The following is a 57,671-nucleotide window of genomic DNA, read 5'->3' as shown; positions in this document are numbered from 1 at the left end:
TGAAATGTTGAAAGCCGGCGCTGACTTGAGCGACAAAACCATCGATCAATTGATCACGCTGGATGCGAAAGAATTCCAAATGGGGAATGCCAAGGTAGAAATCGCGCAAGTTAATGCGGTTGACGTGAACGACGTACTCGTCCGCCAAGTCGAATTGGAAGCTGCGCTGAACACGGTCATTGCGAACAAAGGATTAGATTTGTTCTTGCTTGTCGTTACAGATATCTTGAACAACGATTCCGTGGGTCTGGCACTCGGTAACGCAGCGCATGTGGTAGAGAAAGCTTACAACGTCACGTTAGAAGACAACAAAGCCGTTCTAAAAGGCGTTGTATCCCGTAAATCCCAAATCGTACCTGTATTGACGGATACATTTAACGCACAATAAGAATTCATTTCGTAGACATATAGCGACCTATCGAAGGAAGATTATCTTCCCGGGATAGGTCGTTTTTTATTGATGAGATTCCCTAAAAATTGGATTTTCACAAATATGGCAAAGGAATCAAATGTCCAAGTAGTGTATACTATTTTAAATAGGGTGTACGGACAAAACTCATCACGACGGGAAAAGGAGCGAATTGTGAATGAACACGACGATCCCCACATGGAATCGCGACATTACGTTAGAAGGGGCATGCAATGTCCGGGATTTAGGCGGTTATCCGACGGCCTCTGGTCAAGAAACGGCTTGGCGGAAAGTATTGCGGGCGGACAGCCTGCATAAACTGACCGCAGCAGATCGCCAAGAGCTCATCGATTTAGGCGTGAGCCAGATGATCGATTTACGATATGAGGAAGAAGTGGCGCAAGCACCGAACGTGTTCGCAGCCGGTACGGATGTGGCTTATACGAATATTTCGCTGATTTCGGGGAACATGGGAATTAGCACAGAACAATTGCCTCAGAACCTGGCAGAGATGTATATGGGAATGCTCGACGACTCCCAGCAGGCGATTCGTTCGGTCATGCAGATCATTGCGCGTTCCAAGGACGGAATTGTGCTATACCACTGCACGGCAGGAAAAGACCGTACGGGTGTAATATCGGCGCTGCTCTTAAGCCTTGCTGGGGTCTCCCATGAAGTTATTGCTCAAGATTACGCGTTGACAACAGAGCGTCTACAAGCGATTATGCCGGCTTTGCGCGCACATCGTCCCGCACAGCTAACGGAGGAGCAGTATGATATGTTCTTGGGTAGCGAGCCGGAAGGAATGCTGCAAATGCTAGAATACATGGAGTCGACGTATCATGGAGCAGATGGTTATCTTCGTTACATCGGCATATCTCCTGACGAGATTGATGCCTTAAAGCGCAGAATGATGGAATAGATCGAAATTCGAAAGAGCGAAGATGGGGATATAGCCACTTTCGCTTTTTTTTGCGCTCAAATGAAGGACAGACTCCGACTTGAATGTATGCCTTCCTCCTCTTTTATTGACATCGAATGATCAAAAGAATACAACTAAACATGGGAACCTTATTTTTACTCTATAGTATGAGACGTTTTTAATGGAAAAAGATAGAAATTTTGTGTTGATTAGCTATCATATACTATGACAAAAAGATAGGAGTCGTAATACTATGAATTTCATCGAACAGCGGATTGCAGAATTAGAGAATTACAAACCAGATGTAACCACACCGGAAGATTTGGACGTATTCTGGTCCAAGGTTCTGGAAGAAACACGGAATACGCCTTTACATAGTTCCCGAGAACGTATGGATACACCGATGAGCGGCGTCGATGCGTATCATGTCGTCTATCAAGGCATTGACGGGACACCTATTCATGGGCATTACATGGTACCGACGGTGTTCGGCAAGACATCGTATCCTTGTATCGTTAATTATCATGGTTATCACGGAAATAAAGGGTTGCCAGAGCATTTCGCTGCGTACCTCATGAGCGGTTTCGCCGTGTTCTCCATCGATGTACGCGGTCAGAGCGGAGACACGGGCGATTTGACGCCTCAACAGCAAGGCAAGACGAGTGGGTGGATGACGAAGGGGATTCTCAGCCCTGAAGATAGTTACTATAAATGGATAATTACGGACGCCATTCGCGCGATCGACTGGGTACGGGAGCAGCCGGAAGTGGATGCGGATCGTGTGGGTGTCGTCGGGGGGAGCCAGGGCGGCGGGTTAGCTCTTGCCGTTAGCGCACTAGGCTGCAGACATGCGTTCGCCGTAGCGGATATCCCGAATATGTGCCATCTGGATTGGGCGGTTTTTAATTCTTCGGGTTCGATATCCGAGGTAGCTACCTACGTGGCGCAATACCCGGATCATTTACAGGCAGCTCTTCGTACGCTAAGTTATTTTGATAACAAAAATCTTGCAGACCGGATTGAGATCCCTATTCTGGTGTGTGTTGGGTTTAAAGACCCGATCTGTCCGCCGGAATCTGTGTATGCGATGTATAATCGAGTTTCTGCACCAAAACAAATCATTAATTATCCTTTTAGCGGCCATTGGCCGGGAGATAAGCATATCCGTAAGGTGCTAAATTTTATTCTTCAGCAAATTCAATAGTCATGCGATCATATGTTTGCTATAATATGGTTCTCTTGTTCGATGGATAAGACAGCTTAGTAGAAACACGGAGGACTTATTATGCTTCAGAAAACGCACAGCCTAGCAGGTGCCTTGGCTGCGGAATGCACCATGATTTATTTTCATCAACCTTTATTGACATGGGAGTCTGGAGCTGCATTGCTTATTGGATGTCTAGCTGGACCGCTCGCCGATATCGATAAGAAGGGATCCACGATGGCCAAGATCTTCTTGCCATTATCTTCCATCTTGCATTTTCTTGGCGTGAAACATCGGACGCTTACGCATTCGCTTTTGGTTCTGATTGGGCTCCACTTTCTGTTGTCCCCGTTGCCGAATTTTTTCTATTGGACCTGCATGCTTTCCTATGCTTCACATCCGTTGATTGATATGCTGAATGAACAAGGTGTAGCGCTATTATGGCCTTGGAAAAAAAGATTTCGTCTGCTGCCCAAATTTGCGGCGATCGATACGGGGTCTTTTGCGGAAATCGTGTTCCGTACGTTATTATTAATCTTAGTGATCGTCCTTCCGCTCGTATTCTTGATGCCGAAGGGCATGTGGTAAGGAATAAGAAGCTGGAGGTCCTGTTATGGTGATTATGAATGAGAAAATAAAAGCATCCGAAGTCCAGTTGACGGGCGTGAATGGGGAGGACCTCGGGGTTGTTCCGACCAAAGAAGCTTTGAAGATGGCTAAGGAGCTTAAAGTAGACTTGGTCTGTATGTCCTTGATGTCCAGTCCCCCACCCTGCAAATTGGTAAGTCAGTCAGATTATAAAACTGCGCAGAATAAAGACAAGCAAAAGGATCGGAAAGCTGCAGCAGGGACAAAACTCAAAGAAATCCGTATGAATGCCGGCATTGAAGAGCATGATTATGATACGAAGAAGCGTCAAGCCGAACGTATTCTAACCGCTGGCAATGACGTGCAGCTGACGGTGCTCGTGGATAAGAAGAAAACAGACCCGGCCAAGAAGCTGGTGGAAGAACTTGTCCGCGATCTTGCTCTGGTCGGCCGCTTAGACAAAGGCATTCAAGTGAGCGGGAAGCAAGTGATCGCCATCGTAAAGGCAAAAGGCTAAAAAGGAAGTGACAGCATGAGTGGACAAATACGCGCCAATATCCGACCGGGTATCGAGGTGGACATTGTGTTGAAGCAGGATCAGCGAACCGGGAATCTTACTCGGGGAACAGTCAAAGATATTCTAACCAATTCGCCTCAGCACCCGCACGGGATCAAAGTACGCTTAAGCAGCGGGCAGGTCGGGCGAGTGAAACATATTTTACCCCAATAGAATGTATAAAAGTTTCGACGTATCGAAACGAAAAAAAATTCGATTTGGCGATAAAAACGACCTCTACAAGCGGTTGCTCTAATTGGAATGGACCGAGGGTAGAGATTTTTCTCACCGTAATGACAAGGAAAGCATGAGCTTAAGACTCATGCTTTTTGTTGCTGCACGATTCTGTTGTTTGATTCAAGAATAAGGAGTTGTTACTTTGGATGGAACAGATTACCCTTCGCCAATCCCAAAAATCTGATATGGAGACAATTGCCGATTTGCGGGCCATTGTATTGCGTGATGATTTAACGAGGTTAGGAAGGTTCGATGAAGAAAAGGTTCGTCAACGCTTCCGTAATACATTTGATCCCGTTCATACGTGGATCATGGAGGCAGATTCTTTTTTTGTTGGCTGCATAGCCTTTAAACCCATGTTAGAGGGGTATCTATTGGAACATTTCTATATTCATCCCAATTACCAAGGTGCAGGGATCGGTAGTCAAGTATTACAAGGGCTGCTTGCACAAGATGATGTAAAAGGAAAGCGTGTAACCTTAAACGTCTTGCAAGGAAGCGCTGCTAGACGTCTTTATGAACGGTTTGGTTTTAAAGTTGATCGAGAGGATCCTGTCGACGTATACATGTCTGTAAATGTAGGCTCTCTCTAAAGTGAAATATTCCGAAATCCCCAAATATAGGCCTTCAGTTCCTTTGTGTAAGTGACAAGGGATGGGGCCTTGGACAGATCAAATCCATAAGGAGCTAATAGCGAATTCGACTCCACTGTGATATCAGCATCTTGCAATGTCCAGGGATGGTGCGTGACTTCACAGATCAGGATCTGAGAAGTCCCCGGTGTGGTCTGTTCCCGTAATGGAAAGGGATGCTGCGCGTCCGTATACATGCTGTAGCGCTCGGTTAGCCATGTCGTCAAAGGATAGGCAGTAGCTGGATAGGGCTGAGAGACGGGTGTCACTACACATCGCAGCACTTCCTGCTCGGGGAAAGCACAAGCAATATGAACGGCGCCGAATTTCTGATGTGCTGCGGGTGCCGCCGTGGTGAGTTGGTAGTTGTTATGCACGAAGGGCAGATGCATGAACGTGGAACAACCGAAGGTCACGAAACGATTGGTAGCTCCGATTTTGAGAAAATACACGCCGGGTTTTCCTTCAGCGGATCGGACATAGGTACGTATATTAATTTGGTTGAAAGAGAGCATGCCCGGAACGGGAGGGACGAACCGAAGTTTTGCGTGATATACGTTCAGACAGCTATAGGAAATCCAGGCCTTGCCCTGGTAGGTATCTAGGATGAGGTCTTCCGGTATAAAGGGTGCAAGGATCGAAGGTTCGATCGCCCAATGGAGGAACGTAACATGCCGCCAGACCTGAGACATGATCCATGGGGAAGCAGGCAAGGGCCACGGGCGATGCGGATTGAGTTCGGATAATTTCATAGGGCCTCCTATGCGGCAGAGGTTATCAAGCATGCCAACTACCTTTTGTTCATAGGATACGAATTAATCCGTGTTCTATACGTTATTATCCAGGCAGGCGCTCATTTCACTTGAAACTGAGCACGATAAGAGGTTGGACTATGTCCAGTCTCTTTGCGAAAAATTTTGCCCAGATGATTCGTGTCATCAAAACCTGTGGCGTCAGCAATTTCCTTCACGCTGAGATCCGTAGAGGTTAATAGGCGTTTGACTTGTTGGATACGCTTCTGGCGCATATATTTCAACGGAGGCATTCCGAAATGCTTCTTGAAGTATTTAATAAAGTAGTTCGGGTGCAAATGAAAGGACTTCGCCATATGCTCGACGGTGATTTGCGTATGGAGACGGGATTCGATGAATTGCTGGATTTGCGTTAGTCGATCCATTTCTTCCATGCGCGCATGAACAATATTCACCGGCACTTGTTCGAGAAAATACGCGATAAGCTGCAGCAGGATGGCTTTTTCTTGCAAGCGAGCAAGGATCGAGGACTGATCCACAAGCACAGCGAGCTGCTGGAACCAAGACTCGACAAGTGCTAGATCCTGAACATCCACGATGAACGGAACATCCAACCACTGGAACAAATCGAACGATCCGACTTGAGCGGTAAAATGGAGCCAATATTTGAAATACGTGTCTTCACTGATCGTATTATAGGATTGCTGTACATAAGCAGGCATGAAGCAGAGCTGACCGGGCTTCGGATACAACTCCTGATCCCCGATGCGCAACCAGCCTTCCCCTTCGCAGATCAAATAAAACTTATTGTAGTTGGGCGTGTAATCCAAGTCTCGCCAGTCCGGAGGACATTTCGTCAGCCGAGCATCGATGAGATGAATTTGCAGGTTCTGCAGCAGGTCGTCAAAGACGCCTTTCGTAGCCAGAGTAGGATTCATTGGTAGTCACCTGTAAAAGTTAGTTTTGTACGAAGGGAGGTTACTTTCGTACCTGTCCATTATACCATAGCTTTGGTACGCTGAATGGGAACAATACGACAGGAAAAGGCGGGGAAAATATGAGCCAAAATCAACGTATCGCAGAGCGAAATGAACGTGTGAAGTGGTTTTTGCAAGATCGATTCGGGATGTTCATCCATTGGGGATTATATGCAATTCCAGCACGCGGAGAATGGGTTCGGAATGGCGAACGCATATCGGTAGAAGATTATCAGCCATATTTCGACTCGTTCCAACCAGACCGTTACAATCCAAAAGAATGGGCTCGTGCCGCGAAGCAGGCCGGGATGAAATATGCCGTGTTGACCGCGAAGCATCATGACGGATTCTGTCTTTTCGACAGTCAACTAACGGATTATAAATCAACGAACGCCTGCGGACGCGATCTGGTTCGTGAGTTCCTTGACGCTTTTCGCGAAGAGGGCTTGAAAGTAGGGCTCTATTATTCGCTTATCGATTGGCATCACGAAGATTATCCGGCTTACGGAGATCTCCATCATCCGATGCGCGACAATTCCGCCTATCAACGCGATCCGAAGACATTCCCGCGTTATCTGGAATACATGCATGGCCAAGTGCGTGAGTTGCTAGAGAACTACGGCAAGCTGGATATTATGTGGTTCGATTTCTCTTATGGCGAGATGAGCGGCGAGAAGTGGAAAGCCACGGAATTGGTGCAGATGATTCGCGACATTCAACCGCATCTTATTACGGACAATCGTCTAGAAGTCAATCATGGACGCTCCTCGATCATGACAACGGATCCATCCTTCTATGCAGGGGATTTTGCTTCGCCGGAGCAGATTATTCCAACCGCCGGGTTAACGGATGACGAGGGGAATTCCATTCCTTGGGAAGCTTGTATCACATTAAATAATAACTGGGGTTATGCTGCGAACGATACGACATATAAATCCGCGGCAACCGTCATTCGCAAGCTGGTGGAGTGCGTAAGCAAAAACGGCAATCTGCTCTTGAATGTAGGGCCGAACGCACAAGGAGAAATCCCTGCGGAATCCTTACGGATTCTTGCTGAAGTCGGGGAATGGATGCAAGCCAACGGGGACAGTATCTACGGTTGTGTCAATGCGGATTTGCCGAAGCCGGACTGGGGCCGATATACGAAAAAAGGCAATAAGGTCTATGCGCATTTGCTAGAGCAAAATGTAGGGCCGATTCATTTGCCAGGGTTGGCAGGGAAAATTAAGCATGCCCGGTTGCTATCGGACGGTTCGGAGGTGTTCTTGAGCCTTCCTTGGAATGCGGAGCAATTTTCGGTAGATGCATTTATGAATTTTGGCCGTCCGGAGCATTATACGTATTTGTTGCCGGATGAGCGCAACACGGTGGTCGAGCTGACATTATTGGACGAATAGAAGTAGATTGGAACGAGAATGAAATGAGAAAGCTCCTGCGAAAGCAGGGGCTTTTTGATGTGAGAAGAAGGGAGTCTGACTGTAGAAAATAAAAAAATTTACGAAAAAAGTTGCATCAAAGAAACATTTTTGTGTATATTAAACAAATGAGCACGGAGTAAAAATAATTGCACAACATAAACAACTGGGGATATGCAAGTAATTTATGAAATGGGAGTGTGTTACGTTTATGAATTTACAGTACAAGGGCAGGAGTTCGTCAATCCAGCGTTTTATCATGATGGTGTTCGTTGTAGGGGTGGTCTTGATTCTATCTGCCTGCGGGGAATCGAAGGGGACAGAAGCCAAAGCCGAAGTCGAAGGGAAGTTACAGGTGGTTACAACGATTGGTATGATCAAGGATATTGTTGAGCAGGTCGGTGGCGACCACGTCGAAGTGATTGGATTAATGGGACCTGGGGTAGACCCGCATCTCTATAAAGCTTCACAAGGGGATATTAAGAAGCTGGACGATGCGGATATCATCTTCTATAACGGCCTTCACTTGGAAGGCAAGATGGTGGATATTCTTGAGAAGCTGAATGCATCGAAAACAACTGTCGCGGTATCTAAAAATATTCCAGAAGATAAGCTGCTGTCCGATCCGAATGTAGGAGCGCAGGGGCATGACCCGCATATTTGGTTCGACGTTAAAAATTGGATGAGCGCGACGGAAGTCGTAAGGGATACGTTGATCGATGAGGATGCAGCTCATGCAGAGGATTATCGTCAACATGCGGAAGCGTATTTGAAGAAGTTGCAGGAAACGGATGATTACGTGAGGGGACAAATTCAATCCATACCGGAGAACAGCCGTATTCTGGTGACGGCACATGATGCTTTTCATTATTTTGGAAGAGCCTATGGCATGGAAGTTACGGGGCTGCAAGGAATTAGTACAGCTTCGGAATATGGGAGCAAGGATGTAAGCGATCTGCGTGATTTTCTGATTGAACATCAAATCAAAGCTGTGTTCGTGGAATCCAGCGTATCTACGAAGGCGATTGAAGCCGTAATTGAAGGTGCGAAGAAGAAAGGGCACACGGTCAACATCGGCGGAGAATTATTCTCCGATGCGATGGGGCAGCCGGGCACGGAAGAAGGAACGTATATCGGCATGGTGCGGCATAATGCGAACATTATGGTCGAAGCGCTGAAGTAAGGGATGAGATGGGCGAAGGAGGAACAGCAATGAATCATTCAAATTTACAAGCCCCGTTATCTGTAAGTGGATTAACGGTCGCATATCAGAAGAAACCGGTATTGCGGAATGTATCCTTTGAGGTACCGGAAGGGAAATTGATCGGCATTGTCGGTCCGAATGGCGCAGGGAAGTCGACGATGATTAAGGCCATTCTCGGACTGCTGCCCCGTGTTAGCGGGGAGGTTGAAATTTACGGGAAACGATATCAAGACATGCGCAAATCCGTAGGGTATGTCCCGCAGCGTGAATCCGTGGATTGGGATTTCCCGACGAATGCACTGGATGTCGTGATGATGGGGAGATACGGGCATTTAGGGTGGTTCAAGCGCCCAGGCACGAAGGAGCGGGACATGGCGATGGACTGCTTGGCCAAAGTAGGGATGAAGGAATTCGCACACCGCCAAATTTCTCAACTATCCGGCGGACAACAACAGCGGGTGTTTCTCGCCAGAGCCCTTGCCCAACATGCGGACTTATATTTCATGGATGAACCGTTCGTCGGCGTGGATGCGATGACGGAACGAGCAATTATAACATTGTTGAATGAATTGAAAGCACAAGGGAAAACGGTGCTTGTTGTACATCACGATCTGGCAACCGTAAGGGAGTACTTTGACTGGGTCATGCTGCTGAATGTAGAACTTGTGGCATACGGACCGACAGAAGATGTGTTTACCAAATCATTGCTTCACCAGACATACGGTGGAAGATTGGCTGTATTTGATCAAGAGGACGGGGCCGTCCTCGTCGAATCGAGGTGAAGGGAATGACACTTCTATCATGGTCTGTGCTTACAGATCCGAATACGCAGTGGATTCTCATTGGATGTATGCTGCTTGGTCTCATGAGCGGCATCATAGGCAGCTTTACGTACTTGCGGAAGCAGAGCTTGATTGGGGATACGCTGGCGCATGCAGCGCTGCCGGGCATTTGTATTGCTTTTATGCTGACGGGCGTGAAATCACTTCCTTTGTTCTTTTTAGGCGCCTTCGTATCGGGGTTGTTGGCTACTCTTCTCATTACCGTGATTACACGGTATACCCGAATCAAAGCAGATGCTGCTATGGGGATTGTCCTATCTGTGTTTTTCGGGATTGGTATTGTATTGTTGACACATATTCAACACTCGTCCTATGGGAATCAAAGCGGGTTGGATAAGTTCTTGTTCGGTCAAGCTGCTTCGATGATCGCGAGCGATGTGTATACGATGATTGGGGTATCTGCCGTGATCGTCATTGCAAGCAGCTTGTTATTTAAGGAATTTAAGCTGCTGAGTTTTGATCCGGGATTTGCACGAGGTCTTGGTTTTCCGGTGGGATTCCTGGAGCAATTGCTGATGTTCTTTACAGTAATGACTGTCATAGTCGGTATTCAGGCGGTAGGTGTCGTCTTGGTGGCAGCGCTGCTCATCACACCTGCCGTTGCTGCAAGGTACTGGACGGATCGGTTAGGGCTGATGGTCGTTCTGAGCGGATTGTTCGGGGCAATCAGCGGTGTCATCGGTACATTGATTAGCACGACGACAAGTAACCTGCCGACAGGTCCGTTAAGCGTGCTGGCGGCAACGGTCGTGTTTGTCTTCTCGGTTTTGTTCGCGCCTCAGCGTGGCGTGTGCGCCAAAGCAGTTCGGCGCATTCGCAATAACCGCGCGATTCGGATGGCGGAGCACGTGCGGGAGATACAACATTCGCCCGTGTACAGTAAGGAGGAATCCCTATGATGGAATTCTGGATTATCGGGACGGGAGCCTTGGTGGCGATTGCTTGCGGGATCTTGGGATGCTTTCTCGTCCTGCGGAGAATGTCGTTGATTGGGGATGCCATCAGTCACTCCGTATTGCCGGGGATTGTCATTGCCTTTATGATAAGCGGGTCTCGTGACTCATTGGGCATGTTATTGGGAGCATCGGTGCTAGGGCTGATCACCGTGTTCCTGATTCAATTGTTCCAGCAGAGCGGCGTACAGTCCGATGCATCGATTGGTGTCGTATTTACCGCATTATTCGCGGTAGGGGTGGTATTGATCAGCTTGAATGCAAGGCAAGTGGATTTGGACTTGGATTGCGTATTGTTCGGCGAAATTGCCTATGTACATTGGAATACGATCAGTGTGTTAGGCATTGATTTTATACCGAAGTCCGTGTGGATTTTGGGCATTACGGTATTATTCATTCTAGTTATTATTGGACTCTTCTATAAACAATTCAAGATCTGTGCGTTCGATCCGGCGATGGCTCTTGCCTGCGGCATCCCTGTAGCTTTGTTCCATTATGTATTGATGGGATTGGTATCCATGACAACGGTGGCGAGCTTTGAGAGCGTAGGCGCCATCCTGGTGGTTGGCATGCTGATCGTCCCTGCGTCCACAGCCTACTTGCTGACGGAGCGATTATCGGTCATGATCCTGTACAGTGTGCTGATCGGGATTGCATGTTCGGTATTCGGTTATATGATCGCGGCTTGGTTGGATGCTTCCATCGCAGGCATGATGGTCACCGTAGCTGGAGCGATTTTCGCAATCGCGTTGGTATTCTCTCCTCGCCATGGTCTGCTCATGCGGTTGCGCAGAAGACGCAAGTGGGCGGAGGTTGCAGGTTAGGGGGATAGAGCAAGGTAAGGCGAAAAATGGAGCAAGTTAAACGAAAGTGGAATAGGTTAAAGCGAAAGTGGAGCAAGTTAAAGGATTATTTATTGTTGGTGGACAGGAGCTTCCGAGCGTCGGAGGCTCTTTGTTGTGTGGGTGGACTTGTCCGATATGTACGTAGAGCGTTGCAGGGCTTGAGGGAGGTGGGGGGATTAGGGGCTGATGGGGGATGATCAGGGGCGCATAAGGAGCGTATAAGGAGCACATAAGGAGCACATGTTACTCATTTGGTGCCCAACAATTGCGCACTAGGTGCTATATTGGATAGATCCAACATACCGAGAGTAGTAGGCTCATCAGGTGCACATCATTTGCTCATTCTGCTCAACAAGCGCTCAGTAACTGCTCACCAAGTGCTATATTGGATAAATCCAGTAACTTTGGCGTTAAAGCACACTTTTCAGGCTGTATAGTGGATAAATCCATTAAGAACAGCTGAAATGGCGTAAAAGTAGCGATAAATACCTGCTATCCTGTAAAAATCCACTGTAGCTGGGGTAAAAGTAACATTGAGTGGTTGTATAGTGGATTAATCCAACATAGCGAGAGAAGTAGGAGGAGGAGGCCCATCAGGTGCATTTAAGCGGCTCATAATGCTCATTAGGGTGCTCAACAGAAGCGCACTAGGTGCTATATTGGATAAATCCAACATAGAGAAAGAAGTAGGGGGGATAGTATGCTCATCAGGTGCATATAAGCAGCTGATAGTGCTCATTAGGTGCTGGTAAGTAGCTCATACTGCTCACCAACTGCTCACACGCTGTTCACACTCCTCGTACTACCCGTCAGTTGTTGTAAATATCCAACATAGCAAATGTATTAAGCACCTTACCGATATATTCTCCTCCTATTTTCCGCACCTATAATAGGAGGGTGTCCTCCCACCCATATATTAAGGAATTATGATTGACACCTCCATGGGAAGAAAATAGAATAACGGGGTAAGATACGCAACGGACATTAGGCGGCAATGGCCTTAAATGAGGAGATGTTAGCATGAAGGTGGATTTTCATTTTCATTTGGAGGAAGGGCCCTATTCAACAGGCTGGCTTCAGCGCACTGCGCGTGCCTTAGAACATGTACATCAGGAAAAAGGGACGTTAGGGAACGAACCCCATTCGTTGGAATGGATTACGCGTCTCAACAATCTCATGAAGGAACGCATGGATGAAGGTTGTTTCAGTGACACCTGGCTCGCCCACTATTTTGAGCTCGGTCAAGCGCGCGGGATTGAACGCTTCGGCATGGTGGACCATTTATATCGTTTTACCGAGTTTCGTTCCTATTACGAGAAGCATATGATCCTCGACGATTCCGAGCTTGGACGTATGCAACAATATTGGCTGGATCGCGTATGCGTGACCTCCATTGAACCTTATCTGGCTGCGGTAAAGCGCGCCAAGGCAGCGGGGTATCCGGTATCACTTGGTGTGGAAGCGGACTTTTTCCCAGGCGGCGAAGCGGAATTAAGGGAACTATTATCGCGATATGAGCTCGATTATGTGATCGGTTCGGTCCATTTCGTAGATGGCTGGGGCTTTGATAATCCAGATACGAAGCATCTCTTCGAGAACCAAGATCTCGTAGCTCTCTATGCCAAGGTGTTCGGCTATGTGCAAATGGCGGCGAGAAGCGGGTTGTTCGATATGATTGCCCACTTGGACAATTTGAAAGTGTTCAATTTCCGACCGGATGAGCAATTGCTGCTCCCGCTCTATGAAGAGGTTGCGAAGACATTGAAGGAAGCGGACGTAGCGACAGAGATCAACACGGGTCTCGCTTATCGTTATCCTGTGAAGGAAGCTTGCCCGAGCCCTGCGTTTCTGCAGGTTCTCCATCAGCATGGCGTGCCGTTGACGCTGAGTTCTGACTCTCATTTTCCAGATGATATTGGAACCCAACTGGACGAAGCTATGGAATTGCTCTCCCGCACCGGATACACGGAGATTATTTATGTCCACGAGAAACAACGCATCACCGTTCCATTGAGAAATCATATAGCTTCTAAATAGAATCATGTTTACGGGTCTGAATTTCATATGATACAATGACCCTAATTTCATAATTGAACAAACAGGTGCCCTTGCGAGAGCAAGGGGTAACAGGGAATCGGGTGTAAATCCCGAGCGGTCGCGCCACTGTAACTGGGAAGTTCTTGCTCAACAATGCCACTCTGATCGGAAGTGATGGTGAAGGCGAGGAAGAATGAAGATCCAGAAGTCAGGAGACCTACCTATTTGTTGTACCCGAAGACCTTCGCGAAAAAGGAGTGGTGTACGAGAGAAAAATAACGACATCATTGTGTGGATCAGATTTGTCGTTTATTTGGACCGTGCCTAGAGCCAATCCTGTATGGGTTGGCTTTTTTTGCGTAGAAATCAAGAATCTAAGAAGAGGAGGAGTACGTTGTGAAGAAAAAATGGTTATCTAGTTTGCTGCTGATTGCCGGCTTTGTCTTGTACTTTGCCGTGAATGAGCCGCAGACGGCGTATGCGATGCACATTATGGAGGGCTTTTTGCCGCCAGTATGGGCGATGATATGGTGGATTCTATTTCTACCATTCTTCGCATTAGGGGTGCGATCACTGGTGCGCATTACACGTGAAACGCCCGAGTTGAAATTAATGCTAGGGTTAGCAGGGGCGTTCACCTTTGTCCTATCTGCCTTGAAAATTCCATCGGTCACAGGCAGCAGCTCTCATCCGACAGGAACGGGTCTTGGAGCCGTGATGTTCGGTCCGCTTCCGATGAGCGTTCTGGGCTCCATTGTCTTGTTATTCCAAGCGGTATTGTTGGCGCACGGGGGGATTACGACGCTCGGAGCGAACGCATTCTCCATGGCCGTAGCAGGTCCCATGGTAGGGTATGCCGTGTATAAGTTGATGATGAAATCGACAGGACGTCAGAAACTCGCCATTTTCTTGGCTGCGGCCCTTGCGGATTTATCTACCTATGTGATGACATCCATTCAGTTGGCACTCGCTTTTCCTGCGGCGGAAGGCGGGATCCTGGCTTCGTTCTTGAAATTCGGAGGCATATTCGCGGTAACACAAATTCCGCTGGCGATCAGTGAGGGGTTGTTAACCGTCTTATTATGGAATTGGTTGCAGGCTTATAGCGGCGCAGAATTATCGTTATTGCAACGTCGGATGAAAGGAGCGAAAAACGCATGAAACTAGCAGGAAAAAATATGTGGATTCTAGTCATTGTCGTTTTGCTCGCTGTTGTACCGTTAGTTATCGTACAAGGTGATTTTGGAGGAGCCGACGGAGCAGCGGAAGAGATGATTCAGACCATTCAGCCGGATTATGAGCCTTGGTTCCAGCCATTAATGGAGCCGCCTGCGGAGACGGAAAGTATGCTGTTCGCGCTTCAAGCAGCATTAGGCGCAGGATTTATCGGATTTACGATTGGCTTATTCCGCGGCCGTCATTCCAAGAAGAATAACACCGATGCGTCAAATTGATACGATCTCATATGCGAATCCACTAAGACCCATGTCGTCGATGTGGAAGTTCGGATTTGCTGCGGTGCTTCTGATATTCGCTTATGTAGCGCACCCGATCATCCAAGGCCTTGTTTTTCTATGGATGTCGATATGGATTCTAGGATACGCCAAAGTGTCTATCAAAATATACCTCCTGTTGCTCGGCGCGCCCTTTCTTTTCTTTCTAACAAGTGTACCTGCGATCGTCTTGGAATGGAAAGCAGGATCCCACGCTGGGAACACAGATTCCGTGGAGGGTTGGATTATGTTCACTATTTTCCACGGTGTAATTTATTTATCTCATGCAGGTTTATTGAAAGCCGGATTCCTGCTCGTCAGGCTTGCGGCATCGTTATCTTGTTTTTATTTTCTTATCCTAACGACGCCTTTCTCGGCCCTGCTCCAAGTGATGCAGCGTCTTAAAATGCCGCATATCGTGCTGGAACTCATGTTAATTACATATCGATTTATTTTTCTGCTCTATGATACGGCGCAAGGCATTCGCATTGCCCAACGTGGTCGCGGAGGCCATGTCGGGTTCATGCGAACCTTACGTGACATTGCGATGTTATTCACCCGGCTGTTCTCGAAAACGATGGAGAAATATCGCGGGTTAGCCCAAGGTCTTGTCTCGCGCGGATTCGACTCGCAAATCCATCTGGCTCCATATCAATCCGGGTCTGTCGGATGGAGGTACGGGTTGGAGAGCGGGATTGGCATCGTGCTGCTGCTTGTCATGGAAAGCTTGCTGTACTGGAAAGGAGGGCGATAAACGATGAGCATGCTCCTCGAAGCGCAAGACATGATGTATACGTACCCTTCAACGGATCGCCCTGCACTAAATGGATTAAGCCTAGCGATACCCACAGGTTCCAAGACGGCGATCTGCGGCCATAATGGCTGCGGTAAATCTACTTTTTTTCTGCATTCCAACGGCATTCTTCGCCCGCAATCAGGTCGCCTGCAGTGGAAAGGAACGGATTACAGCTATCGTAAAGCAGATATTCATGCCCTGCGGCAGCGTATTGGTCTTGTGTTCCAAGATCCGGAGCAGCAGCTGATTCTGAATACCCCTTATGAAGATATATCCTATGGACTGCGGAATGCAGGATTTCCGGAAGAAGAGATTCGGCGTCGCGTCGAACAGATGTTAGTCCGTATGGGGCTTACACATTTGGCGGATCAACCGATCCATCATTTGAGTCTGGGACAGAAAAAACGGATTACTTTGGCAGGTATTCTCGTGCTTGAGCCGGAACTAATCCTGTTGGATGAACCCACAGCATATTTGGACCCGAAATCCGAAGTGCAGCTTCTGGAGCAGTTAGATCGCATCCATGCGCAAGGGGTGACGATTGCGATGTCGACGCATGATATGAACTTGGTCTATACCTGGGCGGATTGGGTGATTGTTATGGATCAAGGGCGTGTCGTGCTGTCAGGTACGCCTCTGGATGTATTTCAACAGACGGATACTCTGATGACGCTCGGGCTACGCATTCCGATGCTCTATGACCTGTGGTTGGCTTTGCCAGAATCATGGCGGAACGGAGCTGCTCCTCCAAGAGATATGGAGGCATTCAAAGCTTGGGTATCCACGCATCATATCTTGCAATAACATGAGTCCTTCGTGTTGACGAAGGACTCTTTGCATTTTATAAAGAGAGTGTTTAGAATGGACAAGGAAATATTTACACACTTACGTTCATAGGAGGATTGGACTCATGAAGAGGATTCCTATTCAACAAAGAGGTATTGAAGCAAGCCGATTAATTCTAGGGTGCATGCCGTTTGGCGGGGGCTGGAATCGAGACCCGTTAACCGAGGAAGATGTGCTGAAGGCAGAGAAGGCGATTGAAGCAGCACTATCGATTGGGATTTCGATGTATGACCATGCCAATATTTATACGATGGGAAAAGCGGAAGAAACCTTTGGTCGGATTCTTAAAGCAAGACCGGGGCTTCGCGAACAACTGATCATTCAATCCAAATGCGGTATTCGATTTGGCGAAGGAGATGTTCCAGGACGGTTCGACTTTTCCAAAGAACATATCCTTGAAGCAGTGAATGATTCATTGCGTCGCTTGAATGTAGACTACTTGGATGTACTGCTCTTGCATCGGCCCGATCCGCTCATGGAACCCGATGAAGTAGCTGAAGCCTTCGGCAAGCTGAAATCTTCCGGCAAAGTGAAATATTTCGGGGTATCCAATATGAGCGCCGCACAAATCCGCTTCTTACAGCGGGCATTGCCAGATCAACTCGCCGTAAATCAGCTGGAGATGAGTCTGTCACGCTTAGATTGGCTCGATCAAGGCGTACATGTCAATCAACCGGTGGGCGCGAGCGTGAATTTCTCCGAAGGCTTGATGGAGTACTGTCAGATGGAGAACATTCAGATTCAAGCTTGGGGGCCATTGTCACAAGGGAAATTTACAGGACGCTCGTTGGAAGGCGAACCTGAGAACATTCAACAGACGGCTGCATTGGTTCAACGGATGGCAGCGGAAAAAGAAACGACACCAGAAGCCATCGTGCTCGGGTGGTTGATGCGTCATCCTGCCGGCATTCAACCTGTCATCGGTACGGCGAATGCGGAGCGTATCTTAGCTTGTCAGGATGCAGAGCGTCAAGCACAGTTGATGACACGCGACGAATGGTATACGTTATACGTAAGCGCTCGTGGCAATAACATGCCTTAATAGGCATTTCATAAGTGAAGAGAGCGGTCGAAGCGCAGCATGAAGCTTCGGTCGCTTTTTTTCGCCTAATTGATATTACGGAATGGATCTCTAAAATGCTAACCTGGATGCACAGCATGAATTTCCGATTTGTACCAGAGTCGTGTTATAATGTTTGACTGACAACGTGAGGAGGCTGAACGCTATGGGGCTTGGGAGCATGTATCGCAGAAACATCAAGAATAACGTATTTATCAAGCTGATTTTGCTCTTTTCATTCATGACCATCGTGACGATCATCACCTTTTCGTTGCTCATGTACCGTTCGATGTCGGAAACCGTCATTAACCGGGAGCTGGACAACCAGAAGAAGGCGATGGAGAACGTGAATAGTTATTTCGAGAATAAGTACGATTCGGCACATGCGATTTTGCAAGGTGTGTATCGAGACGGGCAGTTGTCCGCGGGTGTGTCCTATTTTTTACAGCACCCGTTTCAAGAGTATATCCGACATAATCTGGATCAATATATTCGAAATTCCGATAATGTGCTGACGAGTGGGCTACAGTATTTTAAGAACGTGATGGATGATGATATGGATATCAGCAACCTCATTCTATATAGCACGGATCAGCAGCTCATGTATGTCTATAATCCTTTGATATCAATGAAGCAGATATCAACGAATGCGGTGCATTCTTATATTCCGGATGCGATGGCTTTAGAGGGGGGCAATTTCACGCTGCCGAGTCCTTGGATTCGCCGGGCGATCGATCAATGGGATACCCGCTTATATTCGATTCGACTACAGATTAATGACAGGCAGACGTTGAAAAATATCGGCCAAATGGCCGTCTACTACAATGCCGACAACATCTGGCGCGCGCTTGCAAGCGATAAGGCGAATTTAAAAGGTACGATCCTTGTGGTCTCTTCGGAGGGTGGGGTATTGTTCGATTCATCAGGGTCCTATTACGGCAAACCTTTCCCATACATGAATCAGATGGATAAGTTCGAGAGCAGCGTTTTGTCGGAAAGCACGTATTTGACGAAGTTATCGCAGAATAAAGGCGGCATCGTGGTCATTGGCATGATTCCTAAAGAACAGATGGCGGATGCTTACCAAGGTGTGCGCAACACGATATTAACGATTAGCTTAATTTGTATCTTTGTGGCGATCTTGATCCCTTCGCTGTTCGTGATTCGGTTCGCTCGCCGCACGAATGAGATCATTCGGTTCACGCGTAAGGTGAAAAAAGGCGACTTAACCGCACGTATACAGGATCCGAGGGAAGACGAATTGGGGCAAATCTCTACTAGCTTTAATGACATGCTGGATGATCTGAACTTATATATTGATCGGGTATATAAGGCTGAAATCAAGCAGAAGCATACGGAATTAGCAGCGCTCCAAGCGCGAATCAATCCGCATTTTCTCTATAACACCTTGGAGGTCATTCGGATGCGGGCGATTTCCCAAGGGGCACAGGATGTTGGCGAAATGATCTATAGTTTGTCCGCATTGTTTCGAACCTTCGTGCAGCAGAAAACAATTTATTTGCTGAAGGATGAACTGGAGGCATGCCGCTTATATTTGGAGTTATTCCGTATACGGTACAAGGACAAGTTCTCCTATGAGATCGAATGCGATCTGATGCTCGGTGGGAAGCAGGTGCTTCAAATGTCCCTTCAACCGATTATTGAGAATTACATCGTTCATGGACTTCGCACAGACCGCACGGATAATCGAATTCACATTCGGGCGCTATCCTCAGCGAATGGAATCCATGTTCGAATTGAAGATAATGGTCATGGCATTACCTCGGAACGGTTGGAAGAAATTCGCCTTGCGATCTCTCCAAATGCTCCCGAAGGGGAATCCTTCGGCTTGCGCAGTGTGAATGAACGTTTGAAATTGCTGTATGGAGATGAATACGGCATTGAACTGGAAAGCCAACCCGAGGTGGGCACGATCGTCAACGTATGGTTGCCAGACCTAGAAGACAGGGAGGACCGACATGTATAGAGTGTTTATTGTGGATGACGAACCTTTTATTATTGAAGGGCTCTATGACATTATTGATTGGGCAGAGCTAGGACTTGAAATTGTAGGACATGCTGAGAATGGACAAAAGGCGTTGGAAGCGATCAAGCAGACGTTGGTGGATATTCTAATCACGGATATTTCGATGCCGGTCATGAATGGGCTTGCCTTGATCGGCGCCGCACGAGAATTTCATGCCGATTTGAGAACCATCGTGCTCAGTGGGTACAACGAATTCTCCTATCTAAAAGAAGGCATGAGACTCGGGATCGAGAATTACCTGCTGAAGCCGATTAATGTGAATGAGCTCAAAGCAACGTTAACGAACACGGTGGAAAAGCTGAACTCCATAAAAGAAGAGCAGATGTTCACGGAGTTCAGTATGCAGATTCTGAAAGACAATACGCTGCATCGATGGTTGACGAATCGTATCGGCGCTGCGGAATTTAAGGAACGTGCAGATTTATTGGATATATCCTTGCAGCATCCCTATGTGATGGTTGCGGTGCTTCGCGTGGATGAACAGGTTGCCGAGGTATTCGAACTGATTGATCGTCAAATGAAAAATCATCCCGACGTGACCGTGTTCCGCGATATGGATGGAGATATTATCCTGCTTACGGTGATGGAGAATGAAGAGGATGGACATCGTGAATTTACAGAGCTTCTTCATCGTGTTCATGAGCGTCTATCGCATTACCGGCCGCTGCATATTACGATCGGGAGCGTGGAATGCCTTCCGGATCAAGCGGGTGCAAGTTATGAACATGCGAAGAAGACGCAAGAATATTTCTGGATTTATCCGGATCGTGAGCTGATGGACTATATGGACCTGCCGATCAGCCATCCGAAGCTCGGGAAGAATGAATTCCATTTTGAATGGGCCGAATATACCAAGCTTATTATTGCCAAAGATAAACCTGTATTGCATCAGCACATCGCCGATGATTTTCGACAGGTTCAAGCGCTGCCCGGGATTATGCCGCACGACATCCAGAATATGGCCTTTGAGCTTGTCGTTCTCTTCAAGATGGAACTTAAGGCGATTCGCCATACAGAGGTTCCGGATATTTTTAATGTGGCATTCCAGCAGGTTCGCAACTCGGATACGATCGATGATCTAATCGAGATCATTCAAGAGGTGGCGGATATGACGGTCGATTTCTTGATTTCAGATATTAAGAGTCCCGTCGTGCAGCAGGTGCTGCATTATATAGAGAAATCCTACGCCGAAGAGCTCTCGCTCAAGCTGTTAGCAGCGCAGTATAATATTCATCCTGTGTATTTGGGACAACTGTTCAACAAGGAGACAGGAGAGACCTTCACCGATTACATCAACCGGTACCGCATCGAGAAGGCAAAGGAAATGCTGATGACGACGCATCTGAAGGTCCATGAAATCGCACGGAACGTAGGGTATTGGGAACCTGGTTACTTCTATAAACAATTTAAAAAGTATGTTGGCATCTCGCCGACCGATTATAAAGGGCTGCTCTAGCGAATACTAGGGCAGTCTTATTTTTTTCCACAATTTATAAGAATTTATAATTTCCGGGGCCCCTGTAAAGTACCTGAATCAGCTTCGAAGCCAAGTCACCACTTTGTGGGGTTATTTTGGATTGTTTCTTTAGTTTGGACACGGATCATTTAATTTGTCGCCTATTTGAAAATGCTTTCATGGAGTACATTAAATATAGCCAAACGGCAATCTCAACAACGGAGTTCCACAGGGGAGGAAGAAAGAAATGGGTAAATTCAAAAAAAGCTACGTGTTGACTCTAGTGCTAATGTTAGCGGTTTCAATGATGTTAAGCGCATGCGGAGGCAAAAACGAGAGTTCAGGTGCTTCAGGAAGCGGGACTTCCGAAAAGCCTGTTGAATTGATCTGGTATACAATCGGTACGCCGCAAAAAGACGTTGACAAGGTTATGGAAGAAGTCAGCAAATATACAGCAGAAAAAATCGGCGTTACGGTTAAAATGAACATGATCGACTGGGGTGACTATCCTCAAAAAATGCAAGTCATGACAGCATCAGGAACACCAATGGATATTATGTTCACAGCGTCATGGGCATTCGATTACGTTCAAAATGCACGTAAAGGCGCATTCATGCCTATCGATGATCTCTTGAAAAATCAAGGTCAAGGCATCGTGAAAGCATTAGATCCTGCGTTCTTGGAAGGTTCCAAAGTAGACGGTCATAACTACGGCGTTCCTGCGAACAAAGAGCTTCCGGCTCAAATCGTATGGCGCTTCAATAAAAACTTGGTGGACAAGTATAAATTGAACCTAGACAACGTCAGTTCATTAGAAAGCTTAGAGCCGCTTCTTAAAACGATTAAAGAAAACGAGCCAGGAACATACGCGCTCGCTGTTGACAAAACATTCGGACCATATGTTCCTTACGATTACATCATCGAAGGATTGCCAATGGCTGTGAAAGTCGGCGATCCAAGCTTGAAAGTAACGAACATCTTGGAAACACCAGAAATGCAGCAAGCGTTAAAAACAATGCATAAATATTACAAAGCAGGTTATGTTCCAACAGAAGCAGCAACATTAACTTCCTTGACGGATGTACAAGCTACAGGTAAATGGTTCACAGATAAAGCAACGAACCAACCTCTTGCAGATAACTTATGGTCCGCAAGCCTTGGTTACCCAATCGTGTCCAAAGCTGCTAGCCCAGCGATGATCTACAACTGGTCTGTTATGGGTTCGATGCAAGCCATTTCTGCTAACTCGAAATACCCAGAGAAAGCGATGGAATTCTTGAACTTGTTAAATACAGATCCAGTGCTTCGCAACATGGTAGATTCCGGTATTGAAGGCGTTCACTACAAAAAAGTCGGCAACGATGCAATGGAAAACTTGCCTGAATCGAAGAACTACGATATGCCAACATTCTCTCTTGGTAACGTCATGTTGACTTACCTTGATAAAAATGACCCAGAGAACAAATGGGACGAGTTCAAAAAATTCAATGAATCCGGTGAAAAAGCACCATTGCTTGGATTTAACTTCGATCCATCTAAAGTAACAACGGAGATCGCAGCAGTTCAAAACGTAAAAGAAGAATTCTGGTCCTCCTTGATGACAGGAACAGTGGATCCAGATAAATTCATCCCGCAAGCGACTTCAAAATTCAAAGCGGCTGGCCTAGACAAAATTATGGCTGAAGCACAAAGCCAATTAGATGCTTGGAAAGCGAACCAAAAATAACAACTAGATCATGGATTAGGCGGATGCTTGCATTCGCTTAATCCATGTCAATGCATGGAGGGGTGAATGGTATGAAAAGGATTGGCGAATTTTTCAGAGATCTGAACAAGAACAGAGTACTATTGCTGATGGTATTGCCCACAACAATCTGGTTCCTGTTCTTCTCGTATTTACCGATGGCTGGTATGGTTATCGCCTTTAAAGAATATCGCTACAGTCGTGATGGCTTCTGGGCGAGTATTGTGGATAGTAAATGGGTAGGGTGGCAGAACTTTAAGTTTCTGTTCAGTACCAACGATGCTTATATAATTACACGGAATACGTTGCTCTATAATGTGTTTTTCATTATCGTGGGTCTGGTTGTTGCTGTGTTAATGGCCATTGTACTCTCAGAAATCGCGAATAAACGGTTGGCGAAAGTCTATCAAACCGGTATGTTCCTACCTTACTTCCTATCTTGGGTAATCGTAGGTTATTTCGTATTTAGTTTCTTAAGCTATGATAAAGGGATGGTCAACCATATTGCATCTTGGTTCGGTGCAGATCCAACGCAATGGTATACGGACAAAACGTACTGGCCGCTCATCATCGTTCTTGTTTTCTTATGGAAATCGATTGGTTATAACAGCGTTGTCTATCTTGCAGCGATTATGGGGATTGATAAATCACTTTATGAAGCAGCGATGATCGACGGGGCGAACAAACGTCAACAAATCTGGAACATCACGATTCCAATGTTGAAACCGCTGATGACGATTCTAACATTGCTTGCCATTGGACGTATCTTCTATGCAGACTTCGGATTGTTCTATCAAGTTCCAAGAGACTCCGGCGCACTGTACTCGGTGACGAACGTTATCGATACCTATGTCTATCGTGGATTGAAATCAACCGGTGAAATCGGTATGAGTACGGCAGCAGGTCTTTACCAATCCGTTATTGGATTTGTTCTCGTTATGACTTCCAACTATATTGTACGTAAATTCGATAAAGATAATGCATTGTTCTAAACCATTAGCATGGAAAGGAGGATATGGATATGACAACTCAAACGCAAACCATTAAAACAAAACCACGTGATTTTCATAAATTGCCGACGGTATGGAATGTACTATTCAACATCATTGCGGGAATCTTCGCCATCGCTTGCGTGTTCCCTTTCATCTTTGTCACCATTATCTCATTTACAGATGAGAAAACGTTAGCCACGAACGGTTACCGGATCATCCCTGAGAAATGGAGCTTGGAGGCGTACCGCTATCTCTTCAAAGCAGGGGATCAGCTGCTTCGCTCTTACGGTATTACCATTACCGTCACGATTGTAGGTACGGTGGTCAGTTTAATTCTTACGGCATTATTTGCTTATGCTATTTCTCGTAAAAGCTTCAAATACCGTAATTTCTTCGGGTTCTTCGCATTCTTTACCATGTTATTTAACGGCGGACTTGTTCCGACGTACATTGTGGTCACACAATTACTTGGGTTAAAAGATTCATTATGGGCACTAATTCTTCCACTTGCAGGAAATGCGTTCTACATTATGATTATGCGAACCTTCTTCGTCACATCGGTTCCTGAAGCGATTATTGAATCAGGGAAAATTGACGGTGCCGGAGAATTCAAGATTTTCTATAAATTGATTCTGCCGTTGTCGCTTCCGGGTCTAGCAACGATTGGTCTATTCAGTACCCTAGGCTATTGGAACGATTGGTTTAATGCATTACTCTACATCGACAATCCGGATCTTGTACCGTTGCAATCGATGCTTATGCGCATTGAGAACAGCATGCAGTTCCTTTTACAGAATACAAATAATCCATCACTTGGGATGGGCGTGTTACAATCTTTACCACAAGATACATCACGGATGGCGATGGTTGTGCTCGCAACGGGACCGATTATTTTCGCTTATCCATTCTTCCAACGTTATTTCATTCAAGGGTTGACGATTGGTGCGGTAAAAGAGTAATTCACATGTAATAAAAGTATGTAGACTGGGGGATTTACAAACCATGGAACAATTCAGACTGCCAAAAATTCCGATGCCAAAGCTCACACTGCCTAAGGCTATTGAAGATGTATTACAAGAAGCTGAAGTGAAGCTCGCGCATCGCCCAAAGCTATTGCAATTATTTAAAAACTGCTTTCCGAATACGTTAGAGACAACAACGAAATTAATGGACGACGGCACCACCTTCGTCATTACGGGAGATATTCCCGCATCCTGGTTACGTGACTCGGTCGAGCAAGTGGTTCATTATGTGCCATTTGCAAAGGAAGATGAGGATCTGCAGCGTATTATTAGCGGCTTGATCAAACGCCACATTCAATATATTCACATTGATCCTTATGCGAATGCGTTCAATGAATCCGCGAATGATTGGCATTGGAACAAGGCAGATCAGACGGAAATGTCTCCATGGGTATGGGAGCGCAAGTTCGAGATTGATTCCTTGTGCTTCTCGATGCGGTTAGCCTACTTGTATTGGAAAGAGACAGAATTAACGGATATTTTCGATGCCGGCTTTAAAGCCGCGATGCGTAAAATTTACGACCTGTTCAAAACGGAGCAGCATCATTTCGAATTATCGCCTTACCGTTTCACGCGGGACAATGGCATTCCTACGGATTCCCTTCGCAACAACGGCATCGGGATGCCTGTGAATTATACCGGCATGGTCTGGTCCGGGTTCCGTTCCAGCGATGACGTGTGTGACTTCCACTATAATATTCCGGGCAATATGTTCGCAGTCGTGGCATTGCGCCATATGCAAGAATTCGCGGAATGGGTATTCCGTGATATGGACTTCTTGAAGGAATTGAAGGATTTGGAAGCCGATATCGATCACGGGATTCAATTGTACGGAATTTACCGCCATCCTGAATTCGGACCGATTTATGCGTATGAGACAGACGGATTCGGCAACTATTGCTTAATGGACGATGCAGGTACACCTGGTTTGATGTCGATTCCTTACCTTGGTTACGTATCCGCAGACGATCCGATCTATCAGAATACAAGACGCTTTGCGTTGTCGAAGGAGAATCCGTTCTACTTCGAAGGCAAGTCAGCGAAAGGGATCGGAAGCCCGCATACGCCAGACGGTTACATCTGGCATATGGCTTTGTCCATGCAGGGAATAACGGCAACAACAGCAGAAGAGAAGCTTGCAATGATCGCGATGCTGGAAGCAACGGATGCCGATACAGGCTACATGCACGAAGGTTTCCTTGCGGATGATCCGAGGGTCTTCACAAGAAAATGGTTCGCATGGTCCAACAGCTTGTTCTCACAATTGGTGTATCAGGCGATGAAGGATGGGATTCTATGAGTAAATCCGTCATTCTGTTCTATGATGCAAACTTTCCAAGCAATTCCTCCTTTACCGGTGCGGTAGAGGAGGCACTAAGCACCGTCGGAACGGTTGTGGATGCTGCTGGCTTAGCAGATGCCCTGCGCTCGGCGGATGGCGGTTGCTTCGTCAACCTGCATGCCCCGTACTTTCCGAAGGCGGCCTGGACAGAAATTGCTTCGTATCTAAAACGAGGCGGCGGCTTCATCAGCATCGGCGGTGCGGCGTTCAAATGCCCGGTTCGTTACGAATCCAATACATGGGTCGTCGAAGCGGAACAAACAACTTATCACCAAGAGCTTTATATTCATGAAATGCTGCGTGTCGACTCTACACCGGTGAAGACATGGCAAGCTTTAGACACGATTCCTCTCCTTGCGGGGCAGGAGTCGTTGTTTACCATTCAAGATACATGGAATATGGTTCCACATACGACCCGCAATAGCGATTTGCCGCATCAAATGGGGTCCGCGGGAACGATGAGTACACAGATTTATCCGTTATTAAAAGGGATCAGTGCGACAGATCGCGAGGTCGCGGCACCGATCGTATTATGGGAGAATGTGCGCGGAGAATTCATCGGATCACGTTGGATGTTCGTAAACCTCGCGTTATCCCATTCGTTCTTCGAACAAGGCGGAGCAGACGCGTTGGCTTCTTGGGTCGCATTCTGCGCGAAGCAAGTGACTGAACTATGGATGAAGCCTAATTACGCTACGTATGAGCCAGGTGAACAAGCGATTCTGACTTTGCAGACGCAAAGGCTTCATCACGAGTTACGTAAGGGTGAACGAAACCAGACAGACGCCTGGACATTCGATATTACAGTGGAACGGGAAGACGGGCAGCAGCGCTGGAACCATCAGCATTCAGTAGCGGTAAGCAGCGAGATTTCCTACGAGCGTATTCAAGTTCCTCTTGATATTCAGCGTGGAATGTATCGCATCATCTGCGTCGCTATGGCGCCTGACGGTGAAGTTCGAGTACTTCACCAAGGCTTCTGGGGTCGAGATGCGGCTTTGTTGTCATCGGGAAGTCCGATCACGCGCGATCGTGATTATTTCATCAAAGACGGTCGACCTCTTCCGGTGGTCGGCATGACCTATATGACGTCCGATGTGGCGCGTAAATTTTTATTCCTGCCGAATGCGGCGGTCTGGGACCGTGATATGGCACAGATGGCGAAAGCGGGAATTAACTGGATTCGTACAGGAATCTGGACAGCTTATCGCAATATTATGCAAGTGGATGGGCATGCTTCGGAAGAAGTGCTGCGCGCAATCGACGCGTTCTTCCTTACGGCGAAGAAACATGGATTGCAATTAACATTTACGTTCTTCTCCTTCACGCCAGAGACGTGGGAAGGGGTCAATCCTTACTTGGATCCGCAGAGCGTTGAGGCGCAGAAACGATTTATTCGTTCTATCGTGTCCCGTCACAAACATTCAACGCATGTGGATTGGGATTTGATCAATGAGCCTTCCATGTTCGATCCGGCGCTTATCTTCTCCAATGGTCCTCGTTCTTGCCATGATCGGTATGAACAGACTGCATTTATCGCGTGGTTAGAGCAGCGTCATGAGCGGATCGAAGTTCTTCAAGAGCGTTGGAACATGTCGCCGGAGCAGCTTCCTAGCTTCTCAGCAGCAACGGTTCCTGGCGCGGAAGAGATCAACTTCGATGTGCAGGATATGCACCGTGCGAAGAAGGGAACGCGTTGGCTCGATTACTGCTTGTTCTCCATGGAGATGCATAACCGTTGGGCGAAGCAATTGGTTGATACGATTAAGGAACAATGTCCGGATCACCTGGTAACGGTAGGACAGGATGAAGCACTAGGTGCACAGCGTCCATCGCCGTTTTTCTATGAAGAAGCCGTGGATTATACAACGGTCCACTCGTGGTGGTTCAATGATTACCTCGTCTGGGACGGGATTTTCGCGAAGACACCGGATAAACCGAATGTGATTCAAGAGACAGGCATTATGTATGTGGAGACGCCAGAAGGCCATGCCAAACGTTCAGAGCAGGAGCTGCGGAATTTCCTTGAACGGAAATATGCTTATGCCTTCTCAACAGGTGGAGCTGGTGCGATTCAATGGATTTGGAATACGAACTTCTATATGGATAATGCGAATGAATCGCATATCGGCGCTTTGCGTGCGGATGGTACCGAGAAGCCTGAGGCGAATGTGTCTTATGATTTTGGACGTTTCATGGGTGAGATTCGGGATCTATTCCACGGTCGCAAGCTGGAAGAAGTCGTAGCTGTGTTCCCGTACTCCAATGACTTTTCGAACCGGAAATTGGCCTTCGAATCAACAACGCGGTTAACGCGCGTCTTATCGTATCAATTGAATATGCCGTTCCGTGCGGTTTCGGAATATCATCTGGATGCGCTGGAAGCAAATCCAGCGAAGCTTATTCTGTTACCGAGTGCGCACAACGTCGATGATGCGGCGATGGCAAGATTGATGGAGATCGTGAAGAAGACAGGGGCAACCTTGCTGGTAACCGGACCGATTAGCTTGGATGCGTATTGGAGAGAACATAAGCGATTTAAAGAACTTGTCGGCGAAAGTAAGATATCGAATGTACAACGTGAAGAGATCCTTGATATTCAAGGGGTGAAGGTCCCTGTTTCTTACGGGCATCGCCGCATTGCAGAAGTGAACAAGGAAGTTCGTGTAGGAGAGAACATGACTACCATTGGAGACGCATTGGTCGATATTCCGTTAGGGCAAGGTCGCTTATTATGGAGTCCGCTGCCAATCGAACTGAATGACAACACGGCAGCCGTTGAAGCATTATATCGACATGCGTTGGATGCTGCGGGTTGTGAAGCCGGTTTGGAGTGGATTCATGGCGGCGAGCATGCAGGGGTATATGGACGCAAGATTGCGTTCAGCGAAGGATTCCTCTATACATTCGTCTCGGAGTTTGCTTGGGACGTGAATATTGAAGTGAAAGATACAGAGACGGGCACTTCTTATGCCTTTGTATTGGGAAAAGAGAGATCTGTGCTATTCGCAACGGATGCTAGCGGCAAGTTATTATCGGTCTATCGTCCGGATGAAGTATATATTGAAGTGAGTTCGAAATAGAGGAGGAGACAACGATGAGTAAGCAAAGAACAGCCCATATTATTTCCCACACCCACTGGGACCGGGAATGGTACTTGCCTTATGAGAAGCATCATGTTCGTCTCGTGAAATTAGTGGATACGCTGCTCGATAAGCTCGATCAAGATCCGAATTATCGCAGCTTTTATTTAGACGGACAGACGATTATTCTGGAAGATTATTTGCAAGTTCGCCCTGATCAGAAGGATCGGTTGGCGAAGCACATTCGCGATGGCCGTATTCTGATCGGCCCATGGTATATCCTGCAGGATGCGTTCCTGACTAGCGGGGAAGCCAATGTACGGAACATGCAGATTGGACATCAGGACGCATTGCGTTATGGCCCGGTATCAAAAGTAGGGTACTTCCCGGATACCTTCGGCCTTGTAGGCCAAACTCCACAGCTGATGCAGCAATCCGGTATCCAGAATGCGGTCTTCGGACGCGGCGTGAAGCCTACGGGCTTCAACAACACCGTCTCAGACGGCGATTATGAGTCTTCCTTCTCCGAATTGAGATGGGAAGGACCGGACGGTTCGAACGTGTTAGGTATCTTGTTTGCCAACTGGTATTCCAACGGGAATGAAGTCCCAGCGGATCCGGAAGAAGCGAAAGCGTACTGGACACGGAAGTTGGCGGATGCGGAGAAGTATGCTTCGACAGGCGAATTGTTGTTCATGAATGGTTGCGACCACCAGCCGATCCAACTGGATCTGCCGGAAGCGATTCGGGTAGCGCGTGAGCTGTATCCGGATACGAAATTCGTACATTCGAACTTCGTCGATTATCTCCAATCTGTGGAGCGTTCATTAGATCGGGAGTTGTCTTCCGTTCGCGGTGAATTGCGCAGCCAACGGACAGATGGTTGGTCAACACTCGTGAATACCGCGTCTTCACGCGTCTATTTGAAGCAAATGAACCAACAGGGTCAAGCTTTATTGGAGAAAGTGGCAGAGCCGCTTGCATCCATCGCGCATGTACTTAAAGTTGGAGAGAAATACCCGCATCATTTGTTCACGTATGCGTGGAAGACCTTGATGCAGAACCATCCGCATGACAGCATTTGCGGCTGCAGCGTAGATGAAGTGCATCGCGAAATGGTAACGCGTTTCGAGAAGAGCCGTCATGTCGCAGAATCCATCGTGGATGAGACGAAGCAAGCGTTGGCGGATGCCGTGGATACGTCGAGCTTCGCACAATGGGGAGAGCACGCTGTTCCTGTTGTGGCCTTTAACACCACGGGTTGGGAGCGCAGCGGCGTGGTTACGATTGAACTGGATGCAGCGCGCTTGTATTTCCGTGATGGACATGGGCTCGAAGAGACAAGCCGCCGGATGAAAGAGTTCGATCTTTCCAACCGGGTGCTAGTGGATGCTGAAGGTCAAATCATTCCGCATACCGTGGAAGATCTAGGACATCAATTCGGGTATGATCTACCGGATGATATGTTCCGTCAGCCGTACATGGCTCGCAAAGTAAAACTTACCTTCGAAGCTACGAATGTGCCGGCAATGGGACTAAGAACGTATGCTTGGGTGAGAAGTGAGGCAACACCAGCGGTTGCGGATTCGCTCTTCCAAGCAGAACGGACCATAGAGAACGATATGCTGCGTGTTGACGTAGCCGAGGACGGATCATTTACGCTCGTTGACAAACGCAACGGACGGACATACCAAGACCTTGGCGTTTACGAGAATACCGGCGATATCGGTAACGAATACATGTACAAGCAGCCGGATGGCGAAATTGCCTTGACGACCAAAGGGTTGAAAGCTTCGATCCGCGTATTGGAAGACACGCCGTATCGTGCTTCGCTTGAAGTTGTTCATGCTTGGGAAATTCCAGCTTCAGCGGATGAATTGTTGGACCAAGAACAACGTGAATGTGTGTACTTCCCGAATCGTAAAGCACAACGTTCGAATGTTATGGTACCTTTGACGATTCGCACAGTAATCAGCTTGAGCAAACAGGGCAAAGGCGTTGAAATCGAAGCATCATTCAACAACCAAGCGAAGGATCATCGCATCCGCGCCTTGTTCCCGACAGACGTAGAAGCAGCTGTTCATCACGTCGACTCGATGTTCGAGATTCCAACGCGCGATAATGAGCCAGCGCCAGAATGGGAGAACCCGAGCAATACGCAACATCAGCAAGCTTTTGTGGATGTGAGTGAAGCAGGGGCAGGCTTGACGGTTGCGAACCTCGGCTTGAACGAGTATGAAGTGCTTCGCGATGGCCGCAACACCATTGCTGTGACACTACTTCGTTCATCGGGTGAGCTTGGGGACTGGGGTTACTTCCCGACGCCTGAAGCGCAATGCATTGGCGAACATGTTGTCCGTATGGAAGTGATTCCACACGACGGCGATGGATTGAACTCCGGCGCGTATGCGGAGGCTTATCAATTCCAAGTGCCATGGACAATCGCTCAAACCGGTGTACACGCTGGAACGATTGCGCCAGCATTTGCACCATTCCAAGTGGATCACAGCACACTTTCCTTCTCATCCATGAAGATGAATGAAGGCACAGATGATCTTATGCTTCGTTGGTATAACATGAGCTCTCAACCGACAACATTATCGGTAGCGAGCCAAATCACATACGATGATGCGTATAAGAGCAACATCCTTGAAGAGCGCGGTGCTCGGATGGAGACGACAGCAGAAGGTCGGTTCAGCTATGAGGTTGGTCCTTGTGAGATTATAACCGTAGGTTTCATGCGTTAAGATCCACGTATAATGAAAGATCGCATTCCCCGTGACGGTGGGAATGCGATCTTTTTTTTACATGCCCTCGATTTTTGTCTGGACGGCTTTCGTATGCCGGGCTTTTTGTATGTGATATGGAACTTACTTGGCATTCAGCCTTTTAATGACCGTTTGAAAAACTACCTGTTGAATTCCGAACGACAAGTTCCGGCTTTAAAATGATTTTGTGATAATGGCGCTCTTGTATGGCTGGTTTGTTAAGCAGGCCCAGTAAGATTTGCATCGCTTTGCGTCCCATTTCTGCTTCGCCTTGAGAGACAAATGTGAAAATGCCGGATTCGTCAAATCCTGGTGAAGGATCATCAAAAGTTATGATGGAGATATCCTCTGGGACTCGCATATCTAGTTTTTTGGCGATCGAAGCGATGTGCAGCCCCAAACTTGCGTTGAGCGTGATGAATGCGGAAGCCATACCGTTTTTGATATAGCGGTACAGAGGTTGATCTTCTTCAATATTGTTATAGTTCACATTGAACTCCGTTAGAATGAGGGCTGGGTCAATGAGCACGCCCTTTTGTTTCATGGATTCCATGTAGCCTGCGATCCGGTCTTCAACGGTCAAGGTTGGCAAAGGAGAATCTGAACAAATCGCGATCTTCCGATGTCCGAGTTCCCACAGATGGTTGACCGCAAGTTGTACACCTAGGAATCCGTCAGATGCAACATAATCCGTTTCAACGCCTGGGAAATAGCGATCCACTAATACGAACGGGAAATGCTTCAGCTTCAAGGCCAATATTTCTTCGTTATAATTTTCAGCGTCAGAAGGAAAGACGATAAGCCCGACAGCCCCTTTCTGGATAAGGTCGAGGACCGCATCCTTCTCTTCTTGCTTATTATTATTGGTGAATCGAATAACCAGATAATAATCCGTACCTGCTAAGGCATCTTTCATGCCATTCAACAAACGGATGGCGAAAAAGTCTATGATATTCGGAATGAGAAAACCGATCATTTTGCGGTGATGGATCGGTGCCGTAGGGATGAAGAGAGGAGAATCTTCAGACTTTGATTCGGGCCTGCTTATTTGAAAAAGGTGCTGCGCTTCTTTACTAACGAAGCTGCCTCGTCCAGGAATCCGATAGATCCATCCTTCTGCAGCCAGCTGCGCAAGCGCGTTGGCAACGGTAATTCGACTGACATCGAACTGTTTCATCAAATCCTTTTCGGCAGGAATCTTATCGTCAGTGGATAAGGCACCTGAGGAGATCAGCTCCTTGAAATATTTTTTAATTTGCATATATAGGGGTTGCCGGTCGTTCTGCATCACACTACCCTCCACTTTTTTAAACAAATAGTTTTATTTATTATATCAAATATATCTTTTAGGAGTCAATAAACCGGTTTTATTCCATTGGATTGCATGAAATCGTGAAAATTGGCGTTTATACTGTAGTGAAAATAGATTATATCGGTTTTTGATATCCCGTTTAAAGTAATATATATAATCAGCATATATTAAATATAATATTACTTGGATGTGGATATGAATAGATATGGATAGGGATTTGATTCTTTATTCTTTGCCTTACAAAACTGTAGGATTTCTGTAAGTCGTCATGGTGGCTGCTGGCATCTTGAATCGAGTACGCTGTACGGAGAAGAACTTCACTCGAAGGAGAGGTCATATGCCATCACAGATAACGAATCAACGGATCGATACGCTGGACTATTTGCGCGGATTTGCGTTAATGGGGATCGTTCTTGTTAATATTCTCGCATTACTTCAGGTTCCTGAAGCCGAAGCGGGGACGGCAAACCGGACGATGGAGATGTTTCTGCAGTTATTTGTGGAAGCCCGATTTTTTGCGATATTCTCTTTTTTGTTCGGCGTTGGATTTTATATTTTTATATCCCGTGCGAAGGTGAAAGGGGTAAACAGTCTCTTTCTTTTCATTCGAAGACTCGTCGCCCTTCTTGTTGTTGGTTATTTTCATAAGCAGTTTCAGCCTGGGGAAGCTTTGTTCTTGTATGCCATAGTGGGCTTTATATTAATCCCCTTTTATAGGTTGAAGTCTCGGACCAATGTGATACTTGCTTGCATCTTGATGGTACCGCTATGTGTCATAGCGGGGAAGGCCGGCATGATTCTTCCGATGTTTCTGTTAGGGTTAGCGATGGGTCAGTATGGTGTGTTTGAGCAGATCGATGTATGGATGTCGAAAATCAAGCGTGTGCAATGGACCGCATGCGTTCTCGGGATCGTGGGTTTAGCAGGTCAGTATCTATTGATGGGGGATACGATGATGTTGGCGATTGATGACACGACGCCGGAGTCGGTCGTTAGGCAGCTCACGTATTACAGTCTGCTAGAGGTGTATGTGGGAGCAATCTTGTCTGTCTGTTATGTAACGACGTTGATGAGACTTCTACAGATCAAATTCGTGCAGCGAATCCTGTGTCCATTGAAGTATTACGGAAGGATGGCACTGACCAATTATATAGGGCAGACCGTCATCATCTTGGGTTTGGGGCATGTGCTGAACTTATTCGGACGTGTCACGCCGATTCAAACCACGCTCTTATGTATAGGAATCTATGCTGTTCAAATGCTATTTAGCTGGATGTGGCTTCGCTATTTCCGCATGGGACCGTTAGAGTGGATATGGAGAATATGTACGTATCTTCAAGTTAGTTTCGTCCAAGTGCAGAAATAGAAGTAGGTGGAGTAAGGGGGAGTCGTAGTCATAGGATGAATGGAACAAAGGAGCTGACCGTTGTGAATCGATCACAAGGGAAGCTCCTTTGTCGTCATATTATTAACATTAATCATCCGAACAGTGAGATTCATTGATCAACACAGGCCAGAGTCCGCTGCTTGGTTCGAACGTAATCACTTCATCCCCGCGTAATGGTCTTGTAAGTATAAGCGTTACAATCAGGACGTTGTTAGGCGCATGCGTAGGGATGCACTTTCCGTTAAAAAGCTCTTCAAATTCGATACATACCTTTTTGCTTGGCGAACACCACTCTAGCACGTCAGCGAAGGAAGTCGTCTGGATCTTGACCGTTGCAATGCTAGTGCCTTGAGGTCTGTCACAATCATGATGCTTCATTTTGCCGTGTTCTTCATGGTGATGGTGGCATCCGCAATCATGTTTGTGATGACCCGAATGATGATGGTGAGTGCAGTGGTCATGATGCTTCATCTTGCCGTGATCGTCGTGGTGATGATGATGGCATCCGCAATCCGGTTTGTGATGACCCGAATGATGATGGTGAGTGCAGTGATCGTCGTGATGATGATGGCATCCGCAATCCGGTTTGTGATGACCCGAATGATGATGGTGAGTGCAGTGATCGTCGTGATGATGATGGCATCCGCAATTCGGTTTGTGATGACCCGAATGATGATGGTGTTTGCAGTGGTCATGATGTTTCTTCTTGCCGTGATCGTCGTGATGATGATGGCATCCGCAATCCGGTTTGTGATGACCTAAATGATGATAGTGAGTGCAGTGGTCATGATGTTTCTTCATGCAGTGATCGTCGTCGTGGTGATGATCACATTCGCAATCCGGTTTGTGATGACCCGAATGATGATGATCATTGGAGTAGACATAATGTTTCTTCTTGCTGCGATCATGAGGTTTCTTCTTGCAAGGACCATGGTGGGGGTGATCACATCCGCAATCCGGTTTGTGATGCCCTGAATGATGGTCATCTTCTTTCTCTTTATCCTCTCTCTTCTTCTTACATGGATCGCATTCGCAATCATGAGGATGGGACGGTTTTGCGGACTGGTGTCTGCGCTTCTTCTTTCGCTCTTCCTTGCAGTCATCACATTCACAGAATGGCTTCTTTTCATGACTCTTATGCTCTGAATCATTACTTGTAATCCGGACGAGCTCTGGTTCAAAGTCTTTCATATCGTATTTTTTTTTACTTATCGAAATAAGCAGATCACATAACGGTTGATTCGTCTCATTGCGGAACACGAATTGAAGTATGCTTTCACCTTTCGGCAAACAATCGAATTTATAGCATTTCTCATTCTGCTTGAATGCTAATGACATGAGAATTTACCCTCCTTATGGAATGAACACCTAGGATAATCATATGAGGAATTTGCATCATTCGATTGTGCGAATGCTCTGGTAGGCGCCCCTTATTCCAACAAGATTTATTCTTTTGTAACAAATTTAGGGAGAAGGCAAACTTCGCGCTAGCCTAACTGTTGTATAAAATAAAAAGGAGCTCCCACCCGAGATATGGTTCTCGAGAGATGCTCCTTTTTCGTTATTATTATGCTTCATACGTGTTTTTCACTTGAGGCAATCGAACGATGAACGTCGTCCCTTGTCCTAACTCGCTATGTACATCAATATGTCCGTTATGCATCGTAATAACCTTGTGTACAATGGACAAGCCCAAACCGCTGCCAGACCGGGTGCGATTGCGATTTTTGTCAGCCTTATAAAAACGTTCGAAGATATGAGAGAGCTCGTTATCCGGAATCCCGATCCCAGTATCCCGAATCTTCACGATGATGTCCTGTTGATCTACATGCATGTCTATATGCAAGGAATCACCGGGGTTGGAGAATTTAATCGCGTTCGTAATGAGGTTGTACCAGACTTGATAGAGTAGCTGTTGATCCCCTATGATCGTCATTTCGATGAGATTCGGGTCCAGTTCCAAATGTTTATCGACCCACTGAAATTCCGTGACAATCAGGATCTGCCGGATTTGCTCGTCCAAGCGGAAGGATGAAGGCTTCAATACATGCTCTTCTTTGTCGAGTGTCGCAAGGGTTAAGAGCTGCTTGCTGAGTGAAGATAGACGTTTGCTCTCTTCCTCAATGATCAACAGGTACTTCTGTTCCTCCTCTGGGCTGGTACGCTTATTCCGAATGGATTGAGCGAACCCTTGAATAGATGTGAGGGGCGATTGGATTTCATGCGACACATTCGCAACAAACTCCTGGCGCATCTGATCCAATTGTTGAAGGGATTGCGCCATATGGGTGAAATCGCGCGCAAGGTTCCCGATTTCATCCGTTCGGGTGACATCCATTTCAATCCGATAATCGCCGCCAACGATTTTATGTGTGGCATCCGTCAGCTTCTTGATCGGTTTCACAATAAATCGTGAAAAAATGACAATGAGCACGATGCTGAACAGGAACGTGAAGCCGAGCAGCAGGGAAAGCAGGATTCGAACCTCCCCAATCTGCTGTTCCAGATTCGGTCGGATAAACACCGCGTAGCGGGTGCCATGTACATCGAGCGGGAGACCGACGCTATTGCGCAGGCTATTCTCAAAATAATTATTCACTTTCAACAGCCGACCTTCATCCTGAATGCCACGATAAATCCCGCCTTGCAGAACAAGCTGGATTTGGGCTGTATCCAATTGTTTTCTTTTGAACGGATCGCCGTAATAGGTCCCTTCGAGCTTTTTGTCTACCGCATATATTTGATAGCCGAGCGCAGCGATATGGGTCAAATAGCTGTTGAGCTCCAAATCCGGATTTTGCTCGAACAGGGAACGGATCTCTTGTCCGATCTTTACGATCTTCTGCTCATTGGTGTCGCGAACATGGCCGATATAGTAGAGGTTCATCATGAATAGGGCAAGGATGCCGCTGGTCATTAAGATAAGGACGAAGGTGAGGACGATCCGAAAATAGAGTGTCTTCATTCGCCGGATACCTCGAGTTTATACCCTAGGCCACGCACGGTTGTGATGGTGAAATCATTCGTGTGTTCATGGAATCGCTCCCGCAATCGCTTGATATGAACGTCAATGGTTCGACTGTCTCCTTCATAATCGGCCCCCCAAATCAATTGCAAGAGCTGATCTCGGGTGAAAATACGACCTGGTTGACTGGCGAGCTGGGAGAGCAGCTCAAATTCCTTCAAAGGAATAATTATGGTGCCGTCTTTCATGTGAATCTCGTAGCTTTTGCGATCAATGATTGTATGGCCTAGCTTGATCGTCTCCGAGGATACAACTTGGTATCTGCGCAGTAACGCACGAATCCGGAACAGCAGTTCCTTAGGCTCGAAGGGCTTCACCATATAATCATCCGTACCGGACAAGAAACCTTTCTCCTTATCTTCCAGTTCGCCTTTCGCTGTCAGCAGAATTACAGGAAAATCATGATGTTTGCGAATATCTTCACATAACTCAAGGCCATTTTTGCCAGGCATCATCACATCAATGACCGCTAAATGAACTTGCTCGTTCTCCAAGATACGTGTCGCTTGTTCACCGTCTTCTGCCTCATGGGTTACATAGCTTTCCTTCTCTAGAATGAAACGCAATAATTCGCGAATATGGGGATCATCGTCCGCGACGAGGATATGTATTCTCATTGTTCATACTCCCTTCTGAGCACAAAAAGAGAGGACTTCGCCTCTCTTGTAATATAACCTCATTCCATCTTCTGAGGTCCCTTAGGTGCTGCATCGTCTGGGGAGTCGGCTTCCACGAGATGCTTCAATAGGGACAACTTATTGTCCCAGAAGCGCTCGTAATAAGAGAGCCAATCCTTCAATTCTTGCAGCGGTGCGGCTTGCAGCCGATACCTCGTCTCGCGTCCGACCTTCCGCTCTGTCACTAATCCGGCATCCGATAACACATGCAAATGCTTCGATACGGCCGTGCGGCTTATGGAGAAATTGTTGCTAAGCGCGGTCACCGGAAGTTCATCCTGATCCGCAAGCAGGCTCAACAGCTCTCGTCGCGTCGGATCTGCTATGGCTTGAAAGACATCGTATTTCGGTAAGGCAGTCATGAGGATGCCTCGACATAATGCTGCAGTCTAGGAAGCACTTGAGACTCCCAGCCGTTGTTCATATTATTGCGAATCACCGAATGCGACATACCGGTCTCCGGAGCGACTTTATCCGACCATCCGCCATGAATAAGTGTAAAGGAAGTTTGCCCTTCCAGATCTTCCAAGGCAAAAGTAATGAGCCAGTCTTCCCCCCAACTGAAGACCAGTTTGTTCGGCGGTTCCAGCTCCAGTACTTCGCAAGAGGATACGCCGTAAGGGGAGTGGATGGAGAACGTAGCGCCAAGAATCGGCTTGAAATCGTTCGGCATGAACCATGCCGCGATGCCTTCGGCGGTTGATACGGCATCCCATACTTTTTGAATGGGTGCATTAAACATCATTTTTTTAATAATATCAGGAAACGTCTGTGGACTGTTTGTTGTCATGATGGAACCTCCAAATTATACTGCATTCGAAACCAAATGGTTTCGTGAATATTATACGGAACTCCCTCATTTCATGTCAATGTGTTCGATCCTACGGGGAGTATGTTCATCCGCATGAACTTACATCGAAATACGCATGATGGCCATAGAAATACGCACGTTGAGCAATCGCTTTTATACTACTCATAGAATCCTTATTCCTAATCACCTAGTCCACACACATCGGAGGGAATATTTAGGGTTCGTTTACAAAAGGTATAAATCCAACGCGAATGTTCGTTGATATAATTCACCTATCTGCTAGTTTATTTGCTAGATTTTGTCGAAAGGAGATTATAGTTTACTTGTTTTTCTGTTGGAACAATATCTTGTTTGCAAGTACTACAAAAGATGGAGGAGTAAGATGATTCATTTGATGAATAAGGTTAATAGGATGAACAAGAAGTGGGTAAGTCTAGCATTGGCATTTGCGCTAATTATTACACTAATTGTGCCCCCGCCAGTGTTTAACAACAGTGGAATCATTCCTCAGGCAAATGCAGCGGCAGGAACCTTGGGTTATGAACGTGGTGCTGTCGTTATTAGCCAGGTGTATGTTAAAGGTGGCAACAGTGGGGCTGCTTATAATACGAAATTTTTTGAACTTTATAATACAACAGATCAAGATATTAATTTTAATAGCAAATGGGGATTTGGTTATAACGCAGGTACTGCCGCCGCTTTATCAGCCCCTACAAAACTAACGGGAATCATTAAAGCACATGGTTATTATCTTATTGCGGGCAATAAGGGAACAACAGGTCTGGATCTTCCACTTGCCGCGGACCAGACTACAACGATCAATCCAAGTGCATCGGCGGGCGGAATTTTATTTCTAACGCAAAATACGACTGCTCCGACTTCGTCGTCAAATGCCGATATTGTAGATTTGCTTGCATATGGCGATGGGACGAATACTGCCTTTAAAGTGAATACAGATAGCTGGGGCGCGCCTTTTTATACGGGCACCATCGGCGGTGGAACCATTTTGCGTAAAACTCAGTTTGGTTCGGATGCAAGAGGCGTGTTCGGGTTGGGCAGTGGAACCTCTACCCTTAATAATGCCAAGGATTATGATATGAACCTTGTTGCATCCCCTGCGAATCCGGAAGAAATCGTCATCCGCAACGCAGATTACATGGTGGCTCCGAACGCAAGTCATATCACGTTTGTGAAGAGTGGAGCAGCAGGAACCGTAACAGGGTTAGCCAAGGCTGTGCCGGCTGCATCAACGGTTAAAATATATACGGAAAATGGGGGATTGTTGACAAGTGCGGGACAAGCTGCAGCTGCGGCTGACGGCTCCTTCATTGTCAATATCACGAATTCTGCTGATAGCTCAGCAGTATATGTAACCCATTCGGTGAATTCCATATCGACGCCGGTTGTAAGCAAAGAGAGCTATTACACACGTGTGGATGCTGCTGGGTCTGCGGAATCTACGATGACCATTGCTAGATTACGTGTGAATGACGTCAATGGCATTCCGATTCAATTCGGATATTCGACAACGATTGAAGGTACCGTAACGGCTGCGAATCAATCGCTCGGAAGTGAACTAACGAATTTCTATATTGAAGATGCCACAGGCGGTATTCAAATTATTGGCGGAACGAAGCCGATTCCGATTACGGTAGGGCATAAATTTCGTGTAATAGGAAAATCCATTCAAGCTGCAGGAATGCAGCAATTTGTTCCCTCCTCTATCGAAGATTTAGGAGAAACAGACGCAGTCAACGCTCATGCTATTCATGCTGCTGATTTGAAAAAATACAGTACTGCAGAAGCGATTGAAGGCCGATTGGTCACCTTCAAAGGTAAGGTAACCAGCATTTCTTCGCCGGCAACGGACTATGATGTCACCGTTACGGATGAATCGACGGGGGATGCAGTCGTTGTTCGTATCCTTGGCACAACGGGGATTCAAGTTAGCGGCGGTGCAATCACGCTTGGAGAATCGTATGATTTTACCGGAATTGTCGGACAAGCGAAATACGCTTCACCTTATACCTCCGGTTATTATGTGCTTCCGCGCGATGCGAAAGACATTAAAGGCCAATTGCAATTTAATCATACGCCTTTGACAAAAGCCTATGTCAATATGGATACCTCCTTTACGGCAACGGCAAAGTATGCGGATTCGGTCATCTTGTATTATAAAGGCGAAAACGATGGGAATTATCGTTCCGTAGTTATGGAGGCTGCGCAAGGCAGTGATAGCTATAACGGTAAAATATTAAATGCGGACATGCCTGCAGGCAAGCTGCAATACTATATTGAGGCTAAAGTCGGTGAGGAAATTCTCACAGCCGGTAATGCAAGTGAACCCATAACGATTGTGATTACGGATGATACGGATGGACCGAGCTTCTTCAATGAGCTCCCGGCTAATGGGGATAAGATTGAGACGAGACATCCTGTTATCTCCGTTTCTATGACGGATCCAAGCGGTGTAGATGCTAATTCTGTTTCTATATTGATAGATGGATCCACACCTCCTGCAGCAATAACGACGATTTCAGAGAGTCAGGTGCAGGTGAAGCTTACATCGGCTGAAGATTTGAGCGAAGGAATCCACACCGTCGTTGTGACAGCAAGTGATTTAATTGGTAATCCTTCCACATACACATGGGATTTTGAAGTCGCTAAGCGATTTGTTGGAGGAATACATTATCGAGGAACGACACATAACCATACCAATATTTCACACGATGCAGCTGGTGATCCAGCACAAGCATTAGTCGAAGCACAGAAGTATGGCTATGACTACTTCGCATTTTCTGATCATTCTCATGACATCGATGCATCCCTAGTCGGTAAGGATTCAATCGATCGGAAGGGCATGAAGGAACGATCAGGTGGAGCAGATTGGCAAAAAACAAAGGATTTGGCGGCAAGCAATACGGTAGACGGTAAGTTTGTTGTGTTTCCGGCGTTTGAAATGACATCAACGAGTTGGGGTCACTCGAATGTTTTCGGTACGACGAACTTTATCGATCGTGTTGAAGAAGGCTCTACCTATAATACGTTAAAAAATTATTATGCATGGACATTAACCTACGATAATATCGTGGCGCAATTTAATCATCCAGCGATGTCTGCGAATGCCTTTGATAATTTCATTCCTTACAACAAGGATGTAGACAAGTTGTTCACGCTGCTTGAGGTAGGCAATGGCTCTGGACATTATTCCTATGTAAATGCGGAATCCAAATTCTTCAGTGCACTTGATCTAGGATGGCATGTTGCTCCTACTTATGGTGAAGATAACCATGATGCTACATGGGGACAAACCAAGAAAAGAACGGTTATTGTTGCCGAGAAGCTAACACAAGAATCATTGCTGGAAGCCATGCGTAAAATGCGGGTATATTTCAGTGAAGATCCGAACTTTACACTCGATGTAATGGCAAACGGCTATTATATGGGATCTACGGTGGATGCGAAATCGCTGCAATTCGATATTAAGGGCAGCGATCCGGTACTTGAACTCGCAACGGATCCGAAGTACAGCTATATCAAAACAACGTCGAATGACAACATTGCAAAGGTGGAGTTGGTGACAAATGGTGGACGTGTTGTGGATACCTACACACCATCAGGTAACCAAACCTCTTTTAATTGGAAACCGACATACAACGTTATTGGCGGTCAACAATGGTTTGTAGTAAAAGTAACGCAAAAAGACGGCGATCAAATTTATTCTGCTCCCATCTGGTCGGAAGCTGAACCGTTATCTGTAAATGTAAATAGCTTGACAGCTGATGACGGTGCCATTGTTGGCGGACTGGATGCTAACATCAGTGCGGGGATCAGCAACATGGGGACGCTTGATGTGAAGAACATTACGGCTCACTTCTATTATGATCATGTGAATGCCGTAAATTTCATTGGTGATGCTGTGGTGGATATGTTGGCTTCCAACAAATCAACAACGGTTGGTGTGAAGTGGGTTGCACCGCCTGCGGGAACGCATACCGTGATCGTTGTGCTTGAAGCCGGGGATGGTCATGATCTCGGTGATAATAAATACGAGCAGTCGTTTACAATTAAACCTCCGCTTGGAATCACCGTAATGATTGATGCAACACATAAGAATGAGAATACGACGACAGATACGGGAACCTATGCAGACAATTTCAAGCAAATTACATTATTGCTTAAACAACAGGGCTATACCGTTGTAGAGAACAAAACGGCTCTTGACAGTACTGCGCTTAGTAATGTGAAAATTCTCATGATTTCTCATCCTGCATCGGATTATTCGGATGCGGAAATTGCAGCGATTCAAGGATATGTTGCGAATGGTGGATCTATCTACCTAGCTGATAAGAGCAATTACGGCGCTTCAGCCAACAATCAGCGATTGAACAGCATTCTAAAAGCGATTCATTCAACCATTCTAATGAACAACGATGGAGTCATGGATGAAACAGCAACGGGTAACTTCTGGAGCACACCGTTGACATCCAATTTCTCCGTAAGGGCACATCTTAACCCCGTTGCGAATTATTTGACGGATTTTATATCAACACTGGATTATTACAGTGGTTCAAGCTTAGCGAAAAATGATGGGAATGGTAATAAAATCAAATTAACGGATAGTGATTCCGTAACCATTGTTGCACGAGGCAATGAAACGTCATTTCAAGAGTCAACACAGATCAAGCCGGATGCAGCTAGCTATAACGTCTGGAAATCGAATGGAACTTCAGGGCCTGCTCTAACGGAAGTAACCGGAGGGTCCGCCATACCGCTTATTGCTTCAGAGCAAATTGGGAATGGCAGAGTATTCGTAACGGGCATGAATGCATTTAATGATAAGCAGATGGGGACAGCCGGTAACAATCAATTGGCTCTAAATGCAATGAATTGGTTGGCACATCTTGAGCCTAAGGTTACGCCAATACAGGATGCACGGGGCTTGGCAGATGGAACAGACGTCGTCATACAAGGTACGGTAACGACTTCTGCTTTTTATGATTCGGCTTATGTGCAGGATGCAACAGGCGGAATTATGGCCTTTAGTGAAGTGCCTCCCGGTTCGCTAGTAAACGGCGATATGATTCGCGTGTATGGCAAGATAAAAACGTTTGAGAACAATAAGGAGCTTGAGTTCACAACGTTTGATAAAAGCATCGTGAAAGTAGGCACAGGACCGCAGCTTCAGCCTAAGCAGATTACGACAGAGCAAGCGATGTCGGAGCCTTATCAAGGTCAATTAGTGAAAGTCATTGGTAAAGTGAAGTCCATTCCGGATGAAAATTCTTATATCATTGCGGACGACAGTGGAGTTGAAGTTCTTGTCTATACTGACGGTTACATTATTAACCAAAGCGGTGTAGCCATACCGAAGCTTCAGGTTGGCGATACGCTGATGGCAGTGGGCTTAACCGGCAAGTTCGCCGAAGGCTACCGCATTCGTGTGCGTGATTCACGTGAATTAGCGAATGCGGATTCGCTTGTAGCGGTTACCGGCATTCAGCTTAATACAGATACGCTGAATATGACCGTGGGAGATCCGTCGACGACATTGATCCCTACATTGCAGCCTGCGAATGCTACCAATACTTCCATTACATGGAATTCAAGCGACATGGCGGTTGTAACTGTTGATAACGGGGTTGTGACTCCGGTTGCCCCAGGTAAAGCAACGGTCACCGTTGAAACGTTTGATGGCGGGTTTAAAGCGACTGCGAACGTAACGGTAACAGGGGTGCAGCCTGCAGCACCAGCAGTAACAGCAGATAATGTGAGTAAGGTTATCGTGGGCATAAATTCAACAATGGAATATAAAGTCGATAGTGGAAGCTGGACGTTGTATTCCCCGGATAGTCCGCCGGACTTAACCGGCGAGCACACCGTATTCGTACGGGTGAAAGCCACTGAATTCGTACCAGCGGGACTGGAGTCGGTCCTGAAGTTCAATGCATTAGCACCACTTCTTACTGGATTTACATGGTCGAAGGGTGCAGTAGCTGGAACGCAAACAACAACAATTCCAGCAGGGACGTTGAAATATGTAGTTGGTCCTGCAGGATCGCAGGTGCAGCCTGCAATCGGTCAATCAGCTTCAGCTTATACGAATGAACTGAAAGCTGACACGGATATCATCGTAGGTCAGACGCAACATATTTTCATCGTTTCGGTTGCAGGAGACGAGATCACCGGTTGGGCGGATGTCGTTGTTACTAGTGATATGATCGTTGCTCCGACAACGTTAGCAAGTTGGGATTTCGATACGAAGGACGACATGTCCCATGTCGGCATTGACGGGAATTTGAACAGAAAAATAACAGTAGTAGGTGCAAGTGCCGCTACAAGTTATGTAGCTGGTTCAACGGGTCAGGCGATTTCCACCACGGGCTGGGATGCTACCGTTGATAAATACTGGACAGTGTCGGTAACGACAGCGAATTATAGTAATATTCTGGTATCATCGAAACAATACGGCTCGAACACAGGACCAAGAGATTTTAAACTGCAGTATAGCCTAAACAAGACTACTTGGATGGATATTCCGGGTGCGTCGGTTATTGTAAAAGCTTCTTGGCCAAGTGCAGCAACGTATTATGCATTGCCTTCAGCTGCAGACAATCAACAAGAGCTTTACATTCGATGGCTTAATACTTCATTAACGAGTGTGAATGGCGGTGCAACAGGGTCTGGTGGAACAGATCGAATAGACGACATCATCATTACAGGTGTACCTATCCCTGCTTCACCAACACCAGTTCCACCGGCACCAAACGTAACGGCAGATGACGTAAATGATGTCATCCTAGGCATAGACGAGACGATGGAATATATGGTTGATAACGGACCATGGACAGCATATGATCCTAATCATTTACCAGATCTAAGTGGGGATCACATCGTCAAAGTACGTGTGAAGGCGAATGGAGAGGTGCCAGCTGGACAGGAAACGACGCTGACGTTTACTGCCGCAAGCGAAGTCATTCCAGGACAACCTGCAGCGCCGAACGTAACGGCAGATGACGTAAATGATGTCATCCTAGGCATAGACGAGACGATGGAATATATGGTTGATAACGGACCATGGACAGCATATGATCCTAATCATTTACNAAGTCATTCCAGGACAACCCGCAGCGCCAAACGTAACGGCAGATGATGTGAATGATGTCATCCTAGGCATTGACGAGACGATGGAGTATATGATTGATCGCGGTCCTTGGACAGCATATGATCCTAATCATTTACCAGATCTAAGTGGGGATCACATCGTCAAAGTACGTGTGAAGGCGAATGGAGAGGTGCCAGCAGGACAGGAAACGACGCTGACGTTTACTATCGCAAGCGAAGTCATTCCAGGACAACCCGCAGCGCCGAACGTAACGGCAGATGATGTGAATGATGTCATCCTAGGCATAGACGAGACGATGGAATATAGGATGGATAACGGACTATGGACAGCATACGATCCTAATCATTTACCAGATCTAAGTGGGGATCACATCGTCAAAGTACGTGTGAAGGCGAATGGAGAGGTGCCAGCAGGACAGGAAACGACGCTGACGTTTACAACAAACGTAGTAGCGCCAACACCGCCGACACCACCAACACAACCGACAACACCAACACCACCGACAAAGCCGACAAAACCGGAGGAGCCGAGTGTACCGGGCGTTGTTCGCATAACATCTGAACAACTCGCAAGCAGCATAGCTGGCAAGTTAACTGTAGTCGTGCCGTCTAATACGTTGGAAGTTGTAATTCCAGGCATTTATGCGGATAAACTAAAAGGGAATAAGCTGGAAGTGAAGTCGGATAAGGTTACTGTTGTTATCCCGCCTCAATTGATTCAAGGGTTAGTAGGAAGTGTTTCTGCGCAAGATTTGAAGGATGGCAGCATCTCCTTGAAATTTGAACCACTGTCTAATCAACAAGCAGGCAACATTATGGCTAGTGTGCAGGATTCGAAGCATACATCTTTCAAACTTGGAGGAAGCATCTACGAGTTCAGTCTAATCTACCAAACAGCCTCAGGAGAGAAAATGAAATTATCCAAATTTAACGAACCGATTACGATTCATCTAAAAGTGGATAATTCCATGAATCCAGAGTTAGCCGGCATCTATTACATTACCGATCAAGGAACCTTGGAGTTCGTTGGTGGAGAATACAGCAATGGTGAATTGGTTGCTCAAGTTAACCACTTCAGTAAATATGCCGTGCTGGAGTCCATAAAAATGTTCAGCGACGTTCCAGCTTCGCACTGGGCAGTACATGTCATTCAACAATTGGCCGCGAAGCAAATCGTCAACGGAACGAGTGCAACAACCTTTAGTCCTAACGGAAAAGTGACACGTGCTGAATTTACGGCAATGTTGGTAAGAGCCCTGCAGTTGAAACAAAAAGGTTCATTATCATTCTCTGATGTGAAGGATACGGATTGGTATGCCGAAGCGATTGCGATTGCTGTACAAGCAGGAATTGTTCATGGCAAAAGCACCATGTTCTTTGAACCAAACACGATAATTACTCGTGAGGAAATGGTCACGATGATGATGCGTGCTTATGAAGTTATTCATGGTAAATCCACATCTGGCCATATAGCTGCTATATTCAAGGATGCGGATAAAATCTCGGCTTGGGCGTTGGAATATGTAAATGAAGCTTCACTGTTAAAGCTCATTCAAGGCCGTTCAGCGAGCCAATTTGATCCACAAGGGATTTCAACACGCGCTGAAGCTGCACAGATTATCTTTAATCTATTAAATGCAAGCAAGTAAAATGTTACTAAGGGGATACCTACTAAACGTAGGTATCCTTATTATTACCACAATAGAATTTATAATATTTTCGGCGGAGTTTTTCTCATCATGCAGCAAGATCGTAAATTTCAGGAGGAATAGCAAGATGAAGCTAAAGTTTAAAGCGAGCATTTTCATATGGACCTTTATCGTTTCTATCATGGGTTTACCCGTTGTTCAAATCGCGGATGCTCATGCTTACAGTGCTAGCTATACAACACTAACACTTACGAAATCGCATATCGAAATGACTTATGCGCTGGACGAGCTTTCTGTCATAGAGTTGACTGATGGTGACACGAACGGCAACGGCATGCTTGAACAAGAAGAATTTGATGCAATAAAAACCAGCTTCGAAGACCTGCTGAAGACAAATATTAAAATGAATATCGATGGTACAACGCAGTCAGCGAGCCAATCGGAAAGTTTGGTTTTAAACCGCAAAGGAGATGCAACGCAAGTCGTACTGAAGTTGATATTTCCTGCAGTCAAGGCTTCTCAACAGGTGTCGTTAATCGATCCATTGTACGCAGACGATACGAAAACAAATTATGTCAATCTCGTAACGATTAACTATGGAGACAAGAAGACAACAGCCGCTCTCTCGGGTGGCGACCGTACGTGGACGATGATGCTTACAGAATCGGACTTCGCTAGTCTTCATGATGGCGATCAGCAGCAGGAACAGGTAGCACAAGCGTCCCAATCTGCAGAACAAGCATCTTCCAGTCATGCGACAGAATCGGAATCTAGTCATACGACGTCGGGCTGGCTTTCCTTCTTCAAGCTTGGCATCAATCATATTTTAACCGGATACGATCATCTATTGTTCCTATTCTCCCTTTTGATTGCTAGACAATCGTTCAAGCAATACGCATCGATGATAACAGCCTTTACCATTGCCCATAGTATCACGCTGTCCCTCACGGTTCTTGGTTATATGAATGTACCTCCATTCATTGTCGAGCCTGCTATTGCCATCAGTATTTGCGTCGTTGCCGTTGATAATATTGTGCGCAAACAAGTGAGCCATCGTTGGGTGCTTACGTTCCTATTTGGCTTAATTCACGGTATGGGGTTCGCGGATATTTTGAAAGAGATGAATCTCCCGAAAAGTGAACTGGCCGTCGATTTGTTAAGCTTCAACTTAGGGATTGAATCGGTACAGCTCCTGATGATCCTTGTTTTGCTGCCGCTGCTTACCTTAATGTTCCGTTGGAAGTATGCAAGAAGCTCAATAATCGTCGGATCATCTATCGCATTTCTATTAGGTGCGATGTGGTTAATTGAGAGAGTTATATAATACACAGGGAGGGCTTAGCGTGCGCAAAGATATAACGCCAAAGAGTGCAGCAGGATTCCATACCAATGCGCTCGCTTTCGTTAGTCTCATACTCATTTTTATTTTATATGCGTTTTCCAACTATGCGCCGGGTACCCTTTTAAGCAATCCAAAGCTGCAAATTTTCAAGACCATGTTTATCAGTATTGTGCTGGAGGCAATGCCTTTTATTCTTATAGGGGTCATTGTATCCGCATTGATCCAAGTATTTGTGTCCGATGAGACCGTTCAACGGATGATTCCCAAAAACCCAGTGTTAGGCATTATTACAGCTAGCGTGTTGGGCATTATTTTTCCGATTTGTGAATGCGGGATAGTGCCGGCCATTCGCAAGCTAATCAAAAAAGGAATGCCTTTGCACGCTGCTACCACCTTTATCCTCGTCGGACCGGTATTGAATCCAATCGTGTTCTGGTCGACATTCACCGCGTTTCGCACACGTCCGGAAATTACGTACACACGCATGGGACTTGCATTTATCGTGGCACTTATTGTCGGACTATTTGTATACCGTTTTGTTAGAACAGACCAGCTAAAGGTGAAGGATACATCATCGTCAGAGGTCCATCAGCATCATCATGATCATCATCATCATCACCAACATCATTACGATGCTCCTAAGGAACGAGCGTTGTTCAGCAATAAATGTATAGAAGTCATGGGGCACGTCGTAAGCGAGTTTTTTGATATGGGTAAATATTTGGTGTTTGGTTCGTTGCTTGTCGCCTTGCTGCAAACCTTTGTCGCTAATGAAAGTTTAGTTCATTTGGGCAGCAGTCAGACCAGTGCCAATTTACTCATGATGGGTTTAGCCTTCGTGTTGTCCTTATGCTCAACTTCCGATGCTTTTGTAGCACAATCTTTTCTACCTGTGTTTCCGACGGGATCTCTTATTGCATTTATGGTATTTGGACCCATGATTAACTTGAAGGGGATTCTCATGATGTTGGCCGTATTTCGGGCCAAATTTGTAGCACTCCTTGCTATATTCGTTTTTGTCCTTGTCTTATCAGGCTCATTCTTAGCGGAATGGCTGGTGTTCCATTAAATGAGTGCAATCCATTTCATGTTGGCGGGAGGATATCATAGATGAGGAAAATCAACGCAGACAGCATCCACCATTTTACACGTGCCTTCATCCTGCTTGGGTTCGCGGTCATGATCGGTTATTTGGTTATCTCTGGTCAAATACAGTTATATGTTGTTCCGCAGCTTGAGATTTATTTGAAAATAACGGGGGTTATACTACTCCTTATCGCGATCTTCCAATTGTATATCTCGATCATTTCATTGAACAAGAAAGTGATTTTATGCGATTGTGGGGATGATCATAGCCACAGTCATGACCATAGCGATGGGCATAATCATGACCTTCCTAGAGGATGGTGGAAGAACATCGCATTCTACGGGTTGTTTATTCTCCCCTTATTGTTAGGCCTTGCACTGCCGAATATCGCCTTGGCAGGTTCTCTCGTACAAACAAAAGGCATCCATTTAGGAGGAGCATCTTTATCGACGGGTATGAAGCAGGGGGCGTTCGTAGAACTCGACGGGAATGAAGATCCGGAATTGAAAGCGAAATTTAAGACGGATGTGTATAACAAAGATTATGCGAAGCTCGGCATGAAGCTGTACCAAGAAGATACGATTGTAATGAAGGATGAGTGGTTTATCGAGAAGTTGCAGGCGCTGAATACGTTTGTCGGCAACTTTGTTGGCAAACCCATAACGATAAAGGGATTCATCTATAGAGAAGCGGGTATGACCGGAACGGAGTTTATCATCGGCAGGATGGCTATGACACATTGTATTGCTGATATTTCCCCTTACGGCATTATAGCGGAGTCGATGGATGCTAGTGCTTACGCGGACGATTCGTGGGTGTCGATATCTGGAATCATTGAAGCAACCGACCATCAGGGGCAAAAGGTGATGAAAATCAACGTGGAGAAAATTGAACCAGCGGATGCTCCAGAAGTGCCTTATGTTTATCCAGATTGGGATTTTGCCTCAAAACTATAACACCTAAGAAGGAGGAGAATGCGCGGTATGTTGCTTAACTATGGAAGTCTAACCCTTGTTATCTTAATAACGATGTATATCGTATGGCATACTTACCGAATGAAGGGGCGATTACATCACACTGCTGGTAGTGTCATCTGCATAATCTGGAGCATATTAACAAGCGTTGCCTTCGGGATCGCTGTAACACAAATCTTTATTTATCAGTTGTGGCCGTCATTGTCCGCTACTGTTGCATTTGCCATCATCGCTGGTTTTGGGATGGGTAGACCTTTAGGAGTGCGGGCAGGACTGCATGGTATCATTGGGGGAATAACTGGTGGAATATTAGGTACTATTTTCGGTTTGAAGTTCTTTGCCACAGACAAAATTGTATTCATGACGATGATTGTGTTTATTGTTGCAACCTATGCGATCATGAAATTCATGGAGAAGAATATCTCCGCGACCAACAAGATTACTGCGAAGAAAAAGAGTGCTGCAAAGAAGCCATCCTATGCCATTACGATGATCTTCGCTATCATTGCTCTTGGGTTAGCGGGCTTTGTGGTAATACAGAAAGACAATATAGGGATCGGACAAATTGGCCAGCCAAACACGCAAAATGCGGTGATGGATGAGGAGAACGATCTTCAGACAGCTACCGTTCGCTTGACAAAAATTGGTTTCGTTCCTAAAAATACAGATTTTGTCATAAAGTCGATGGCTAAGTTAATTATTGAGGTCGAACCAGAGATGGGAGCAGGACATCAGCTGATTTCAGAAACATTAGGAATAAATGCGCCCCTCGTAACTGGGCAAAATGTATTTCTATTCAATAACCCGCACGAGGGAACCTTTTCGTATCATGTGGATACGGGTGAAGCCGGTTCGATTACAGTGAAATAGGATAAAATTCTGATACAACAAACCTTGAGGAGAATCTCTAGGTTTGTTTTCGTGTTGGAGCAGATGATATCCCGGTTTCTTATTTAATCTGCCCTAAGGTAAGACTAACTTTATAATTCGCGTACTTCAACAGCTCTTCCAAGAAATCATTGAGCTGCGAGGGGGATTCAGCACGCACGCGCATCCAGTAACAGCCCTCACCACTCACGCGAAAGGCTTCTACGACTTCATCCCGGTTCTTGATAAAGGAATGGAAGGAGGTGTGCGCTTGGTTGCTTGTCAGGAAGATCGTGATGAACGCTTGCACGGAGAATCCAAGCTTCTCCGGATTCCACCGTACGGTATATCCTTCAATGACCCCGATATCCTGCAATTTACGCACCCGGGCTCCTACGGCTTGCCCCGTGAGATGGACGAGTTGTCCGATGTCCTTATGGGAACGTGTACCATCCTCGATTAAATACTGCAATATGCTTAAATCCACTGTATCAATGGACAAATCTTGCATCTAGCGTCAAATCCTTTCATCGTGAAAATAAAAAAGCTTTAATGGTTTCACCAAGTGATATGCCGCGATCGCAGCCTTGGTTATAATTTTAACAGGAAGAAGAGGAGGAAGAAATCATGAACATACAACTTATTCGAAATGCCAGTCTATGGCTGAAATATGCAGGGATAAATATTCTTGTAGATCCGATGTTTAGCGAATTAGGCGTGAATCCGCCGATTTGGAACACGACCAATGATCGTCGGAATCCATTAGTCTCGTTGCCAGATGACCTAAGTACGTGGTGTCAGCCGGATGTTATACTCCTGACACATCTCCATCAAGATCACTGGGACCAGGCTGCCATGGATGCGTTATCGAAGTCAACGCCGATTCTCTGCCAAGCGGGGGATGAAGAGCGGATTGCGGAGCATGGATTTACGGCGATCGTTCCTGTTGATACGACTCAATCTTGGCAGGGTCTACAAGTTCATCGTACGAATGGCCAGCACGGTACCGGTGAAATTGGTCACTTGATGGGGCCTGTTTCCGGATTCGTGCTGCAAGCGGATGGAGAGCCGTCCATCTATATCGCGGGAGACACCATCTGGTGTGAGGATGTATCGGCAGCTTTGGATCGATATCATCCCGAGATTACGATCGTGAATGCGGGCGGCGCCCGTTTTGCCGAAGGCGATCCCATTACGATGACCGCGGAAGATGTTGCCGCAGTCCATTCATATGCTCCGTATACGCAAGTCGTAGCGGTTCATATGGATGCGATCAACCACTGCTACGTAACCCGGGATGTGCTGCGTCAACATCTTAGCGAAGAAGGAATTCATAACCGCATGTTCATACCGGAAGACGGTGAATGGATCGAGATTGAACAATAAAAGCTAAGATAAAATCATCGGCGTCAAGTGAAGGATTTGATCCTTATGTTTCTTGCGGAACTCGCATGGCGTACAATCCGCCCACATGGAGAACTGCCGACTGAAGCATACGGTGACAATGGCGTCGGCTAATCCCTAAGAGGTGTGCGATCACCTCAGACCAGTCAAGGTGAATTTTATAAATTGAAGAACATGTAAGTGAGAGGGGCTGCATCGTATGTGCAGCCCCCTTGTTATGGACTTGACAATTTTCCGCGTAATTTAATACATTTAAAAGATAAGTCATGATTTCCTAGTACCAGTAGCATCAGAGCACTTGGGGAATTGGAGAGGAGTGTGTGAAATTGGATTACCGCTTGAGCGTCAATTTTACGCCCCTGCATGAGTTCATCAGTAGTCTGCATACGTATATTTGCAGCAAATCGTATAAGAAGATTGATCTAGCGTTCACCTGGGTCAAGGATACTGAGCGTCGGCTATCCCCTGAGTTGACACGGCTTCTTGAACTAACGGAAGTGAATGGCGACTGGCGTCACATGTATTTGCTTGCGATGATATGCCCAGGAGGCGCAGAATGTCCTGAAGATGCGATTCAATGGATTGAGGGACATTCGGTTGGCGATTTGTATGAGCTGTTAGCCGGGTATGGTAACCAATTTCCTGAGGATATGGACGCTTTCCGGTCTCACGCCTTACGGTTGTTTACCGCATGGAACGAGGAATATTTTCAATACGTGGATCCGGAAATCTTGAATGCGCTTCGATTAGAGGCCGGCCGCAGACAAACTGCCCTGCCGACCATGACACCTGCTGAATTCATCGACGATACGACGAATGGCTTGATGTTCAAGCCGATCAATGGCTTAGAGGAGATCATACTGGTGCCGCAATATCACTTCCAACCGTTGAATGTGATTTGGCATTTTAAGAAGGTAACCATGTGTCATTATGCATCGCGTCAATATCCGAATGAAACCGATGAATTTTCACCGCATCATTATCGCATGATCCGCTCTCTTGGCGAGATGAGCCGATTGAAAATCTTACGCTTCTTACACCAAGGTCCCCATTCGTTTATCGAAATCGTGCGTCACTTGAAGTTGTCCAAAGGAATTACGCATGATCATCTCTTCAAATTGCGGAGTGCGGGTTTCATTCATGCGCACTTTGAAGGTGAGGTTCTCACCGAATACAGTCTTCGACCGAAGGCATTACATGAAATGAATGACATTTTATTCCGTTATGTTGAAGGACGATAATATTTTTTGAAACATAAAGAAGCTTCTAAAACCCTGTGGTTACACGGTTTTGGAGGCTTCTTTTTTACGTTAAAGTGTTAAAATTTTCTGTATTCGCAGAAAAAATTTCTAGTTCTCTCTTTACAGAACCGCTTCGTGCTCCTATAATAAACCTAACAAAAACAATTCATACTTAACAGGTCGGAATTGTATATGGAAAAGAAAATATTAGAAAATGATCGGAGAGAGGTTTATGAAAAAAGGGTTATTCTCCTTACTGACAGTTATTATTAGCGGCGCGTTGCTCCTATCGGCTTGCTCGCAACAATCATCCACGCCTGCTGCAGAAGGAAACGCTGCATCCACAACAACGACAACGACAGATCAAGCAACAACGGAGACTTCTTCGGGTTTAACCGAATTATTGAAAGCAACGGATATATCGAAGCTTCCTGAGCTGGCTCAGAAGCGTACGGATACCGTTATCGTTGGGCTGACAGATCCGAGTGGCGCGTTCACACCTTATTTTCAACAAAGCGGTTATGACGGTAACGTATCTTCACTCTTGTATTCTTCACTTGTAACCGTAGATAACAGCGGCGTACCGATTCCTGATTTGGCTGAGAGCTTTGATATCTCGGATGATCAATTGACGTATACATTCCATCTTCGTAAAGATTCGAAGTTCAGCGATGGCTCGCCATTGACGGCTGATGACGTCGCATTCACATGGACGATCTTGCATGATAAAGCTTATGACGGCGGGTATGATCTCCTGTCTGCACATATCAAAGGCGGAGAAGCTTACAAAGAAGGCAAAGCCAAAACGATTGAAGGCATTAAAGTAATTGATCCGCAAACCATTTCGGTAACTTTAGATAAAGTTAATGCGACAGCATTGCTGACGCTTGGATCGGAAGTATTGTCCAAAGCTTACTACGGCAAGGATTATAAATTCGGTCAATTGGATTACATCAAGAATTTACATGCAACACCTGTAGGTAATGGTCCTTATAAATTGGAGAAATTCATTCCAGGGCAAGAAGTTCGTTTCGTGGCGAACGAGAATTACTACAAGGGCAAAGTGAAAATCGAACATTTCATTTATAAAACAACAGAGGGCGACACATTCCAATTCGTTGAAACGGGAGAGCAAGATTTCGGAGGCTTCCAAGCCACAACGGACAACATCGATCGTCTGAAAAAAATAGGCTTTTTGAACTTGCAGCCTTATACGGCAAGCAACTACGGCTATTTGCAATTCAACATGGAGCACGAGACGCTCAAAGATAAAGCAGTAAGACAAGCGTTGACCTACGGATTGGATCGCAAAACGATTTACGTGGATTCGAACCAAGGTGCTGCAGCCATTGCGAATATCCCAACACCGCAGAGCTCATGGTCCTATACAGAAGATGGCATTAATCCATACAACTATGATCCAGAGAAAGCTAAGCAATTGCTGGATGAAGCAGGCTGGAAAGAAGGATCTGACGGTATTCGTGAAAAAGACGGCAAGAAGCTGAAAATTCACTTTATCGGCTCGAAGAAAAAAGGAACAGATGTTTTCATTGCGGTAGCTAAAGAAAACTATGCGGCGATCGGTGTGCAGTTGGAAGCGGAGCAATTCGCAGACTTCAACTCCCAAATTGCGAAATTCGAGAGCGGGGACTTTGACTTGGTATCTTTCTCTACCCCTATTCTTACGGATCCGTCCGATGGCGTGATTTCCTTTGTGAACGGAGAAGTCAAAGGATACAACAATCCAAAAATCAAAGAATTGTACGACAAAGGCCTTGCAACGAACGATATCGAAGCGCGTAAAGCGGTTTATAAAGAGCTCTATCAAGTGATCAATGAAGATGCACCTTATATTTTCACAAGCTATGGTAAATCAGTCTATGCTTACAACGGACGTATTGAAGGATTCAACTTAAATCCGTTCCGTGGTCTCTCTACAAGCATTCCAGAATGGACGTTGAAATAATTGTTATTAGAACTTTAAAATCTGATGATGTCCCCTGTCTTGTTCGTAGATAGGGGACACATCACATTTACGAAGGAGCCCGTCATGAGCACATATCTAACCAAACGACTGATCTACATGGTATTAATTTTGATTGGTGCATCCATGTTGATTTTTTTCCTCTATGCTTTAACGCCTGGGGACTTCGTCTCGGGCAACTTGAAGATGTCTGCCGAACGTAAGGCAGAATTGCGCGATTTGTATGGGTTGAATAAGCCGGTATTTGAGCGGTATCTCATTTGGATGAAAAATGCGCTGCATGGGGATTTCGGTTATTCACTCGCGCAGCAGAAGCCCGTATTAACCTTATTTAATGAATACATTTGGAATTCGTTCCTGCTTGCGATCGTATCGACTTTTCTCACTTGGGTGATTGCTGTGGTTATTGGGGTTATTTCCGCGTATAAACAATATTCTTGGTTCGATACCATTGTCATGATTTTTATTTTCGCAGCGATGTCGATCCCGTCCTTCTTCATTGGTCTGTTTCTCATCAAGACCTTGGCTGTCGATCTGAAGTGGCTGCCGCCGGGTGGGATGATG

General features: G+C 46.2%; 48 protein-coding genes and 1 riboswitch (2 of these 49 cut by a window edge). Of the genes, 38 read left to right on the top strand and 10 right to left on the bottom strand.

Translation table 11 applies throughout. The features are described from left to right. The 7 genes from BVG16_RS26305 to BVG16_RS26275 all read left to right on the top strand — a co-directional run. Positions 1-388 carry the 3' portion of a manganese-dependent inorganic pyrophosphatase gene (locus tag BVG16_RS26305; protein ID WP_078502181.1) on the top strand. It extends 545 nt beyond the left edge of the window, so the window shows 388 of its 933 coding nt (coding positions 546-933); the start codon falls outside the window, past its left edge; its stop codon occupies positions 386-388. Positions 389-587: 199 nt separating this feature from the next. Further along, entirely contained in the window at positions 588-1,331 is a 744-nt protein-coding gene (locus BVG16_RS26300) for a tyrosine-protein phosphatase (RefSeq protein WP_078502180.1), read from the top strand. Positions 1,332-1,584: 253 nt separating this feature from the next. Then, a complete protein-coding gene (locus BVG16_RS26295) occupies positions 1,585-2,535 on the top strand; it encodes an acetylxylan esterase (protein ID WP_078502179.1) in 951 nt (316 codons plus the stop codon). 81 nt (positions 2,536-2,616) lie between these two features. Further along, the gene (locus BVG16_RS26290; RefSeq protein WP_078502178.1) at positions 2,617-3,123 is read left to right on the top strand and encodes a metal-dependent hydrolase; all 507 of its coding nucleotides are present in this window, start codon (positions 2,617-2,619) and stop codon (positions 3,121-3,123) included. 28 nt (positions 3,124-3,151) lie between these two features. Beyond that, positions 3,152-3,640: a translation initiation factor IF-3 gene (infC, locus tag BVG16_RS26285; protein WP_078502224.1), complete on the top strand. Its 489-nt coding sequence runs from the start codon at positions 3,152-3,154 to the stop codon at positions 3,638-3,640. A 15-nt stretch (positions 3,641-3,655) separates the two neighbouring features. Continuing rightward, entirely contained in the window at positions 3,656-3,853 is a 198-nt protein-coding gene (locus BVG16_RS26280; protein WP_078502177.1) for a YwbE family protein, read from the top strand. Between the two features lie 209 nt (positions 3,854-4,062). Continuing rightward, positions 4,063-4,509 carry a GNAT family N-acetyltransferase gene (locus BVG16_RS26275; protein ID WP_078502176.1) on the top strand — a complete coding sequence of 149 codons (447 nt, stop codon included), beginning with the start codon at positions 4,063-4,065 and terminating at the stop codon, positions 4,507-4,509. Here BVG16_RS26275 and BVG16_RS26270 read toward each other — a convergent pair. Both BVG16_RS26270 and BVG16_RS26265 read right to left on the bottom strand, forming a co-directional pair. Next, complete coding sequence (locus BVG16_RS26270) at positions 4,506-5,240, bottom strand: YqjF family protein (RefSeq protein WP_158081803.1); 735 nt, start codon at positions 5,238-5,240, stop codon at positions 4,506-4,508. The two genes, BVG16_RS26275 and BVG16_RS26270, sit on opposite strands and share 4 nt — an antisense overlap. 161 nt (positions 5,241-5,401) lie before the next feature. Beyond that, the gene (locus tag BVG16_RS26265) at positions 5,402-6,238 is read right to left on the bottom strand and encodes an AraC family transcriptional regulator (RefSeq protein WP_078502174.1); all 837 of its coding nucleotides are present in this window, start codon (positions 6,236-6,238) and stop codon (positions 5,402-5,404) included. Between the two features lie 119 nt (positions 6,239-6,357). On the opposite strand from BVG16_RS26265, the gene BVG16_RS26260 reads away from it, so the two are divergent. From BVG16_RS26260 to BVG16_RS26165, 19 genes are all read left to right on the top strand, one after another. Further along, the gene (locus tag BVG16_RS26260) at positions 6,358-7,674 is read left to right on the top strand and encodes an alpha-L-fucosidase (protein ID WP_078502173.1); all 1,317 of its coding nucleotides are present in this window, start codon (positions 6,358-6,360) and stop codon (positions 7,672-7,674) included. Between the two features lie 229 nt (positions 7,675-7,903). After that, positions 7,904-8,875: a metal ABC transporter solute-binding protein, Zn/Mn family gene (locus BVG16_RS26255; protein ID WP_078502172.1), complete on the top strand. Its 972-nt coding sequence runs from the start codon at positions 7,904-7,906 to the stop codon at positions 8,873-8,875. Between the two features lie 29 nt (positions 8,876-8,904). Beyond that, on the top strand, positions 8,905-9,678 hold the full coding sequence (locus BVG16_RS26250) for a metal ABC transporter ATP-binding protein (RefSeq protein WP_078502171.1): 774 nt from the start codon (positions 8,905-8,907) through the stop codon (positions 9,676-9,678). A gap of 5 nt (positions 9,679-9,683) precedes the next feature. Beyond that, positions 9,684-10,637: a metal ABC transporter permease gene (locus BVG16_RS26245; protein WP_078502170.1), complete on the top strand. Its 954-nt coding sequence runs from the start codon at positions 9,684-9,686 to the stop codon at positions 10,635-10,637. Then, complete coding sequence (locus tag BVG16_RS26240; protein WP_078502169.1) at positions 10,634-11,515, top strand: metal ABC transporter permease; 882 nt, start codon at positions 10,634-10,636, stop codon at positions 11,513-11,515. The genes BVG16_RS26245 and BVG16_RS26240 overlap by 4 nt, the downstream gene beginning before the upstream one ends. Before the next feature lie 1,041 nt (positions 11,516-12,556). Then, entirely contained in the window at positions 12,557-13,573 is a 1,017-nt protein-coding gene (locus tag BVG16_RS26230; protein WP_078502167.1) for a PHP domain-containing protein, read from the top strand. Positions 13,574-13,619: 46 nt separating this feature from the next. Next, a riboswitch (cobalamin riboswitch) is annotated at positions 13,620-13,812 on the top strand. A 157-nt stretch (positions 13,813-13,969) separates the two neighbouring features. Then, positions 13,970-14,734, top strand: a complete 765-nt coding sequence (locus tag BVG16_RS26225) for an energy-coupling factor ABC transporter permease (RefSeq protein WP_078502166.1) — start codon at positions 13,970-13,972, stop codon at positions 14,732-14,734. Continuing rightward, a complete protein-coding gene (locus BVG16_RS26220; protein ID WP_078502165.1) occupies positions 14,731-15,027 on the top strand; it encodes an energy-coupling factor ABC transporter substrate-binding protein in 297 nt (98 codons plus the stop codon). Before BVG16_RS26225 ends, BVG16_RS26220 begins: the two co-directional genes overlap by 4 nt. Continuing rightward, positions 15,014-15,820, top strand: coding sequence for a cobalt ECF transporter T component CbiQ (gene cbiQ, locus BVG16_RS26215; RefSeq protein ID WP_078502164.1), 807 nt, complete (start codon positions 15,014-15,016; stop codon positions 15,818-15,820). Before BVG16_RS26220 ends, cbiQ begins: the two co-directional genes overlap by 14 nt. A 3-nt stretch (positions 15,821-15,823) precedes the next feature. Beyond that, positions 15,824-16,666, top strand: coding sequence for an energy-coupling factor ABC transporter ATP-binding protein (locus BVG16_RS26210; protein ID WP_078502163.1), 843 nt, complete (start codon positions 15,824-15,826; stop codon positions 16,664-16,666). A gap of 106 nt (positions 16,667-16,772) precedes the next feature. Further along, positions 16,773-17,750: an aldo/keto reductase gene (locus BVG16_RS26205; RefSeq protein ID WP_078502162.1), complete on the top strand. Its 978-nt coding sequence runs from the start codon at positions 16,773-16,775 to the stop codon at positions 17,748-17,750. Positions 17,751-17,934: 184 nt separating this feature from the next. After that, positions 17,935-19,755, top strand: a complete 1,821-nt coding sequence (locus tag BVG16_RS26200; protein ID WP_078502161.1) for a sensor histidine kinase — start codon at positions 17,935-17,937, stop codon at positions 19,753-19,755. Continuing rightward, complete coding sequence (locus tag BVG16_RS26195) at positions 19,748-21,271, top strand: response regulator transcription factor (protein WP_078502160.1); 1,524 nt, start codon at positions 19,748-19,750, stop codon at positions 21,269-21,271. Before BVG16_RS26200 ends, BVG16_RS26195 begins: the two co-directional genes overlap by 8 nt. Before the next feature lie 247 nt (positions 21,272-21,518). Next, positions 21,519-22,997, top strand: coding sequence for an ABC transporter substrate-binding protein (locus BVG16_RS26190; protein ID WP_078502159.1), 1,479 nt, complete (start codon positions 21,519-21,521; stop codon positions 22,995-22,997). 71 nt (positions 22,998-23,068) lie between these two features. Then, the gene (locus BVG16_RS26185) at positions 23,069-24,007 is read left to right on the top strand and encodes an ABC transporter permease (RefSeq protein WP_078502158.1); all 939 of its coding nucleotides are present in this window, start codon (positions 23,069-23,071) and stop codon (positions 24,005-24,007) included. Positions 24,008-24,036: 29 nt separating this feature from the next. Then, complete coding sequence (locus tag BVG16_RS26180) at positions 24,037-24,966, top strand: carbohydrate ABC transporter permease (protein ID WP_078502157.1); 930 nt, start codon at positions 24,037-24,039, stop codon at positions 24,964-24,966. 43 nt (positions 24,967-25,009) lie between these two features. Further along, entirely contained in the window at positions 25,010-26,329 is a 1,320-nt protein-coding gene (locus tag BVG16_RS26175; RefSeq protein ID WP_078502156.1) for a glycoside hydrolase family 125 protein, read from the top strand. Further along, on the top strand, positions 26,326-29,454 hold the full coding sequence (locus BVG16_RS26170) for a beta-galactosidase (protein ID WP_078502155.1): 3,129 nt from the start codon (positions 26,326-26,328) through the stop codon (positions 29,452-29,454). The genes BVG16_RS26175 and BVG16_RS26170 overlap by 4 nt, the downstream gene beginning before the upstream one ends. A 14-nt stretch (positions 29,455-29,468) precedes the next feature. Beyond that, complete coding sequence (locus BVG16_RS26165; RefSeq protein ID WP_078502154.1) at positions 29,469-32,201, top strand: alpha-mannosidase; 2,733 nt, start codon at positions 29,469-29,471, stop codon at positions 32,199-32,201. 142 nt (positions 32,202-32,343) lie between these two features. On the opposite strand, the gene BVG16_RS26160 is transcribed toward BVG16_RS26165, so the two are convergent. Beyond that, positions 32,344-33,510 carry a GntR family transcriptional regulator gene (locus tag BVG16_RS26160; RefSeq protein ID WP_078502153.1) on the bottom strand — a complete coding sequence of 389 codons (1,167 nt, stop codon included), beginning with the start codon at positions 33,508-33,510 and terminating at the stop codon, positions 32,344-32,346. Between the two features lie 361 nt (positions 33,511-33,871). On the opposite strand from BVG16_RS26160, the gene BVG16_RS26155 reads away from it, so the two are divergent. Beyond that, a complete protein-coding gene (locus BVG16_RS26155) occupies positions 33,872-34,900 on the top strand; it encodes a DUF418 domain-containing protein (protein ID WP_078502152.1) in 1,029 nt (342 codons plus the stop codon). A gap of 108 nt (positions 34,901-35,008) precedes the next feature. Here the strand turns inward: BVG16_RS26155 and BVG16_RS32545 are convergent, their stop codons facing one another. Further along, positions 35,009-35,299: a hypothetical protein gene (locus BVG16_RS32545; protein ID WP_144027495.1), complete on the bottom strand. Its 291-nt coding sequence runs from the start codon at positions 35,297-35,299 to the stop codon at positions 35,009-35,011. Between BVG16_RS32545 and BVG16_RS26150 the strand changes: the two genes are divergently transcribed. Further along, on the top strand, positions 35,288-35,683 hold the full coding sequence (locus tag BVG16_RS26150; RefSeq protein WP_078502151.1) for a hypothetical protein: 396 nt from the start codon (positions 35,288-35,290) through the stop codon (positions 35,681-35,683). The genes BVG16_RS32545 and BVG16_RS26150 overlap by 12 nt on opposite strands. 35 nt (positions 35,684-35,718) lie before the next feature. On the opposite strand, the gene BVG16_RS32540 is transcribed toward BVG16_RS26150, so the two are convergent. From BVG16_RS32540 to BVG16_RS26125, 5 genes are all read right to left on the bottom strand, one after another. Further along, positions 35,719-35,907 carry a hypothetical protein gene (locus BVG16_RS32540; RefSeq protein ID WP_144027494.1) on the bottom strand — a complete coding sequence of 63 codons (189 nt, stop codon included), beginning with the start codon at positions 35,905-35,907 and terminating at the stop codon, positions 35,719-35,721. Positions 35,908-36,488: 581 nt separating this feature from the next. Beyond that, positions 36,489-37,886 (bottom strand): sensor histidine kinase, encoded by a 1,398-nt coding sequence (locus tag BVG16_RS26140; protein WP_078502149.1) that lies wholly within the window; start codon positions 37,884-37,886, stop codon positions 36,489-36,491. Next, entirely contained in the window at positions 37,883-38,563 is a 681-nt protein-coding gene (locus BVG16_RS26135) for a response regulator transcription factor (RefSeq protein WP_078502148.1), read from the bottom strand. The genes BVG16_RS26140 and BVG16_RS26135 overlap by 4 nt, the downstream gene beginning before the upstream one ends. Before the next feature lie 59 nt (positions 38,564-38,622). Continuing rightward, entirely contained in the window at positions 38,623-38,985 is a 363-nt protein-coding gene (locus BVG16_RS26130) for an ArsR/SmtB family transcription factor (protein ID WP_078502147.1), read from the bottom strand. Continuing rightward, entirely contained in the window at positions 38,982-39,413 is a 432-nt protein-coding gene (locus BVG16_RS26125) for an SRPBCC family protein (protein WP_078502146.1), read from the bottom strand. Before BVG16_RS26125 ends, BVG16_RS26130 begins: the two co-directional genes overlap by 4 nt. A gap of 403 nt (positions 39,414-39,816) precedes the next feature. Here BVG16_RS26125 and BVG16_RS26120 point away from each other — a divergent pair, with 403 nt between their 5' ends. The 6 genes from BVG16_RS26120 to BVG16_RS26095 all read left to right on the top strand — a co-directional run bounded on the left by BVG16_RS26120 (position 39,817) and on the right by BVG16_RS26095 (position 52,481). Then, on the top strand, positions 39,817-46,587 hold the full coding sequence (locus BVG16_RS26120) for a DUF4073 domain-containing protein (RefSeq protein WP_078502145.1): 6,771 nt from the start codon (positions 39,817-39,819) through the stop codon (positions 46,585-46,587). Further along, a complete protein-coding gene (locus tag BVG16_RS26115) occupies positions 46,523-48,208 on the top strand; it encodes a DUF4073 domain-containing protein (protein WP_078502144.1) in 1,686 nt (561 codons plus the stop codon). Before BVG16_RS26120 ends, BVG16_RS26115 begins: the two co-directional genes overlap by 65 nt. A gap of 127 nt (positions 48,209-48,335) precedes the next feature. Next, positions 48,336-49,532, top strand: a complete 1,197-nt coding sequence (locus BVG16_RS26110; RefSeq protein ID WP_158081802.1) for a HupE/UreJ family protein — start codon at positions 48,336-48,338, stop codon at positions 49,530-49,532. Between the two features lie 19 nt (positions 49,533-49,551). Further along, a complete protein-coding gene (locus tag BVG16_RS26105) occupies positions 49,552-50,619 on the top strand; it encodes a permease (RefSeq protein ID WP_233147178.1) in 1,068 nt (355 codons plus the stop codon). Positions 50,620-50,660: 41 nt separating this feature from the next. Then, complete coding sequence (locus BVG16_RS26100) at positions 50,661-51,593, top strand: TIGR03943 family putative permease subunit (RefSeq protein WP_078502142.1); 933 nt, start codon at positions 50,661-50,663, stop codon at positions 51,591-51,593. A 27-nt stretch (positions 51,594-51,620) separates the two neighbouring features. Further along, the gene (locus tag BVG16_RS26095) at positions 51,621-52,481 is read left to right on the top strand and encodes a hypothetical protein (protein WP_078502141.1); all 861 of its coding nucleotides are present in this window, start codon (positions 51,621-51,623) and stop codon (positions 52,479-52,481) included. Positions 52,482-52,560: 79 nt separating this feature from the next. Here BVG16_RS26095 and BVG16_RS26090 read toward each other — a convergent pair whose 3' ends face one another. Beyond that, complete coding sequence (locus BVG16_RS26090) at positions 52,561-52,989, bottom strand: Lrp/AsnC family transcriptional regulator (protein ID WP_078502140.1); 429 nt, start codon at positions 52,987-52,989, stop codon at positions 52,561-52,563. Positions 52,990-53,105: 116 nt separating this feature from the next. Between BVG16_RS26090 and BVG16_RS26085 the strand changes: the two genes are divergently transcribed. The 4 genes from BVG16_RS26085 to BVG16_RS26070 form a co-directional block, all read left to right on the top strand. Further along, complete coding sequence (locus tag BVG16_RS26085; protein ID WP_078502139.1) at positions 53,106-53,864, top strand: MBL fold metallo-hydrolase; 759 nt, start codon at positions 53,106-53,108, stop codon at positions 53,862-53,864. Positions 53,865-54,202: 338 nt separating this feature from the next. Continuing rightward, positions 54,203-55,123: an ArsR/SmtB family transcription factor gene (locus BVG16_RS26080; RefSeq protein WP_078502138.1), complete on the top strand. Its 921-nt coding sequence runs from the start codon at positions 54,203-54,205 to the stop codon at positions 55,121-55,123. A 232-nt stretch (positions 55,124-55,355) separates the two neighbouring features. Beyond that, a complete protein-coding gene (locus tag BVG16_RS26075; protein WP_078502137.1) occupies positions 55,356-57,089 on the top strand; it encodes an ABC transporter substrate-binding protein in 1,734 nt (577 codons plus the stop codon). Positions 57,090-57,173: 84 nt separating this feature from the next. Beyond that, a protein-coding gene (locus BVG16_RS26070; protein WP_078502136.1) for an ABC transporter permease crosses the window boundary here: on the top strand, positions 57,174-57,671 show its 5' portion. The gene runs 456 nt beyond the window's last position; 498 of the gene's 954 nt are visible here — the first part of the coding sequence; it begins with the start codon at positions 57,174-57,176; the stop codon falls past the right edge of the window.

It is taken from the genome of Paenibacillus selenitireducens (genome assembly GCF_002021565.1).
GTDB classification, from domain to species: Bacteria; Bacillota; Bacilli; order Paenibacillales; family Paenibacillaceae; genus Paenibacillus_K; species Paenibacillus_K selenitireducens.
The sequence above is the reverse complement of the archived record's forward strand: the minus strand, read 5'-3'. Positions and strand labels throughout refer to the sequence as shown.

Coding starts and splice junctions, on each gene's coding strand:
- BVG16_RS26245 (WP_078502170.1), top strand. CDS start 9,684: ATGACACTTCTATCATGGTCTGTGCTTACAGATCCGAATACGCAGTGG.
- BVG16_RS26255 (WP_078502172.1), top strand. CDS start 7,904: ATGAATTTACAGTACAAGGGCAGGAGTTCGTCAATCCAGCGTTTTATC.
- BVG16_RS26205 (WP_078502162.1), top strand. CDS start 16,773: ATGAAGAGGATTCCTATTCAACAAAGAGGTATTGAAGCAAGCCGATTA.
- BVG16_RS26135 (WP_078502148.1), bottom strand. CDS start 38,563: ATGAGAATACATATCCTCGTCGCGGACGATGATCCCCATATTCGCGAA.
- BVG16_RS26300 (WP_078502180.1), top strand. CDS start 588: ATGAACACGACGATCCCCACATGGAATCGCGACATTACGTTAGAAGGG.
- BVG16_RS26265 (WP_078502174.1), bottom strand. CDS start 6,238: ATGAATCCTACTCTGGCTACGAAAGGCGTCTTTGACGACCTGCTGCAG.
- BVG16_RS26275 (WP_078502176.1), top strand. CDS start 4,063: ATGGAACAGATTACCCTTCGCCAATCCCAAAAATCTGATATGGAGACA.
- BVG16_RS26240 (WP_078502169.1), top strand. CDS start 10,634: ATGATGGAATTCTGGATTATCGGGACGGGAGCCTTGGTGGCGATTGCT.
- BVG16_RS26280 (WP_078502177.1), top strand. CDS start 3,656: ATGAGTGGACAAATACGCGCCAATATCCGACCGGGTATCGAGGTGGAC.
- BVG16_RS26190 (WP_078502159.1), top strand. CDS start 21,519: ATGGGTAAATTCAAAAAAAGCTACGTGTTGACTCTAGTGCTAATGTTA.
- BVG16_RS26110 (WP_158081802.1), top strand. CDS start 48,336: ATGAAGCTAAAGTTTAAAGCGAGCATTTTCATATGGACCTTTATCGTT.
- BVG16_RS26095 (WP_078502141.1), top strand. CDS start 51,621: ATGTTGCTTAACTATGGAAGTCTAACCCTTGTTATCTTAATAACGATG.
- BVG16_RS26140 (WP_078502149.1), bottom strand. CDS start 37,886: ATGAAGACACTCTATTTTCGGATCGTCCTCACCTTCGTCCTTATCTTA.
- BVG16_RS26150 (WP_078502151.1), top strand. CDS start 35,288: ATGATGCTTCATTTTGCCGTGTTCTTCATGGTGATGGTGGCATCCGCA.
- BVG16_RS32540 (WP_144027494.1), bottom strand. CDS start 35,907: ATGACCATCATTCAGGGCATCACAAACCGGATTGCGGATGTGATCACC.
- BVG16_RS26295 (WP_078502179.1), top strand. CDS start 1,585: ATGAATTTCATCGAACAGCGGATTGCAGAATTAGAGAATTACAAACCA.
- BVG16_RS26170 (WP_078502155.1), top strand. CDS start 26,326: ATGAGTAAATCCGTCATTCTGTTCTATGATGCAAACTTTCCAAGCAAT.
- BVG16_RS26220 (WP_078502165.1), top strand. CDS start 14,731: ATGAAACTAGCAGGAAAAAATATGTGGATTCTAGTCATTGTCGTTTTG.
- BVG16_RS26125 (WP_078502146.1), bottom strand. CDS start 39,413: ATGACAACAAACAGTCCACAGACGTTTCCTGATATTATTAAAAAAATG.
- BVG16_RS26075 (WP_078502137.1), top strand. CDS start 55,356: ATGAAAAAAGGGTTATTCTCCTTACTGACAGTTATTATTAGCGGCGCG.
- BVG16_RS26270 (WP_158081803.1), bottom strand. CDS start 5,240: ATGTCTCAGGTCTGGCGGCATGTTACGTTCCTCCATTGGGCGATCGAA.
- BVG16_RS26175 (WP_078502156.1), top strand. CDS start 25,010: ATGGAACAATTCAGACTGCCAAAAATTCCGATGCCAAAGCTCACACTG.
- BVG16_RS26230 (WP_078502167.1), top strand. CDS start 12,557: ATGAAGGTGGATTTTCATTTTCATTTGGAGGAAGGGCCCTATTCAACA.
- cbiQ (WP_078502164.1), top strand. CDS start 15,014: ATGCGTCAAATTGATACGATCTCATATGCGAATCCACTAAGACCCATG.
- BVG16_RS26290 (WP_078502178.1), top strand. CDS start 2,617: ATGCTTCAGAAAACGCACAGCCTAGCAGGTGCCTTGGCTGCGGAATGC.
- BVG16_RS26260 (WP_078502173.1), top strand. CDS start 6,358: ATGAGCCAAAATCAACGTATCGCAGAGCGAAATGAACGTGTGAAGTGG.
- BVG16_RS26130 (WP_078502147.1), bottom strand. CDS start 38,985: ATGACTGCCTTACCGAAATACGATGTCTTTCAAGCCATAGCAGATCCG.
- BVG16_RS26160 (WP_078502153.1), bottom strand. CDS start 33,510: ATGCAGAACGACCGGCAACCCCTATATATGCAAATTAAAAAATATTTC.
- BVG16_RS26155 (WP_078502152.1), top strand. CDS start 33,872: ATGCCATCACAGATAACGAATCAACGGATCGATACGCTGGACTATTTG.
- BVG16_RS26100 (WP_078502142.1), top strand. CDS start 50,661: ATGAGGAAAATCAACGCAGACAGCATCCACCATTTTACACGTGCCTTC.
- BVG16_RS26090 (WP_078502140.1), bottom strand. CDS start 52,989: ATGCAAGATTTGTCCATTGATACAGTGGATTTAAGCATATTGCAGTAT.
- BVG16_RS26195 (WP_078502160.1), top strand. CDS start 19,748: ATGTATAGAGTGTTTATTGTGGATGACGAACCTTTTATTATTGAAGGG.
- BVG16_RS26180 (WP_078502157.1), top strand. CDS start 24,037: ATGACAACTCAAACGCAAACCATTAAAACAAAACCACGTGATTTTCAT.
- BVG16_RS26185 (WP_078502158.1), top strand. CDS start 23,069: ATGAAAAGGATTGGCGAATTTTTCAGAGATCTGAACAAGAACAGAGTA.
- BVG16_RS26200 (WP_078502161.1), top strand. CDS start 17,935: ATGGGGCTTGGGAGCATGTATCGCAGAAACATCAAGAATAACGTATTT.
- BVG16_RS26210 (WP_078502163.1), top strand. CDS start 15,824: ATGAGCATGCTCCTCGAAGCGCAAGACATGATGTATACGTACCCTTCA.
- BVG16_RS32545 (WP_144027495.1), bottom strand. CDS start 35,299: ATGAAGCATCATGATTGTGACAGACCTCAAGGCACTAGCATTGCAACG.
- BVG16_RS26165 (WP_078502154.1), top strand. CDS start 29,469: ATGAGTAAGCAAAGAACAGCCCATATTATTTCCCACACCCACTGGGAC.
- BVG16_RS26250 (WP_078502171.1), top strand. CDS start 8,905: ATGAATCATTCAAATTTACAAGCCCCGTTATCTGTAAGTGGATTAACG.
- BVG16_RS26085 (WP_078502139.1), top strand. CDS start 53,106: ATGAACATACAACTTATTCGAAATGCCAGTCTATGGCTGAAATATGCA.